This is a genomic window from Ornithinibacillus bavariensis, from assembly GCF_018333235.1.
GTDB classification, from domain to species: Bacteria; Bacillota; Bacilli; order Bacillales; family Amphibacillaceae; genus Ornithinibacillus; species Ornithinibacillus bavariensis.
On sequence record NZ_BORP01000002.1, the window covers coordinates 461,371 to 519,041 of the forward strand.

At 36.5% G+C, this 57,671-nt stretch carries 46 protein-coding genes, 1 pseudogene and 2 riboswitches (2 of these 49 only partly in view); of the genes and pseudogenes, 31 read left to right on the forward strand and 16 right to left on the reverse strand.

The annotated features are described in order from the left end of the window. The 9 genes from KI338_RS08015 to KI338_RS08055 form a co-directional block, all read right to left on the reverse strand. Positions 1-383 carry the 5' portion of an SIS domain-containing protein gene (locus KI338_RS08015; RefSeq protein WP_212920478.1) on the reverse strand. Its footprint begins 346 nt before the window's first position, so the window shows 383 of its 729 coding nt (coding positions 1-383); it begins with the start codon at positions 381-383; its stop codon lies off the left edge, out of view. Then, positions 383-1,099 carry a KDGP aldolase gene (locus tag KI338_RS08020; RefSeq protein ID WP_212920479.1) on the reverse strand — a complete coding sequence of 239 codons (717 nt, stop codon included), beginning with the start codon at positions 1,097-1,099 and terminating at the stop codon, positions 383-385. The genes KI338_RS08015 and KI338_RS08020 overlap by 1 nt, the downstream gene beginning before the upstream one ends. A gap of 79 nt (positions 1,100-1,178) precedes the next feature. Then, a complete protein-coding gene (locus tag KI338_RS08025; RefSeq protein WP_212920480.1) occupies positions 1,179-1,901 on the reverse strand; it encodes a creatininase family protein in 723 nt (240 codons plus the stop codon). Positions 1,902-1,987: 86 nt separating this feature from the next. Next, positions 1,988-2,980 carry a phosphotriesterase family protein gene (locus KI338_RS08030; RefSeq protein WP_212920481.1) on the reverse strand — a complete coding sequence of 331 codons (993 nt, stop codon included), beginning with the start codon at positions 2,978-2,980 and terminating at the stop codon, positions 1,988-1,990. Between the two features lie 165 nt (positions 2,981-3,145). After that, positions 3,146-4,441, reverse strand: a complete 1,296-nt coding sequence (gene ulaA / locus KI338_RS08035; RefSeq protein WP_212920482.1) for a PTS ascorbate transporter subunit IIC — start codon at positions 4,439-4,441, stop codon at positions 3,146-3,148. 16 nt (positions 4,442-4,457) lie between these two features. Continuing rightward, positions 4,458-4,727, reverse strand: a complete 270-nt coding sequence (locus KI338_RS08040; RefSeq protein ID WP_212920483.1) for a PTS sugar transporter subunit IIB — start codon at positions 4,725-4,727, stop codon at positions 4,458-4,460. Further along, a complete protein-coding gene (locus KI338_RS08045; RefSeq protein WP_212920484.1) occupies positions 4,724-5,170 on the reverse strand; it encodes a PTS sugar transporter subunit IIA in 447 nt (148 codons plus the stop codon). The genes KI338_RS08040 and KI338_RS08045 overlap by 4 nt, the downstream gene beginning before the upstream one ends. A gap of 12 nt (positions 5,171-5,182) precedes the next feature. After that, entirely contained in the window at positions 5,183-7,315 is a 2,133-nt protein-coding gene (locus KI338_RS08050) for a BglG family transcription antiterminator (protein ID WP_212920485.1), read from the reverse strand. 483 nt (positions 7,316-7,798) lie between these two features. Then, complete coding sequence (locus KI338_RS08055) at positions 7,799-9,580, reverse strand: methyl-accepting chemotaxis protein (RefSeq protein WP_244853488.1); 1,782 nt, start codon at positions 9,578-9,580, stop codon at positions 7,799-7,801. 235 nt (positions 9,581-9,815) lie between these two features. Between KI338_RS08055 and KI338_RS08060 the strand changes: the two genes are divergently transcribed. The 4 genes and pseudogenes from KI338_RS08060 to KI338_RS08070 all read left to right on the forward strand — a co-directional run bounded on the left by KI338_RS08060 (position 9,816) and on the right by KI338_RS08070 (position 12,308). Further along, positions 9,816-10,562: a hypothetical protein gene (locus KI338_RS08060; protein WP_212920487.1), complete on the forward strand. Its 747-nt coding sequence runs from the start codon at positions 9,816-9,818 to the stop codon at positions 10,560-10,562. Between the two features lie 255 nt (positions 10,563-10,817). Beyond that, positions 10,818-11,020, forward strand: a pseudogene (locus KI338_RS08065) (helix-turn-helix transcriptional regulator). Further along, positions 11,020-11,142, forward strand: a complete 123-nt coding sequence (locus tag KI338_RS17835) for a hypothetical protein (protein WP_280530739.1) — start codon at positions 11,020-11,022, stop codon at positions 11,140-11,142. The pseudogene KI338_RS08065 and the gene KI338_RS17835 overlap by 1 nt, the downstream one beginning before the upstream one ends. Before the next feature lie 389 nt (positions 11,143-11,531). Continuing rightward, complete coding sequence (locus tag KI338_RS08070; RefSeq protein WP_212920610.1) at positions 11,532-12,308, forward strand: aldo/keto reductase; 777 nt, start codon at positions 11,532-11,534, stop codon at positions 12,306-12,308. Between the two features lie 150 nt (positions 12,309-12,458). On the opposite strand, the gene tkt is transcribed toward KI338_RS08070, so the two are convergent. Then, on the reverse strand, positions 12,459-14,459 hold the full coding sequence (gene tkt, locus KI338_RS08075) for a transketolase (protein ID WP_212920488.1): 2,001 nt from the start codon (positions 14,457-14,459) through the stop codon (positions 12,459-12,461). Between the two features lie 245 nt (positions 14,460-14,704). Here tkt and KI338_RS08080 point away from each other — a divergent pair, with 245 nt between their 5' ends. From KI338_RS08080 to KI338_RS08130, 11 genes are all read left to right on the forward strand, one after another. After that, entirely contained in the window at positions 14,705-16,768 is a 2,064-nt protein-coding gene (locus KI338_RS08080; RefSeq protein WP_212920489.1) for a BglG family transcription antiterminator, read from the forward strand. A gap of 33 nt (positions 16,769-16,801) precedes the next feature. Beyond that, positions 16,802-17,290 (forward strand): PTS sugar transporter subunit IIA, encoded by a 489-nt coding sequence (locus KI338_RS08085; protein WP_212920490.1) that lies wholly within the window; start codon positions 16,802-16,804, stop codon positions 17,288-17,290. Continuing rightward, a complete protein-coding gene (locus tag KI338_RS08090; protein ID WP_212920491.1) occupies positions 17,290-17,574 on the forward strand; it encodes a PTS sugar transporter subunit IIB in 285 nt (94 codons plus the stop codon). The genes KI338_RS08085 and KI338_RS08090 overlap by 1 nt, the downstream gene beginning before the upstream one ends. A gap of 102 nt (positions 17,575-17,676) precedes the next feature. Beyond that, positions 17,677-18,936 (forward strand): galactitol-specific PTS transporter subunit IIC, encoded by a 1,260-nt coding sequence (locus KI338_RS08095; RefSeq protein WP_212920492.1) that lies wholly within the window; start codon positions 17,677-17,679, stop codon positions 18,934-18,936. Between the two features lie 72 nt (positions 18,937-19,008). Further along, the gene (locus KI338_RS08100) at positions 19,009-20,040 is read left to right on the forward strand and encodes a zinc-binding dehydrogenase (RefSeq protein WP_212920493.1); all 1,032 of its coding nucleotides are present in this window, start codon (positions 19,009-19,011) and stop codon (positions 20,038-20,040) included. Positions 20,041-20,073: 33 nt separating this feature from the next. Next, the gene (gene deoC / locus KI338_RS08105; protein ID WP_212920494.1) at positions 20,074-20,745 is read left to right on the forward strand and encodes a deoxyribose-phosphate aldolase; all 672 of its coding nucleotides are present in this window, start codon (positions 20,074-20,076) and stop codon (positions 20,743-20,745) included. A gap of 88 nt (positions 20,746-20,833) precedes the next feature. Next, complete coding sequence (locus tag KI338_RS08110; protein WP_212920495.1) at positions 20,834-20,992, forward strand: hypothetical protein; 159 nt, start codon at positions 20,834-20,836, stop codon at positions 20,990-20,992. A 25-nt stretch (positions 20,993-21,017) separates the two neighbouring features. Next, positions 21,018-22,064 carry a galactitol-1-phosphate 5-dehydrogenase gene (locus KI338_RS08115; RefSeq protein WP_212920496.1) on the forward strand — a complete coding sequence of 349 codons (1,047 nt, stop codon included), beginning with the start codon at positions 21,018-21,020 and terminating at the stop codon, positions 22,062-22,064. A 542-nt stretch (positions 22,065-22,606) separates the two neighbouring features. Further along, entirely contained in the window at positions 22,607-24,139 is a 1,533-nt protein-coding gene (locus KI338_RS08120) for an ABC transporter substrate-binding protein (RefSeq protein WP_212920497.1), read from the forward strand. 15 nt (positions 24,140-24,154) lie between these two features. Next, complete coding sequence (locus KI338_RS08125) at positions 24,155-25,093, forward strand: ABC transporter permease (protein ID WP_212920498.1); 939 nt, start codon at positions 24,155-24,157, stop codon at positions 25,091-25,093. Positions 25,094-25,110: 17 nt separating this feature from the next. After that, positions 25,111-25,938 carry an ABC transporter permease gene (locus KI338_RS08130; protein WP_212920499.1) on the forward strand — a complete coding sequence of 276 codons (828 nt, stop codon included), beginning with the start codon at positions 25,111-25,113 and terminating at the stop codon, positions 25,936-25,938. Positions 25,939-26,088: 150 nt separating this feature from the next. On the opposite strand, the gene KI338_RS08135 is transcribed toward KI338_RS08130, so the two are convergent. After that, a complete protein-coding gene (locus KI338_RS08135) occupies positions 26,089-28,380 on the reverse strand; it encodes a glycerophosphodiester phosphodiesterase family protein (protein ID WP_212920500.1) in 2,292 nt (763 codons plus the stop codon). Positions 28,381-28,917: 537 nt separating this feature from the next. Here KI338_RS08135 and KI338_RS08140 point away from each other — a divergent pair. Genes KI338_RS08140 through KI338_RS08155 form a run of 4 tightly spaced genes read left to right on the forward strand, consistent with a single transcriptional unit; the run spans position 28,918 to position 33,636 of the window. After that, on the forward strand, positions 28,918-29,961 hold the full coding sequence (locus KI338_RS08140) for an ABC transporter substrate-binding protein (protein ID WP_212920501.1): 1,044 nt from the start codon (positions 28,918-28,920) through the stop codon (positions 29,959-29,961). A gap of 14 nt (positions 29,962-29,975) precedes the next feature. Next, positions 29,976-31,097, forward strand: a complete 1,122-nt coding sequence (locus KI338_RS08145) for an ABC transporter ATP-binding protein (RefSeq protein ID WP_212920502.1) — start codon at positions 29,976-29,978, stop codon at positions 31,095-31,097. Next, positions 31,094-32,797: an ABC transporter permease gene (locus tag KI338_RS08150; protein ID WP_212920503.1), complete on the forward strand. Its 1,704-nt coding sequence runs from the start codon at positions 31,094-31,096 to the stop codon at positions 32,795-32,797. The genes KI338_RS08145 and KI338_RS08150 overlap by 4 nt, the downstream gene beginning before the upstream one ends. Positions 32,798-32,817: 20 nt before the next feature. Beyond that, positions 32,818-33,636, forward strand: coding sequence for an HAD-IIA family hydrolase (locus KI338_RS08155; protein ID WP_212920504.1), 819 nt, complete (start codon positions 32,818-32,820; stop codon positions 33,634-33,636). Here the strand turns inward: KI338_RS08155 and KI338_RS08160 are convergent. The 4 genes from KI338_RS08160 to KI338_RS08175 all read right to left on the reverse strand — a co-directional run bounded on the left by KI338_RS08160 (position 33,593) and on the right by KI338_RS08175 (position 37,764). Beyond that, positions 33,593-34,159, reverse strand: a complete 567-nt coding sequence (locus KI338_RS08160) for a glycerol-3-phosphate responsive antiterminator (RefSeq protein ID WP_212920505.1) — start codon at positions 34,157-34,159, stop codon at positions 33,593-33,595. The two genes, KI338_RS08155 and KI338_RS08160, sit on opposite strands and share 44 nt — an antisense overlap. A gap of 492 nt (positions 34,160-34,651) precedes the next feature. Beyond that, positions 34,652-35,677, reverse strand: coding sequence for a peptidase (locus tag KI338_RS08165; protein ID WP_212920506.1), 1,026 nt, complete (start codon positions 35,675-35,677; stop codon positions 34,652-34,654). Positions 35,678-35,879: 202 nt separating this feature from the next. Next, positions 35,880-37,046 (reverse strand): HD-GYP domain-containing protein, encoded by a 1,167-nt coding sequence (locus KI338_RS08170; RefSeq protein WP_306345304.1) that lies wholly within the window; start codon positions 37,044-37,046, stop codon positions 35,880-35,882. Positions 37,047-37,461: 415 nt separating this feature from the next. Beyond that, positions 37,462-37,764, reverse strand: coding sequence for a hypothetical protein (locus tag KI338_RS08175; RefSeq protein WP_212920507.1), 303 nt, complete (start codon positions 37,762-37,764; stop codon positions 37,462-37,464). Between the two features lie 471 nt (positions 37,765-38,235). On the opposite strand from KI338_RS08175, the gene KI338_RS08180 reads away from it, so the two are divergent. The 11 genes from KI338_RS08180 (at position 38,236) to KI338_RS08230 (ending at position 55,867) form a co-directional block, all read left to right on the forward strand. Continuing rightward, complete coding sequence (locus KI338_RS08180; protein ID WP_212920508.1) at positions 38,236-39,663, forward strand: PTS mannitol transporter subunit IIBC; 1,428 nt, start codon at positions 38,236-38,238, stop codon at positions 39,661-39,663. A gap of 32 nt (positions 39,664-39,695) precedes the next feature. Beyond that, on the forward strand, positions 39,696-41,798 hold the full coding sequence (locus tag KI338_RS08185; RefSeq protein ID WP_212920509.1) for a BglG family transcription antiterminator: 2,103 nt from the start codon (positions 39,696-39,698) through the stop codon (positions 41,796-41,798). Positions 41,799-41,812: 14 nt separating this feature from the next. Then, entirely contained in the window at positions 41,813-42,250 is a 438-nt protein-coding gene (locus tag KI338_RS08190) for a PTS mannitol transporter subunit IIA (RefSeq protein ID WP_212920510.1), read from the forward strand. Next, a complete protein-coding gene (locus KI338_RS08195) occupies positions 42,251-43,414 on the forward strand; it encodes a mannitol-1-phosphate 5-dehydrogenase (RefSeq protein ID WP_212920511.1) in 1,164 nt (387 codons plus the stop codon). 380 nt (positions 43,415-43,794) lie between these two features. Then, a complete protein-coding gene (locus tag KI338_RS08200) occupies positions 43,795-44,235 on the forward strand; it encodes a hypothetical protein (protein WP_212920512.1) in 441 nt (146 codons plus the stop codon). A 288-nt stretch (positions 44,236-44,523) separates the two neighbouring features. Beyond that, positions 44,524-44,610: riboswitch (cyclic di-GMP riboswitch) on the forward strand. Positions 44,611-44,687: 77 nt separating this feature from the next. Then, entirely contained in the window at positions 44,688-45,140 is a 453-nt protein-coding gene (locus KI338_RS08205; RefSeq protein WP_212920513.1) for a chemotaxis protein CheX, read from the forward strand. Between the two features lie 73 nt (positions 45,141-45,213). Further along, a complete protein-coding gene (locus KI338_RS08210; RefSeq protein WP_212920514.1) occupies positions 45,214-46,956 on the forward strand; it encodes a methyl-accepting chemotaxis protein in 1,743 nt (580 codons plus the stop codon). A gap of 64 nt (positions 46,957-47,020) precedes the next feature. Then, positions 47,021-48,991, forward strand: coding sequence for a chemotaxis protein CheA (locus KI338_RS08215; protein WP_212920515.1), 1,971 nt, complete (start codon positions 47,021-47,023; stop codon positions 48,989-48,991). An 18-nt stretch (positions 48,992-49,009) separates the two neighbouring features. Next, positions 49,010-49,471 (forward strand): chemotaxis protein CheW, encoded by a 462-nt coding sequence (locus KI338_RS08220; protein WP_212920516.1) that lies wholly within the window; start codon positions 49,010-49,012, stop codon positions 49,469-49,471. A gap of 13 nt (positions 49,472-49,484) precedes the next feature. Continuing rightward, on the forward strand, positions 49,485-49,844 hold the full coding sequence (locus KI338_RS08225; RefSeq protein ID WP_212920517.1) for a response regulator: 360 nt from the start codon (positions 49,485-49,487) through the stop codon (positions 49,842-49,844). Between the two features lie 368 nt (positions 49,845-50,212). After that, a riboswitch (cyclic di-GMP riboswitch) is annotated at positions 50,213-50,303 on the forward strand. 185 nt (positions 50,304-50,488) lie between these two features. After that, on the forward strand, positions 50,489-55,867 hold the full coding sequence (locus KI338_RS08230; RefSeq protein WP_212920518.1) for a diguanylate cyclase: 5,379 nt from the start codon (positions 50,489-50,491) through the stop codon (positions 55,865-55,867). A gap of 98 nt (positions 55,868-55,965) precedes the next feature. Here the strand turns inward: KI338_RS08230 and KI338_RS08235 are convergent, their stop codons facing one another. After that, positions 55,966-57,210: a TraB/GumN family protein gene (locus KI338_RS08235; RefSeq protein ID WP_212920519.1), complete on the reverse strand. Its 1,245-nt coding sequence runs from the start codon at positions 57,208-57,210 to the stop codon at positions 55,966-55,968. Between the two features lie 189 nt (positions 57,211-57,399). On the opposite strand from KI338_RS08235, the gene KI338_RS08240 reads away from it, so the two are divergent. Continuing rightward, a protein-coding gene (locus KI338_RS08240) for a DMT family transporter (protein WP_212920520.1) crosses the window boundary here: on the forward strand, positions 57,400-57,671 show its start. The gene runs 664 nt beyond the window's last position; 272 of the gene's 936 nt are visible here — the first part of the coding sequence; the start codon lies at positions 57,400-57,402; the stop codon falls past the right edge of the window.

Consider the following 57,671-nt stretch of genomic DNA (forward strand, 5'->3'; position numbering starts at 1 on the left):
TTAGCAATATGCGCAACATCAACTGGTACAGGGTTTCTTCCTGATGTGGAGATGACAAATACAACATCGCCTTTGCGAATGTCCTGTTCACCCATAAATGTTTTCGCATAATCATTTTTTCGTTCTAGGGAGGAAGAGCGAACAGCTCCTTCATGAAGCATTAATGGTTCATGTAAGATAGGATGGATTGGAACAAGCCCACCTGCGCGATAATAAACTTCTTCTGTTAGGATATGGGAATGTCCGCAACCGAATAAGTGGATAACACCATCTTGCTGAATGGCTTCTGCAACCTTCTCAGCAGCTTGCTTCATATTCATTGATTGTTCTTTTTCAACCGTTGCTAATAATTCACTGATTTTATGAAAATAATCATGAATCATTATAACCCCTCCACTTCGTTTAAGATTTCTTGTACTTTTTCAGGAATTGTTTCACCAGATTCTTTATCAATGGTAGTACCGAATATATGTGGCATGAAGAATTCGATATCGATGTCCTTCACACCTTGGATAATTTCTTTAATATTACTTGCACTAATTCCACCAGCAGGTTCGACACCACGAATACCTTTTTTACTAGCCACTTTTGTTACGTAGATAAGCTCTTCTAGATGCTGTGTACCTTTAACTGGCATCATTTTGATGCTTTCAATTCCTAAACCTGAAGCAACTTCCATGAATTCTTCAACAGCTAGAATTGTCCCTGAATTAGCTAATTTGATTTTACCAACTTCGCCAGTAGGTTGAATTAGCGCATTTACTAATTGCTTTGGGGTTCCGTTTCCATCTAAATAACCTTTTGAATAGGTTGCTGTTTCAAATGGCTGGTTGATATGACCAGGATTTGAAGCAGCTGCAATTTCTAGAACCTTCTTCCAATTGGCTGTGTTACCGCCACCGCCAAGTCCAATACTAACCATATTTGTTACCGTTTTTAATTCTTTTACTTTTTCAGCAGCTTCTTCCACTGTATTAAATTTATCGGCCGTTATACCTGGTACGACAAAGCCTTTTCCAGCTTCCATAACAGCTTCAGCATTCTTCTGGTCTTTAGCTAAAAAGTTAAATAAAAATTTCCCATAAAGTTTATCGTTCATTCCCACTCACACCTTCTTATTAAGTTTCTAATGTATAACAGGGAAAGATTGTTAAAACCTTTCCCCTCTATTACAGCTCTTATCCTTTTAATTCGTCAATCATTTTAACCATATTCTCTAAAGCGATATCAACAATGTATTTACCCTTATCTTCTGTTGCTAGTTTAGCATCGCCTAGTACAGCTGTTTCTGTGAATTCTTCCCAAGGAGTTGGGGTGAAATCAGCTGCCATAGAGATAATCGGATCTTCTGATAGTGCTTTACTCATGTCTACGTATTCTGGAGCTAGATAGAGCATATAAGATGTTTCGATTTCACATGCATGAAAATAGGCGTTGTGTGCCGATTTCTTATCTCGGACTTCGGCTGCTGCCTTATTCATTCCTGGATAGAAGAAATAGAACACGCGCATTTCTGGACATGTTTCATATAGAACTCTGGCAGCCTCTTTTAATGCTGTTTGATTTCCTAAATGACCATTTACCATAGCAAAAGTTCGGAAGCCTTGATTAAATAAACTTTCACCTATATCGACTAGAAAACTAATAAGAGATTCATTACTTACATTGATACTTCCAGGAAAATTACGAAGACTCCAAACCTGACCATATGGTAAGGTTGGTAGTACAAAACCGTTCACACGCTCTGCTAATTTTTGTGAAAGTCTTTCAGCAAGTAAATTATCAGTTCCTAATGGTAAATGGGGACCATGTGCCTCAACTGCTCCAATAGGTAAAATTGCAATTTTGGATTGATTAATTTTTTCCTTTACTTCAAAGGAGTTTTCATATTGGAATTCCATAAATTTTCACCGTCCAGCCTAAATTTTTCTTGATAGAAACGATATACACAGATGACTCCGTGCACTTTCCGCTTTTCTTAGTGACCTTATTTCTTGAATGCAAAGCAACGTGCAGGGTTCTGAACGAAGAATTTATCGATTAGCTTATTGCCGTCAAAGCCTTTTTTATTCGCTTCATCTATAAAACGCGGTACCCATTTACCAATGATATTCTCAAGACCTAATCCGAAATCATAGTGTTTATAATAGGATTTTCTTGCGGTATCACCACTTACCAAAATTTGATCCTCATAGCCTTTCTCAACAAGGTCTAAGATACATTGAATACGGGTGCTTTCCGGTGCGTACTTAATTTTAGAAATACCATCAAATGAAAGAAGTGCACCAGTTTTAGCAATTTGTTCATGGTAATATGGATCTGGGTTACGGTCCATATGACCGAAACTGATGTATTCTAAATTAACTCCCTCGCTTTTAAGTAGTTCAATTTGTTCTAATCCCATTGTACCTGCCTCAGTATGAGAATGTAGAGGAGCCTTTGTTTCATGATGAGCTCTTGCAACTGCACGTAATGTTTTTTCCTCTAAAGGAGTAATTCGGTTATAGCCAGTACCAAATTTAACTTGGCCGCCACGAATTGTAGTGCCTTCTAAGCCCTCTTCAATTTCTTTGATTACAAAATCAGCAAGTTCATTGATGGATTTTGCATCGATCCATTCATGGTACGTATCATAATCTCCAATAACGTTCTTTAGGCGCTCAGGAATTTTAGCATCCCATAAAAAGCTTTTATTAAAGCCAGCAGTACCAACGATTTTTACACCAGTTTCTTCAGCAATTTCTTTTACTGCTTGAACATCACGTCCATAGTCAATTGCAGTTGCATCTACAATTGCTTGTCCGCCTAGATTTTTGAAATCTAAGACATCTAATTTTGATTTTTCTTTATCATCAAGTAGTAAGTCGTCTGCCTTATGCTCTACCCAATATGGAGGTCTGCAAACAATATGCTCATGTGAATACGTAAAACCTAATTCTGATGGGTCTATATCTCCATGAAATGTTCTAATAAAACTCATATCAATCACTCCTATATAGATTCTTGTTGTCTTCAAACATCATGTAAGCATTTCTTTCTAAAAAAACTGACACCCAATTAGAATTGATGAAAGTATCAGGGTCATTCCTATTTATTCACCAATGGAAAGGGGGAAGTAAAAACACCTCCCCGCAATTAATATTCTTTAGAATAATAGCTGTGCTAAGAATTTAACAATTGGACCTAAAATAAACATGTCTGAATCTGCTGCCCACATCGCTGTATCTGGAACAGTATTAGGAAGTAACATTTTAACCATGATAAATTGTCCCCAAGCTACGACAGTAGATGTGATAAATCCACCAAGTATTGCACCACGGACACCACCAGTAGCGTTACCAAATACACCAGCTGTAGCTGAGTGGAAGAATAATACGATCATTGTTGGAACGAAGATATAACTTACCGTATTACCTAAAACTACTAACCAAATTAATGCTCCTGCAAATGAACCTAAGAATCCTAAGATAACAGCATTTGGAGCGAATGGGAATACAACTGGGCTATCTAGTGCTGGTCTTGCACCTGGAACGATTTTAGTTGCAATCCCTTTAAATGCTGGGACCATTTCACCGATAAACATACGTACCCCAAGTAATACTACTGCAATACCAGCAGCAAAAGTGAATGATTGGATAATCGCATAAACGATAAAGTTTTGATCACCTGCAGCAGCTACAAGTTCCTGTGCTCCTGGAGTGTTCTTAAAGGAAATAATAATTGCACCGACTAAAAATAGTAATCCCATTGTTAGTGCTGTAATAACGTTAGAGTCTCTTAAGAATTCTAAGCCTTTAGGTAACTTGATCTTTTCAGAATCATTTTCTTTGTTACCTAAAAATTTACCAGCTAGTGCTGCAAGTAAAGAAACGGATGCAGACGTATGACCTAATGCGATATTGTCATTTCCCATTATTTTACGCATGATTGGTTGCGTTAATGCTGGCTGAATAGTCCAGTATAGACCCATAAAGATAGCTAGGAAGATAACTAGTTTACCAAATGAAACGTCTCCAGCTGCCTGAACAACAATTCCTGCAAAAATAGTAGTTGTCCAGAACATCATGTGTCCAGTTAGATAGATGAATTTTAATTTCGTAAATCTAGCTAATATAACGTTAATGATAAATCCAAGTGTCATTGCCAAAGTAACGGCACTACCGAATTTAGCATTGAATTTTTCCTGACCCATAAAATCTTTAAGTGGTTCAGCTGAAAGGTTGAAAACCTCTTTCCATAGTGGTTCAAATACAGTTAATGCACCTACAATAACGCTTGAACCTGCACTAATGATTAAAAATCCAATTATGGCTTTAAAGGTTCCACTAATAACTTGGCTGGCACTCTTCTTTTGTAGTAATAGCCCTAGAAGGACGATTGCACCAAGTAGTATTGCTGCTTGTCCAAAAATGTTTGTGGCAATCCAAAAAATTACATCCATTATTTTTCCCCCTTATTTAACCAGCGATATTTTCATCAATAGCTTTATTGATCTCATCCATATCAAAGTAGTTATTTACGATGAAAACTTTTGCGCTATGGCCAATTAGACTTTCAGCTAGCTCGTTACTAGTAATGATATAGTCTGCAGACATACTAGATGCTGTAGAAACATCTGTATGTTCCACATCAGCACTAATTCCTTTAGATGCTAGAGCTTGCTCCACATTCATTTTTAAAATTAAGCTAGTTCCTTGTCCTAATCCACATACTGTTAATATCTTCATCCTAATCTCTCCATTTCTAAAATGTTCTTAATTTCATCATAGCTTTTAGCATTTGTTAGTTTTTCTACATTTTCCTGATTATTTAATAGGCTTGTTAATTCTCGTAGTAATGTTAAATGCTCATCACTTGAAGATGCACCTAATCCAAATACAAGACGCACCGGATCATTCGATGCATGGCCAAACTTAATTGGATTCTTTAGCTGGACCATCGAAACAGAAGCCTCGTTTACTCCATCTTCTGGTCTTGCATGTGGAATTGCGATTTGCGGCGCAAGTACAAAATAAGGCCCATTTTCTTTAAAGGAATTCTTCATAGCTTCAATATAGGACCTTTCTACTAGTCCTTGGGTAAAAAGAAGGTTGCCAGCAGCTTCTATTGCGCTTTCCGCATCGGCTACTTCCACACCAACCTTAACAATGTTTTCCTCTAAAAACTTCATTTTCTTTTACACCTACTCCTTGTTGTTAATCTGAGTAGTCGAATAAGCTTGAATTAGGCTTAATATACGACTTCTATCCGTGGTGCTCATCATAATTTTTTTATGTTCCTTGTCAGTAAGTAGCTTGGTTAGCTGCTGTAGAGCTCTTAAATGCTGCTCATTGTCTCGAGACGCTAATATAACAAAAGCGCTTACCTTTTTCCCTAGCATGTCAACTGGATTCTCCAGAAGTAGCATACTCATACCTGTTTTGAGAACACCGTCCTCCGGATTTGCATGTGGTAAAGTGAAATTATCGGAGATAACCACATACGGTCCTAGCTTGATGATGTTTTGAATCATCTTTTCAATATAGTTTTCATTGATGAAGCCTTCTTTTAATAATGGCATAGAAGCGTAGCGAACTGCCTCTTCCCAACTAGAAATCTGTTTTTTAAACGAAATTCGTTCCTCTGGAAGTAGCTCACTTAAGTTTGGCTTCATCATTTCTGTTTCCGTGTTTTTCGGTGAGTAGAAATACCTTCTAAGCTCTTTCGATAAAGCTTCTGAATCCTCAATTTTTGCATATCTCCCGACAATATCCATTACTGTATCAACAGAATAAATCTGTTGCTTTGATGAATTTTCAAATAAAGAATTTACTCTCTTTAAGAGCTGTTCTTTATCTTCATTATTTAAGACGGGATTTACGACAAATACTGGTACACCTTTATCTGGAAGAGGAATAGTCGATACGATAAAATGAACATTTAAAGCCATCTTTTCATAATCCCTTAAAGAGGTGACACCGACTATTTGTACATCGGAAATCAATCCTTCCAGTTGACTTTCTAGAAGTCGTGAAGTACCTAGACCGTTAGTACAGACGATTAACATTTTTTTTCGTGTTTTATCGAGTGTTACTCCCTCTTTACGTAGCCATCCACCGAAGTGCATGGTAATAAAGGCGACTTCATTATCATTTATTCTCTTCCCAATGACGTCCTCAAAGTGATGGACTACCTTTTTCGTAATGTGAAATACTTCTGGATAATTATTCATTACGGATTCTCGTAACGTATTTTCAACATCGATCCCATACTTAATTCGGTAGTAAGCAGGCTTCAGATGTAACAATAGATTTTGAATCATCTGCTCAGGGTTTTGAAATTCAATGGCTGCATATAATTGAAAATCGGCAACCATTTTTTCCACAACATTTCGCAAAGCCTTCTTTTCTTCCCCTTTTAGTTTTGGGCTAGAGTTGTAATTCACTTTGGCACTAAGAAGATACATCGCAAAATAGTAAATCTCATTTGCTGGAATCTGCATGTTTAGGCTTTCAGAAATACTGTTACATAGGAAGTCTGCTCCTACGTATTCATCGGTTTCCCAAATAATTTCCTTTTCGATCGAATCAACCTCAACAAATGCCTGCTGCATGATTCGTTTGATGAAAAAGTGAAACCAAACCACGATACTATTTAAAATGTCATCAGTAAGTTCTATCATATATCGCTGTTCATAATCATTTAAAAGTTTTCGTAATAGGTTTAGTAGTGGAACGTCAAATATTTTGTAAGGCTCAAGAGCACGGTCTTTCCTACCCTTTGTAGCGTTTTCTAAGTCCGCAGTTAGGCCATACCAGCCTTCCTTTGGAATTACCTGAGATAAGAAATAAATAAGTACCCTACGAATATCATCTTCATTTCCAATTATCTGGTATCCACTTTTTCTTTCTGTTGTAACCTGTAGCCTATAAGCAGCTAGGTCATTCTTTAACCGCTTAATATCATCAAGTGCTGTATTCCGACTAACTTGAAATAATTCCCGAACATCCTCTAAAAAGTAGGGCTTGTTCTGTCCAACAATATGGATATATATCCAAGCTTTTCTTTCATCGGGGGAAAATTCATAATATGATATTTCCGAGAAGGAGTAGCTATTCAATATTTCTTTTTTTGTTAGCTCATCTAAATACAATCCTTGAGCTCTAACCTGTTGAATCTCTGGTAAGTCATGATCCTTTAACCAATCATTTATTTTATCGAGATCATTATAAATGGTGCGTCGCGACACGTTTAATTTTTCAGCAAGCTCTTGAACAGAAATATATGAATCCCTTTGCAATAACTGATTAAAAACTGCCATACTACGTTGATCCATTATTATCCCCCTAATTCAATAGTTCATAAGTAGTATGTCCTATACCCAAATTATAGACCGATATGGTTTAAGGAGTAAGACCAAATCAATCACAACCGAATTTGCAAAATTGGACTGCAATATGGGTGGGTTCCTTAGACTTCCCCAAATTTGTTGTCTATAGTCGATTTTGAATAAATGCAAGGACGGGAATAACTACTGTAGGTATTAATTATAAATGAGATACTAGCTATTGGGTAAATTGGACGATTCATTGGGAATAGCTAATGATTTTGATAGGATACTAAATACACCCGAAGTTATGTGACCCTAATAACTTTCTATAGTTGTTCGGGATACTTAATTTGAAATTAAATGTAAAATTATCATGGGAACACTTAAGTTCGACAAAATAATATAGAGTCCATTTCAGCTTGCTAACTGAAATGGACTCTTTCGACAAAGTTATATTAAGAGGTAGAATGTTTACCGAATAAAACTGCTTTAAATCTTAAATCGTTCTGCAAGGTTTTGTAAATCTATTGCCATGTCGGCTAGTAGCCTTGTTGCAGATGAGACTTCTTGCATGGAGGCAGTTTGTTCTTCGGTTGCTCCTGCTACCTCTTGCATGTAGGTAGACGTCTTTTCAGATATATTCGAAACGTTCTCCATGGATGTCACTAAATCGTCCGTGTTTATACTAATTTGCGTAATTGCTTTGGAGACATCACCCATTTTTTGAACAATGTCATCAATGGAGTCTGAGATATTTATGAATGTATCACCAGCAGTTTGCACTAATTCCGTACCTTTACCGACTGCTTCTTCTCCTGTTTTCATGGAATCCACGACCATTCCAGTCCGCTGTTGAATTTCATTAATGATTTGGGAAATTTGTTTTGTAGATTCACTAGACTGCTCTGCTAGTTTGCGAACCTCATCAGCAACAACTGCAAATCCCTTTCCATGTTCACCAGCTCTTGCTGCCTCAATTGCAGCATTTAATGAAAGTAGATTTGTTTGATTTGCTATATCATTAATGATTGATAGGATTTTTTCTATTTCTTTGGAACGAGCTTCCAAATCATAAATGATAGTCGATGTGTTCTTCGTATTGTCGCTTATAGCATGCATTTGTTCTACAGCTTGATGAATAATATCTCTACCTTTCCTTGCTTGAATCGAACTCCCTTCTGATGTTAAGGAAACAGCTTGTGAGCTTTTCTGGATTGCATTAACATCGTGCAATGTTCTATGCACAAAATCCATTGATAGTTTCATCTTGGAAAGCTGGTCATCTGTACCAGCTGTTACCTCTTGAATGGAACGAGTAATATGGTCAGTAGCTTTAGAAGTTTCCTCAGAATTTGCACTTAACTGTTCAGAGGAAGTTGCTACCTGTTCTGAAGTCTGAATAACGTTAGTAACTAATTCCTTTAAATTTATAAGCATTTTATTATAGCTAGATGATAATTGTCCTAATTCATCCTTACTAGTTGTTTCGACAATTTCAGTCCTTAGATCACCAGTAGCTAGTTTTTCCATGCCATGCTGGATCTTGCTTAGGCTACGATTAAAGCGACGAACAAATAAATAAACAAAAAATATTCCTATTAGAAGTGAAATGCCGCCAATAATAGATGTGTTTTTTATAATTTGCATCCGAACTAAACGTGCCAGCTTTTGCATATCAAAGTCTAAACCTACAACTCCAACAATCTTTCCATTTTCATCAACCATTGCTTTTGCCAAAGTAATGGTTGATTTTCCAGTGCCGGTGTCCATGTATGGCTCAGTCCAAATGATATCACCATCAGCTGCCTCGGCATTCATGTACCATTCCCGCTGTCTTGGATCAAACTCTGACAAATCAACTTCAACAGGAGGTATATTAGAAAGATAAAATTCACCTTCTAATGTTGCAAAATATGTATTCAATAAGTAATCATATTGCTTTTCGATGTTTTTTAAAAACGCTTCATAGAAGGCTGTCTTCACTGGGTCATTAATATTCGGCATATTTGCTATATCATCTTTTTTATCATTACTATAGGTATAGGATTGATAATCCAACTCTTCCATAGCAGCAATATCCGTGATAATTTTCTCATATTCAAGAAAAACCTTCTTAAATTTCCCTCCAATATTTTCCATTTCCTCTTTGTAGATGACAGCCTGCTCTAGTACTTTCGTCTGGCTAAAGCTAAGTAAGCCGACAATTGACATTGGAATAATTAGTAACAAAGCCATCATAAAAGGAAGTTTAAATCTTATTTGAGTTAGCATTTTCACTTCAATCATCTCCTTTCGAATAGTAAACTAACTCAACCTCAATTCATAATTCGACATTTTTTTACTTCTTTAGAACATTATACCTATAAACGATATATAATTAAATGATTATTTAGTAAATAACTACTATTTTGTTAAATAATAACTATCTAACAATTTATTTCGTGACAATATTTAATGTAATAACAATAAAAAAACATCCATACTAAAATAAAAAGGAGGAATAGAATTGGCTAATGATGAGAATAAAGCACCGTTTTATAAGAGATGGTGGTTTTGGTTAATTGTGGTTATTGTTCTACTCATTATCATATTTAGTGCCGGTCGGAATGACGAAGATAATAAGGATACTACCAATACTGGAACAGAAGAAACTACTAATGATACTAACAATAAAACAAAAGACAATAATAGAACAAATGAAGATAATGATACTACAAAGGAAGAATCTGCGGCAGCAAAGCGTGATAATTCGTCAGCGAAGGAGACGACACTTAATGCAGGAAAATTTACAGTGGGTACTGATATTCCAGCAGGTCGTTATGTGATAACGGGTGAGGGTACAGGAAATTTATTTGTCTATGATGAGGATGGTTTGCCAGTAGTAAATGAAATTCTCGATAAAAGTGCTGATATGGGTGTACCGAATGTTACGACAGACATAAAAGATGGACAAGAAATTGAAATATCCGGACTAAACGCTGTAACCTTTACTCCTGCGAAGACTAAGTTATCTAACAAGCTAACAACAGGTACATGGATAGTTGGACTAGATATTAAAGCAGGGAGATATAATGTTACAACACCTAGTGGATCGGGAAATTTCTTCATATATAATAATCTTGGAGTGCCAACTACAAATGAAATACTAGATGCAACAGGTGAAATGGGAGTAAAACAAATAACTGTAACCTTGGAAGATGGTCAACAGATTGGTATTAGTGGATTAAACGAAGTTGATTTTACTAAGAAGTAAAATCATTATAGCCGCTACGGAATGTGGGGGCTATTTTTTTTGTTGTTAAGCAAATGTGCTGGAGAAAAAGCAGATGCAGTTTATGTCTTGAAAATAACTATAATACTTGTATTTTTAATTAAAAGAGTTAATTTTGCTAACACTGTGATCGTTTAAAAATAAAGAGTTGATACATATCTGACAAGTTAAATATGTATCAACTCTTTATGAATTATTGACTAAAACTATCATTTACAATGGCTGTGAGGTGATAGAGTGAAGAACCGACTAAAAGAACTAAGAGCAAGAGATGGATTGAATCAAACAGAGCTAGCCAAGAGAACGAAAATTTCTAGGCAAACGGTTAGTTTAATTGAAGAAATGAATATATGCCATCCTTATTGATAGCGGTAAAAATTGCTAATGTATTTCAAGAGCCAATTGAAAAAAATTTCATTTTTAATGAGGTGGAATTGTAATGAAAATGATTGTAATTTATACACTAATGAGTGTATATGGATTACACAAACTAATTTTCGGCTATAACACTCAAACAGTTTCGGCAAATTTATTAATGACGGGAAAAGATTTGTCATATTAAAAGGTCTATTAAGTTACATAGGCTGGTAAATCTTAGGTTGATTATTTGATTGTTTGGATTAATGTTTTATTCTGCTTTCACTGGAAATTCACAGATAATTAGTATCGTGAGGATAGGTATTTTGCTATTATTTATACAACTTAGTTTTATATTTAGTATGATGCCAAAATAAGGAGAGGTTATTAGCTATAATTTGCTATTCTCTTTTTAAACATTACTTTTTTGAAGGAGAAATACCTTTAACAATAAGCGGTTAGGGGGTCTATGTCACCATATATTCAATGGAAAGTATGGCAAGGAAGTAAAAGCTTTTATAGATAAGATCATAGGAGGAATTTAAATTGATTACAAGCTTATCTGATAAGGTAGTATTAAACAATGGTATTGAAATGCCAGGATTTGGTCTTGGTGTTTATAAGGTAGACGAGGGAGATACAGTTATTCGAGCTGTTCGCACTGCAGTTGAAGTTGGTTACCGAAGTATAGATACTGCTTCCTTCTATAATAATGAACGTGGTGTTGGTCAAGGTGTTCGGGAGTCTGGCATCCCGCGTGAGGAAATTTTTATTACTTCAAAGGTTTGGAATGACGAACAAGGATATGAATCGACACTTAGAGCATTTGAGCAAAGTATCGAAAAGCTAGGTTTGGATTATTTGGATTTATATTTGGTTCACTGGCCAGTAAGTGGAAAATATATAGAAACTTATCTAGCATTAGAAAAATTATATAAAGAGGGAAGAGTACGGGCAATTGGTGTAAGTAACTTCCATGTACATCATTTAGAGAGCCTTCTAAAGGACTGTTCTGTGAAGCCGGTAATTAACCAGGTTGAATATCATCCCCATCTAACACAAAAAGAGCTAAAAAATTATTGTGAAAGAGAAAATATTCAACTTGAGTCATGGTCACCGTTAAAGCGTGGAAAATTATTAACAGAACCTACATTAATTGAAGTCGGACAGAAATATGGTAAATCACCAGCTCAGGTAATCCTTCGCTGGAATATACAACATAATGTAATTACCATCCCGAAATCGACTAGTGCAGAACGTATTAAAGAGAATGCAACTATTTTTGACTTTGTCTTATCAGACGAAGATATGAAAAAAATTGACAGCTTGAATATAAATGATCGTAGTGGATCAAATCCAGATGATTTTTAGGTGCTTGTTTCAGGGGAGAGTTGTACATAACTCCTGATTTGAATGGTATGTAGATATGAATATATAGTTATTAGAATAAAATAAAAAATCCCAAGAATGAACATGAACGATTCTTGGGATTTTCTAATATAATGAGAACCTCTTATAACGTTATAAGATTGCTTCTACAGTTTTCACGACATTTTCTACAGTAAATCCATATTCCTCAATTATTTTTTCACCAGGAGCTGATGCGCCGAAACGATCAATACCTAATACTTTTCCTTCTAGACCAACATAGCGCTCCCAACCAAACGTAGATCCCATTTCAATGGCAATTCGTGCTTTAACTTCCGTTGGGAGGATACTGTTCTTATACGCTTGATCTTGCGCTTCAAAACGATCCCAAGATGGCATGCTAACTACTCGTACATCAATCCCTTTTTCCTTTAGTGCATCCTGTGCCTGCATAGCTAAAGGAACTTCTGAACCAGTTGCTAATAGAATAGCATCAGGTACTTCCTTTTCTGAATTGCTAATAATGTAGGCACCTTTTTTCACGCCCTGATAAGCATGTTCTTTCGTCCCTTCTAAAGTAGGAAGTGCTTGTCTTGTAAGAACTAACGCAGTCGGTGTATCAGTTGATTCGACTGCTAAACGCCAGGCAGCAGCTGTTTCATTTGCATCAGCTGGGCGGATCACTGAAAGTCCAGGCATTGCACGTAACGCTGCCAAATGTTCAATTGGTTCATGGGTTGGACCATCTTCACCAACTGCAATTGAATCGTGAGTAAGTACATAAGTCACTGGTTGATTCATTAAAGCCGCTAAACGTATTGCTGGACGTAAGTAGTCATTAAATACGAAGAATGTACCACCGAATACCTTTAGTCCTCCGTGAAGTGCCATCCCATTTAAGGCAGCCCCCATTGCAAATTCACGTACACCAAACCAAATATTTCGGCCTGTATAGTCATGACGAGAGAAGTCTTTTTCATTATTAATAGTTGTCTTGTTTGAACCTGCTAGGTCAGCACTTCCACCTATGAAGTTTGAGACTGTGTTAGCAATTTGGTTGATGACTTTACCAGAAGCATCTCGTGTTGCAAGCTTATCGACACCAGGCTCAAATACCGGTAAAGATTTTTCCCAGCCTTCAGGTAGCTCCCCATTTATAATGCCTTTTAGTTCTCTAGCAGTCTCTGGGTATTTTTCTTCGTAGTTAGCAAATAAATTGTTCCAGCTAGCCTCTTCTTTTTCACCTGCAACGACAATCTTCTCGTTAAAATCAGCATATACCTCTTCTGGAACTTCGAATGGCTTATGTTGCCAACCATAAAATTCTTTCGTGAGTTTTACTTCATCGATCCCAAGTGGTGCACCATGTGAAGCAGCAGATGCAGACTTATTTGGTGAACCATAACCAATTACAGTTTTGACTTCAATTAATGTTGGTTGCTCTGTATTTTCTTGAGCTGCTTGGATAGCCTTTCTAATATTTGTTAAGTTAGTTCCATCTTCCACAAATAGGGTTTGCCAGCCATAGGATTGGAAGCGTTCTTGAATATTTTCAGAGAAGGAACGGTTTAAATCACCGTCTAGTGAAATATCATTTGAATCATATAATACTACGATTTTACCAAGACCTAGATGTCCTGCGAGAGAGGCTGCTTCATGAGAGATACCTTCCATTAGGTCACCATCCCCAACTAAAGCATAGGTGAAATGATCAATAATATTAAAATCTTCTTTATTATACTTAGTGGCGAGATGACGTTCTGCCATTGCCATTCCTACTGCCATCGCAATTCCTTGCCCAAGAGGTCCAGTTGTAGCTTCTACACCATCCGTGTGATTCACTTCAGGATGTCCAGGAGTTTTAGAGCCCCATTGTCTGAAAGACTTAATATCTTCAATCGATACTTGATATCCAGACAGGTGGAGAAGACTATACAGTAGCATAGAGCCATGACCAGCCGAAAGAATAAAACGGTCGCGATTAAACCATTTGGAATTTTTCGGATTGTGCTTCATGAAATCTGTCCAAAGTGTATATGCCATTGGTGCAGCCCCCATTGGTAATCCAGGATGACCAGAGTTTGCCTTTTCAATAGCGTCTATGGATAGTGTACGGATTGTATTGATTGATTGTTGTTCAATAGCATTAGCCATATCTAATAATCTCCTTTGTTAATTTACTAGTTTTTATGAAATTGCTTTCATAATCAAATAGTAAAACGAAATATGTCGAATAACAAGTCCTATGTTGTACAAAACTGTGAATAATTAATGTAAATACTTTGATTAATATTGTAAATCACAATATTGTACAAAGATTGTTCGGTAAATTGGGATGAAAACGGATACAAAACGTGTATAATAGGTGCTACAATAATACATGTCAAGGGGAGATAGAAGTGATACTAAGTGATCGATATAAAAGAATCTTAGATGACTTAATGAGTTATCCTAGTATGACAAGCATGGAGCTTGAAAGGAAATATAGCTTAACCCGAAGGCAACTCGGGTACGGCATTACAAAAATAAATGAATGGCTGAAGGGTCATGATCTCCCGGCAATTGAAAGAACAAGACAAGGTCATTTTGTAATTGATCAAGCTATATTAACAAAGCTCTGTGGAAATTGGGAAGCGATTTCTAAGAAAGTCAATCGAACAATTTTGAGGGAAGATGAAAGAGTGCACTTTATTCTAATGATGCTTCTAAGTTCAGAGGAAGAATTGTCACTTAATCATTTTACGTATGAATTGGATGTGAGTAAAAACACCGTTCTAAATGATTTAAAGCAGGCACAGACCTATGTGCACGAATACAATATAGTGATTCGTTATTCGAGAAAATTTGGATATGTACTTGAAGGAAAGGAATTCCAAATTCGAAAACTGCTTATGTATATGACATTTCAAATCCTGCAATTACGTGGTGGGGAAAGCTGGTTACAAAAGATAGCCAATATAAAAGCTGATGAATTAAATGAATTCAAGTTGCGTGTGGAAAAGGTTGAAAATCAACTCAACCTAAAATTCACCGATGAGAAGCATGATATGATGCCATACGTCTTGATCTTACTGTTAAGACGAATTAAAAAGGGCCATCAAATGGAAGCATTTTCAATTGAATATGAGGAGCTTTCAAATACTAAAGAATATAAGGCGACCGAAGAGCTTTTATACGATATGGAAGACATCCCGTTATCGGATCGCTTATTCATAACGCTTCATATTCTCACGACAAACATTTTTTCATCAGAAATATTGGAAGATGATCTGATGACGAACCTCTTACCTGCAATCGATAATATGCTAAGGCATTTTGAAAAGAGTGCTTGTGTTTATTTGCGGGATCGAGATCAACTGTTAGATAAGCTATTACAGCATTTGAAGCCAGCTTATTATCGAATTAAGTATCATCTTACAGATACCATCCTTTTTCAAGGTTCTCTAAGTAGAGAGTTCAAGGAGCTACACCATTTAGTAAAACGTTCAATTGGACCACTTCGTGAATTGATAGGTTCAGAGATACCTGATAATGAAATTGCTTTCATAACAATGCTTATTGGCGGATGGATGGATCGTCAAGGGGAAAGCATTGATAAAAAAGTAAAGGCTGTTGTCGTTTGTCCACAAGGCATTTCTGTATCAAGGCTTATGTTTAATGAGCTGAGAGAATTGTTTCCTGAGTTTATTTTTCTTGATTTTTTATCGGTGCGAGAGTTCTTAAAATATCCTTTAGAATATGATGTTATCTTTTCCCCGATAAATTTGGAGACAAATAAGAAACTATTTGTGACAAAGGCTTTTCTAGGAAAAGAAGAAAAATATCGTCTTCGGAAACAGGTCATGCTTGGTATTCATGGCTATGTTCCTGAAAGTGTTAATATTGATTACTTATTGGAGTTAATTGCTAACTATGCGACGATTCATCAGGAAGCGGAATTAAAGCAGTCTTTAGTACAGTACTTGGATTTAAATGAAAATGGGAAATTTGTTACACATCATTACGTTGGGAATGATTTGAATTTAGAAGATTTAATCAATCCGGATACTATTACTCTAGTTGATTCGGTAGATTCATGGGAAACAGCTATTCGTTTAGGTGCAAATCCGCTGTTGAAAAAAGGGATTATAGAACCTCGATATGTTGATGCAATGCTCCGCTATTGTGAGGAAGACTCTTATATTGTAATTGCACCTGGTGTTGCTATTCCGCATGCTGCTCCAGATGATGGTGCTAAGCAGGTTGGAATGAGCTTTCTTAGAATCCGGGATGGTGTTTCCTATACGAATGATTATGACATCTATTTAATAATTGCTATTTCAGCGGTGGACAAGCAACAGCATATTCATGCTTTAATGCAACTCATGAATTTGGTTGGTTCTGAGAAGGAATGTAATAAATTAATTAACGCCAATTCAGTTCAAGAAATAGTTGAGATCATTCAACACTATTCCAAGGATTGAACTAATTGGCAAAAGGAAGTGGGAGTGACAACGATGAGTGACTTAATATTTGATGAATCTGTAATTCTATTAGATGTTGAAGCAGATACAAAGGAATCCGTATTAGAAATTGTTGCAAAAAATCTAGTGGATAAAGGCTTAGTGAAGGAGAGCTTTATTCCAGCAATTTTAAAACGTGAAAGTGAGTTTGCAACAGGCCTTCCTACTGCTGGAGTTTCTGTAGCAATTCCACATACGGATGTAGAGCATGTGAATCAAAAAACCATCAGTGTAGCTGTACTAAAACAACCAGTTGATTTTGTCATCATGGGAGACGATCAAGAAACAACTCCAGTACAGATTATTTTTATGTTGGCAATGAATGAAGCGCATTCACAGCTAACATTGTTACAAAAACTGATGCAGATTTTCCAGGATGAACAAACATTAACAACGATTGCTAATGAAACAAGTAAAACGAATATAAAAAAACTATTAGAAGAGAAATTAGACTTAGCAGCATATGAAGGAGGTGAAAGATAATGGCTAAAAAGACCGTTTTAGTAGCTTGTGGTGCAGGTATTGCTACTTCTACTATTGTAAACAGTGCAATTGAAGAAATGGCTAAGGAACATAATATTGATGTGAATCTAGTTCAAATTAAAATTGCAGAGGTTAATAGTTATTTAGATACTGCAGACTTATTAGTTACAACTGCTATGACAAAAACTGAATATCCATTCCCGGTAATAAATGCACGTAATTTCTTAACTGGTATTGGTATTGAAGATACAAAAAAACAAATCTTGGATGAACTTAAAAAGTAATGCGGGTTTGGTGGTCCTAAAGAATAGAGGTCGGCCTAAATTCCTTTAGTCTGACCTTCGTTTGGGACAATCTAAAATCTCTCTTCATTAGGAGGAAAAAGAATGCAATCATTTGTTGATTTTATACAAGGATTTCTAGCATTAGGTGCAACTGTAATTCTGCCTGTCGCAATATTCTTACTTGGTTTATTCTTTGGACAAAAGCCAGGGAAAGCATTCCGTTCAGGCTTAACAATTGGGGTAGCTTTTGTTGGTATTTTCTTAGTTATTGATTTGTTAACGACTAACTTAGGCCCAGCTGCTCAAGGTATGGTTGATCGTCTAGGAGTGGAATTGAATGTGATTGATGTGGGTTGGCCTGCAACATCTTCCATTGCGTGGGCTTCTGTTGTAGCTGCATTTATAATTCCACTAGGATTAGTGGTTAACGTTGTCATGCTTTTAACAAAGACAACGAGAGTAATGAATGTTGATATTTGGAACTACTGGCATTATACATTTATGGCAGCTGTTATTTATGCCATCTCTGGAAGTATTATTCAAGGCTTAATTGCTGCTGTTCTTTTCCAAATTGTATGTTTGAAAATTGCAGACTGGACGACACCAATGGTTCGTGATTTCTATGAAATGCCTGGTGTATCTGTTGCGACAGGAAGTACAATATCTTATGCTCCTTTCATTTTTTTAGTAAAAGGTATTCAAAGAATTCCAGGTCTTAAGAATTTAAAAGCAGATGCAGATTCGATTCAGAAGCGTTTTGGTGTGTTTGGGGATTCTATGGTAATCGGACTAATACTGGGTGCTGCTATCGGTGCATTAGCTGGTTATGATTTTGGTAAGATCATTAATATTGGTATGTCAATGGCTGCTGTAATGATTTTGATGCCACGTATGGTTAAGATTTTGATGGAGGGCTTAATGCCAGTATCAGAATCAGCACGTAACTGGTTAAATAAGAAGTTTGGAGATAGTGATATTACTATCGGTCTAGATGCAGCTGTACTATTAGGACATCCCTCAGTAATCGCTACAGCACTAATTTTGACACCGATTACAGTTTTAATTGCAGTAATCTTACCTGGTAATAATGTTTTGCCATTCGGTGACTTAGCAACAATTCCATTTGTAATCGCTTTTATCGTTGGTGCTGCTCGTGGTAATATTATTCACTCTGTTATTGTTGGTACCATTATGATTGCTTTATCTCTTTATATGGCTACTGATATTGCCCCAGTGTTTTCACAAATGGCTACAGAGGCAAGTATTAAATTACCAGAAGGCTCAGCAATGGTTTCAAGTATTGACCAAGGTGGTAACCTGATTAACTGGGTAATCTGGAGAGTATTCGATTTATTTAATTAATAATGAAGAGTGGGGCTAACTGGTTAGTCCCACTAAATTATTTGGACCTAGTTTCTAAAGGAGGAGACATCAATGAAATCATTAGTCAAAACAGAATTAGGATTTGGTCATCTTGAGGTACAAGATAAACCTGTACCAACATCTGGTCCAGACCAGGTAAAGATTGAAGTGAAATATGCAGGGATTTGTGGTTCTGATATCCATACCTATGAAGGACATTATAAAGTTGCTGTTCCAGTGACTTTAGGCCATGAATTTTCTGGTGTGGTTGTAGAAGTTGGCGAGAATGTAACCGAGTTTAAAGTGGGTGATCGCGTTACTTCAGAAACAACTTTTTATATTTGTGGAGAATGTAACTATTGCCAATCTGGTGATTATAATCTTTGTAACCATCGTAAAGGACTTGGTTCCCAACAAGATGGTGGCTTTGCAAAGTATTTAATTGCTCGGAAAGAAAGCGTCCACCATTTACCGGAAAATGTTGATTATCAATCTGCTGCAATGACTGAGCCTTTAGCATGTACACACCATGCAGTTGCAAAAACAGATATAAATCAGGGGGATGTCGTTTTAGTAACTGGTCCTGGTCCAATTGGACTTCTAGCTGCACAAGTAGCTAAAAGTCATGGTGCAACTGTAATTATTACGGGTTTATCAAATGATAAGGTACGCCTAGATAAAGCAAAGGAAGTTGGTATTGATTATACAGTCAATACACAGGAGCAAGATCTATCAGAACTAGTAAACAAATTAACAAATGGTTATGGAGTAGATGTTGTACTTGAATGCTCAGGTGCCGTTCCAGCAGCGAATCAAGCACTAGGCCTTTTGCGTAAAAAAGGACAATATGCACAGGTCGGACTCTTTGCTAAACCAATGGTTGAATTTGATTTGGACAAAATCATTCAAAAGGAGATTCGTGTGGTAGGTAGTAGAAGTCAAAGACCTGCTGACTGGGAGCCTTCTTTAGCATTGATGGATGAAGGAAAAGTAAATGCCAAAGCTCTTGTAACGCATATCTTTGATATTACTGAATGGGATAAGGCATATGAAGCAATTAAAAGCGGTGAGGCTATTAAAGTTTTATTAACACCAGTAGAATAATAGAATCTCTATTTTAACGGGGGGGCAGTCAGAATGAATAAAGAAGAATTAATTTCCATTATTGATTATACATTGTTAAAACCAACAGCAACGAAAGAAGATATTAAGCTATTTTGTGAAGAAACAATTGAATATGGATTTAAAACAGTATTTGTTAACCCATATTATGTTTCTTATGCTCATCGTTTATTGTCTTCACATGGTATTAAGGTAGGGGTTCCAATCGGATTCTCACTAGGTGGAGCAACTACACATGTAAAGGTAGAAGAAACAAAGGAAGCAATTAAAAATGGAGCAACTGAAATTGATATGCTCATTAATTTAGGAGCACTTAAATCTGGTGAATATGATGTTGTACGTGATGATATAGCTGCAGTTGTGAAAGCAGCTAATGGACTAACAACGAAGGTAATCATTGAAACAGCCTTATTATCGGATGATGAAAAAGTAAAAGCTACGGAGTTAATTATGGAGGCTGGAGCTGACTTTGTAAAGACTGCTACAGGATTTAATGGTGGTGGTGCGACTGAAAAAGATGTAAAACTACTTCACTCTGTCGCTGGAGATAAACTTGGTGTAAAGGCAGCAGGTGGTATTAAAACCTATGAGGATGCTGTAAAAATTGTCAAAGCCGGTGCAACCCGCATTGGCGCAAGTGGTGCCACTGCAATCATTAACGGTGGAGTATCGACATCATCTTACTAAATGAAGTGCCAGATATTTCCCCATTTTTATCTGAAATCTTGTCATATAACAAGGAATAATGAAAATTATGGAAGGAAAGTGAACAACCATGGTAGATGCTCTTTTAGACTTTATGTTAGGACCTTTACGAGGTATTAGTCAATTTTATATTGAACACCAAATGATTATGAACACAATTGTCATCGGATTTGCTGTGTATAAAATCTTAAACAATAATAAAAAAACTGAGAAAAAGTCAGCTAGTTAACACAACAAAGAAAAGGGTGTTTGTTTTGAAGGCTTTAAATTTATATGGTGTAGAGGATCTACGATTTGAAGAGAATACACCGAAACCGGTAATCGAAGATGCAAATGATGTTATCATTAGGGTCAAATCTGTTGGAATATGTGGCTCCGACACTTCCCGTTATCGAAAACTTGGTCCTTATGTAGAAGGTATGACATTTGGTCATGAGTTCGCAGGTGAAGTGGTTGAAATAGGTGCTAATGTGACCAATGTAAAAGTTGGAGATCGTGTTGCGGGTTGTCCAGCATTTGTTTGTGATGAATGTAAAAGCTGTAAAAAAGGCGAGCCTGCTCGCTGTGAAAAGCTTTCTGTCATTGGTGCATACCGCCCAGGCGCTTATGCAGAATATACGAAACTACCAAATACACATGTCATCCCATTACCCGATAATGTAGATTTTGATACGGCTGCAATGGTTGAACCATCTGCAGTAGTTGCCCATGGCTTTTATAGAACTACCATTCAGCCAGGTGCTGAAGTAGCTATTATGGGTGTGGGTAGTATTGGATTACTTGCCATTCAGTGGGCAAAAATATTTGGGGCAAAGAAGGTATATGCTATTGATATCGACAACAACAAACTAGAAATTGCTAAAAAGCTAGGCGCTGATGTTGCTATCAATTCGTTAGAAAAGCCTGCACATGAACAAATTATGGATTATACAAATGGACAAGGAGTAGATTTAGCTGTAGAGTCAGCAGGCTCACCGATAACCTCTGCCCAGGTATTTGCATTGCCACGTAAAGGCGGTGAAGTAGTATTTTTGGGTATTCCATATGCAGACATTCATATTGAGCGTTTCTTCTTTGAAAAAATTGTTCGTAACGAGCTAACCGTCTATGGCTCATGGAATGCTATATCAGCCCCATTTCCGGGAAAAGAATGGAGCACCACCATTCATTATATGAGCACAGGACAAATACAGTCAGAACCAATGATTTCTCACCGTCTATCATTAGAAGAAGGACCAGAAGCTTTCCGAAAAATCATCCATCGTGAAATGGATTCTGTAAAAGTAATTTTCCATCCGTAATCCGAGCTTAGTTTCCATTGTTATTGATAAGATATAGTTAGGATTATTTAATATTAAAATAGATAGTCATTTATCCATCCAGCATTTATTGCTGGATTTTTTTTTATGTAATAACTAGGGTAGTTGTTTTCTAGCAGCTAGTAGATATCAATACTAGTATAGAAATCCTTTGTTACGATACAGGATACAAGTTATGTTGCCTAATATTAATCAGTGATTATTCCTGCAAAGCAAGGAATAAGTAATGTATAGTTGGTGACTTCTAGTAATTGAAGGGATTATGTAAAATATCTTTGTTTAATGGGCAAAGTAAATAGAGGGTTTGACAATAACATTGAAGTTGGCAAACACCGTAATCTCAAGGGTTTTATTTTATGTTTGTTAAATAATAAAAACCATTGTACCAATCATATCAGTTTACGTTATAATTAGGGATGGTATATTTTACATAGTGATAATGCTAACTCTGTTTTAGGGAATTTACATGGATATACTTTCATGAACGTATACAATAGAAGGTAATTTACTGAAGGAGGCTATTCATGCAAAACGTATTCAAAAAACTGGTACCTATAACCATATTTTTTGCATTGTTTTTAGTAATAAGTGCTTGTTCAACAGGGGATAGTGATAAGAATAAGGATGGATCTAGTAGCCAAGAAATTAATATACGAGTGAATAATGATCCTGATTTTCTTGATCCACATATGGCAGAGGCTTCGATTACATTTCAAATGCTTTTAAACATTTTTGATGGCTTAATGGTTGGGGATACAGATGGTTCACTCAAGCCAGCACTTGCCAAGGATTATTCGATTTCTGACGATGGATTAACGTATACCTTTACAATTCGGGATAATGTGAAATTTCATAATGGTGATCCTTTGACAACGGAGGATATCATGTATTCCTTTGAACGCTTAATGGGCAAAGGCTCTGGAAAGCCGTTAACTTCTAATTTTGATAATATTGCATCTCTAGAGGCTCCAGATGATAAAACCTTTGTCATTACGTTGAAAGAACCGAATTCAGCGTTTCTATCGTATTTAACTGCACAGGACTCGGCTATATTACCAAAGAGTAATGATGGGAAACATAATGAGGAGCCAATTGGTACTGGTCCATTTAAATATCAAAGCTATAGTCCACAAAATAATCTCGTATTAGTAAAAAATAAAGATTACTGGAAAGAAGGACTACCATATTTAGATAAAGTAACGTTTACGTTTCAGCCTGATGATCAGACTGCATTAATGTCTCTCCAGGCGGGTGAAATGGACTTTGTTTCCGTTGGGGCACATCGAGTTCCAGAGGTTGAAAATAATTTTAAGCTAGAATATCAAAACAGTAATGCTACCTTATTAGTTGGATTTAATGAAGCAAGAGAACCGTTTAATGATACACGAGTTCGCCAAGCAATTAATTATGCGATTAATAAGGATGATATTATTGAAGCAGTATTTTCTGGGTACGCAACAAAGATTGGGTCGAATATGAGTCCTGCAATGGGAGCATTTTACGAGGAAGGCCTTGAAAAAATGTATGACCATGACGTCGAAAAGGCGAAGAACTTATTAAGTGAAGCTGGTTATCCAGATGGATTTGAAACTACTATTTCCATTTCTTCACATGCTGCAATGTATACAGATGTTGCACAGATTGTTGTGGAAAACTTAAAAGAAATAGGAATAAAAGCAAAAATTGAAGTTGTGGAATGGGGAATATGGCTTGACCGTATTTACAAAGGTAGAGACTATGATATGACCATTATAGACTTTACTGGAAAGCTTTCTCCTTATGAAACCATTAAACGTTATCAATCAGAGGATAGTGGTAACTTAGTTCATTTCTCCAACAATGAGTATGATGAATTAATGAAAAATGTATTGTTAGAAACAGATGAAAACCGTCAGATTGAGATGTATCATCGTGCACAGGAGATACTTGCTGAAGAAGCAGCTGCAGCATTTATCGCTGATTATCAAATCATTTGGGCGATGAATCCTAAAATGGAAGGTTATAAGCTATACCCGTATTTCTTCCATGATTTATCTGAAGTGAAATTGGTTGACTAGAAGGGATTGGCTGGCATGGCCTATTTTATTCGAAGGCTCTTTCTGTTATTTATTACATTAGTGCTTGTATCACTAATAACTTTTGCGGTCTTTCAAATTATACCTGGTGACCCCATTCGAATTATGCTAGGGCCAGAAGCCGATGAAACGCAAATTGAAACGTTAGAAAAAGAGCTTGGTTTAGATCAGCCCCTCCATATCCAGTACGTAGACTGGGTTGGTGGGGCAATTACTGGTGATTTTGGAAAATCTATTCGTTTTTCTCGTCCAGTTTCCGACTTAATTTATGACCGAATACCAATAACATTTTCTCTTGCAGTGTTATCTGTCATTCTAGTGGTAATAATAGCCATTCCACTTGGCATATATGTTGCTAAAAAGCCTAATTCATTGATGGACTATGCTCTTTCGACAGTAACTCAAGTGGGAATGGCAATCCCATCCTTTTGGTTAGGAATGTTATTAATCCTATATCTAGGGATGACATTTTCATTTTTTCAGATTAGTGGCTATGTACCATGGTCGGAGAGTATCTTGGGAGCGCTTGGAACCTTAATATTGCCAGCACTTACTATTGCTATTCCACAAATTGCCGTTTCTTTTCGATATATTCGTACCTCTGTACTAGAGCAAATGCAGCGTGACTATGTTCGTACCGCCCGTAGTAAAGGAATGCGGGAAGGTTCCTTGATGTATCGGCATGTACTACGGAATGCAATGATCCCAATTTTAACGGTCTTTGGCCTAATCTTTGCTGAAGTAGTTGCAGGTACGATTATTGTAGAACAAGTATTTGGCCTACCTGGTCTTGGTAGTCTATTAATAACGGCAATTAGTTATCGTGATTTTCCATTAGTACAGGGGATTGTCATGTATATTACCTTGATTGTCGTCTTCATTAACTTTATTATTGATATTTTATATTCTATTATAGATCCTCGTATACGACTATAGCTAGGAGGTGGACCCGTATGAAACGATTACGAAATGTTGGAAAACATATTAATCTATTACTCGGTGGGGCAATCCTAGTTTTTTTTCTAGTGATGATGACGGTTAGTTTCTTCTATACGCCATATGGTGTAGAGGAGATGGATATTCCGAACAAATTGCAGTCACCAAGTGCTGCTCACTTGCTTGGTACAGATGAATTTGGCAGGGATATTTTTAGTCGAATGATGAAAGGAACACAGACAGCATTTTTTGTTGGAATTGTTGCAGTAGGAATTGGCCTTGTTGTCGGTACGATAGTTGGTGGTATTTCTGGTTATCTTGGGGGCTGGGTCGATGAAATTATTATGCGGGTTATCGATGCATTAATGGCATTTCCAGGAATTATTCTCGCACTAATGCTTGTGGCAGTATTTGGTTCAGGAATGTGGAATACGGCGATTGCTCTTGGGTTAATGGCTATTCCAGGTATTGCTAGAATTGCACGTAGTGGATTTCTGCAGACAAAGGAGCAGGATTTTGTGTTGGCTGCCAAAGCGATGGGAATAAAGCCTATTACCATTATGTTTCGCCACATATTACCTAATGTATCCTCACCATTGATTGTTGCAGCTTCGATAGCTTTCGCAGTAGCAATTTTAGCTGAGGCAGGTCTTAGTTATTTAGGCCTTGGTGTACAGCCACCTGATCCAAGCTGGGGAAGGATGCTTAAGGATTCACAGCCCTACTTAGTAAGTGCTCCGTGGTATACTTATGCGCCAGGGGTAGCTATTACGTTAGTTGTGCTAGGTTTTTATATGTTGAGTAATGCAATCAGTGAGATTAGTGATCCTAGAATGAGGGATTAATGAAATATATATAGATAGGGAATAGCACTTATGAGAGAGTTTCATGAAGGTGCTATTCCCTTTATTCATTTAGAAAACATTTTCCCAAGTAATAGCTAGCATTGCTCCAACCAATGCTAAGTAATCACATGTAATCCTAAGCGTAATGAACTAGTTGGATATATTTACTTCAATTGGTACAGATACTAAGTTCCACTGTTTGCCGAGCATTTCAAATGTATGCATAGCAAATATTTGCGCTTGTCCAGGTGATAGAGCTGTAATGGTGTTTCCTTCAATTTGGACATTTTGTTCGTTCTCAGACGCAAAGAGTGTTGTTTCAATGTTTTGCTTTTCATCTACCCGATAGTTAACAAAAGTCTTAGCTTGAATGGTTGCCGTTTTTCCTACCTTTAAATTCCGCTTTTTAATTGGTGTGTCGATTTTAGTAGGCGCATCTGTTAGCCACTGTGTATAATCGGTTATTGGTCCAATAAGTCCTTTTTTGAGTAGTTCTTCAAAAGGCTCCTGACTACGGAATGTCCAGTGCATATTTATAATACCTCGCTGTCTCATATACGTAATAGATTCCTCGGAAAGACTACCATAGCTAGAATTTAATCTCGCGCCGATTGTTGTTGCATAATTGAGCATTTGTTCTGCATCCTGTATGCGCTGTTGCTCGGAACCAGGTACAGAGGCTGAATATAGATAGCCTACACTAATCCCCGGTGCAATTTCACGGAATTTCTTGACCGTGTCTATACTAAAGCTTTGTAGGACAACCATGTCTTCCATTCCTTCGTCCTTAATCTCTTGCAAAACTTGCTCTTCAATATTTTCAGCCTTTACTTCGATTAGAAGTATGATATCTTTGTCTTTAAACCCTTGAAGGAATTCACGGAAGGTTGGTACTTTTTCTCCTGCAAATTCAGGTCCGAATTTTATTCCTGCATCAAGTGAACGGATTTCCTCTAAGGTCAAATCTGCAACATTTCCAGTGCCGTTTGTCGTCCGATTGACAGTGGTATCATGCATTATAATTAGCTGTCCGTCTTTTGTTTGTTGTACATCAGTTTCAATAAGGTCTGCGCCTAAGTCGTATGCCAAATGATAGCCTACCATTGTATTCTCTGGGGCAAGGGAAGGTACGCCACGATGCGCGACAACAATAGGACGTTGTACGAATGTGTTTTCTGGATAAAGACTGTATGCTGTTACAGCCTTACTTGGATTTTCGGTAATAATCCCATCAACACCAGCGTGTAGTAAATCATGGATATTCTCCCCAATTCCCCAAACAGCAATCGCACGAGTATGGAAATAGTAAACAGTTTTATCGGTTATAAGACGCTCTGGTAGAACAATACTCATTGAACGACTACGGTTTGCATCCGTAACTAGCTTTTTTAGATCGTGCTTATTTAAATGTTCTTTATTGTAAAGAATCGCACCACGTACTTGAGGGTGTGCTGCTTTAATTTGGTTAATAATTTCTTGATTGGAGGATATGATGTGAATATCTTTTGTGGAAACAGTGTCTAGAACTTCAATCACTCCATTTGCTACGTCTTGATTTTCTACTTGGATAGTTGGTATTGCTTTCCCTCTTATACTAGCAAGCATATCCAAGAGTAATATATCTCCAACTATAATGTTACCGCTTTCATTTAATTGCGCATCTAGTAGCACATTGGAAGCACCTGATAATAGGTTGGTATCACTAGAAATAATTGTTGGTGCATTTACCATATTTGTGTCTGGTTCATCTGGTAAGAAGGCATTAGAATGTTCAATTGGTGGTAAATCATTTGCTCTGGTAGTTACGAGTACATTATCAAATTCTACAGTGGCGCCAGATACTTGAAAACCTAAATTTCCCTCTAACCATTGATTCGCAAGATCAGTATCAATTACTAGCTGACCGTTAATATATTGTTGAATACGTTCACCTTTTGCAATTACCTTAAGCCGATATGCTTGCCCATATCGAAAGTCCTCCGGATAGAACTTCTTTGCAGGTACACTCCATGTATTTGATTCTGTCCTTATTGCAAATTCTACTCCGTTTAAGGCAGAAGTTCCCTTACGAACAGCAAATTGGTAATATGGGTAGTTATCATTCTGTACGCGATACATGAGAGATACCCATCGAGCATTATCTACAGCAGATTTAAATGTTACATCTGCTTCAAAAACGTAGTCTCCGATTTTGTCAGGCACTGGAATTAATACTCTAGAAGGTGACGAAGTACTTGAAGATGATAAGATCAGCTTCCCATCTTGAGTGGTTGCATTTCCCTCTAGAATCTCCCACCCGTCTGGTAGCTGTCCGTTTGTTAGCTGATTAAAGTTCTCTTCAATTAGCTTATTTTCATTTGCGGAAGCATGAGGTGTCTGTAGTAAATAGGTAAGCATAAATAAAATTGCTAGCATAGGAATTAGATAAATACGTTTCCTCATTAGAAATATTCCTCCTTACATATTGGTAAAAACTTACTTAAATACTATTTCTACGATTCTTTCCCCCTTTCGATATACGGTAGAAAAAAAGAGAAGAAACCAAATAGCCCTATAAATTAGGGGGATATTCGGTATCTTCTCTTGGACTCCTACCAGTATATAAAGTTAATAATAGTATATCCTATGGCGCATAGGATTCGTCCATAGGGAGAAGTCTTCATTCTATTAAACGGATTCTAGTAATTTAGAATTATATTTCTTTCCCAAGTTGTAGGTCCTGTAACTGGTAAGGATATAGATTACTCAGATTATTATAAAATACTGAGATACTATAATTATGTAATGAATTTAAAAATTTCCCTATTTACAAAAATGAAACCGTTTGCTAAAATTAATACAACCTTAATTGAATAGTTCTCAGAGAATATAAGAGAAGAGAATGAAATGAAGGCCCTTTCTTTTTGGAGAGGGGGAATTTTTCGTTCTCTTTTTTCTATCATGGGAATTTATTCACTTAAAATTCAAAGGGGGATATACATGAAACGAATAGTTTTGGCATTATTTTCATTAGTATTTTTAGTAGGTTTTCTTGCCGCATGTGCAGGTGAATCTTCTGGTGATGGAAAGGGGAAAGGAAAAGGGGATTCCTCTGATCCAATAACACTTTATTCACCAGAAACTCCTGATTTAACAAAGGAACTGGCTGCAAAGTTCGAGGAATTGTATGGACAAAAGGTAAACGTTCACTATGCTGGTACGAATGTGTTAGTAAACCAAATGATGGCGGAAAAGGGTAATCCACAAGCTGACGTTTGGTATGGTGGTGGGGGACTTCTACCGTTTGAATCTGCAGTTGATAAAGGTATCATTACGAAATACATACCAGAAAGTGCAGAAGACTGGGAAGTAGTTGAAAATGGTATCAAAATGAAGCATCAAGATGGATATTATGTTGGTACTGAATTATTCGTATTAGGTTTTGCTTACAATACAGATCTGGTAACTGAAGAAGAAGCACCAAAAACTTGGGAAGATTTATTAGATCCAAAATGGGAAGGGAAAATTCAATTCCCGAATCCAGCAGCATCCGGAACAGCAACACTTATGGTGCTAAGCCACATGATGCAGTATGGTGAGGAAGCTGGTTGGGAATATTTCCAAAAGCTAGCAGATCAATCAAACTCAATTCCTGACTCTGGTTCAGCTCCTACGAAAGCAGTAGCAATGGGTGAAGCACATATCGCAGTTGGATTTGACTTTATGGCATATGAGCATAAAGCAAAGGGTGAAACAGTAGATTTTGTTGTTCCTGATAAAACTCCTATTCTTGTAAACCCAGCAACTCTTGTAGAGGGTGCTCCAAACCCTGAGGGTGGAAAGAAATTCATGGACTTTATGCTAGGTAAGGAAGCACAACAAATTCTTGCAAATTGGTATCATATTCCAATTAATAAAGAAGTAGAATCTAAGACACCTTTAAATATTGATTCTATTAAGGAAAATGCAGTTGATTTAGATATTGATTGGGTAAACGAAAATTATGATCGTATTCGTAATGAGTGGAAAAGTAAAATTAACTAAAGGAAGTTGATAATATGGGGTCAGTTGTAGTAGAACAGCTTAGGAAGGATTTTTCGGGTGTAACTGTACTTCAGAACATTGATTTGGACATTAAAGAGGGCGAATTCTTTGCTCTCTTAGGTCCATCTGGTTGTGGAAAAACAACGACAATGAGATGTATAGCTGGGTTTGAAAGTCCGACAAGTGGAACTATCAAAATTGGAGATAGGGATGTAGCTAAATTAGCACCAAATGAAAGAAACTGTGGAATGGTATTCCAGAGCTACGCATTATTTCCACATATGAATGTATTTGATAATGTTGCTTATAGTTTAAATATTAAAGAGCTACGAAAGGGTAACTTGTTCAAAAAGGTCGGGGTTTACACACGTATGCTCAATAGTAAATTAGTCAAATATCCTAAAGAAATCGAAAAGAAGGTTATGGATATTTTAGAGTATGTTGAGCTTACCGACCATGCAAAAAAATTGACGAGTGAGCTTTCTGGTGGACAACAACAGCGTGTTGCCTTAGCTAGAGCCCTTGTAATGGAACCGGAAGTACTATTAATGGATGAACCTTTATCCAACCTCGATTTAAAGCTACGTCACACGATGCGTAATACTATTCGACGTATTCAACAGGATTTGAAAATTACAACAATCTTCGTTACACATGATCAAGAAGAAGCAATGAGTATGGCAGACCGGATTGCCGTTATGAAGGATGGAGAAATATTACAGATCGGTACACCAACTGATTTATATAGTAATCCAAAGACACCATTTATTGCTGACTTCGTAGGAACGTCGAATATTCTTCCTGGTAAAGTGGTAGCAAGTGATAATGGAATTACTACTGTCCAGATTGGAAATCAACAGATTAAATCAGTTACGCAAACCGATAAGACGGATGTTCAAGTAATTATTCGTCCAGAAAATATCAATGTCTTAAATGGCGGTAGCGATGATTATGACAATGCTTTTGAAGGTACTATCCAGTTTGCTACTTACCTAGGTAACACCGTTCGTTACGATATAAAAGTTGGTGAGCATCAGCTTGTAGTGGACACTACATATGAATCTGGGGATAGTATTAAACGAAGCGGGGAGAAGGTTCGATTAGGAGTATCACCTGAAAGGGTGTTACTAATATGAGTAAATTAAAACGTTTTTTATCAGGAATGGGATTTATTAAGCTTCTTATCTATGGATTTTTCCTGTTGTTTCTCATTATCCCGTTGTTATCCGTGTTTTTGGTTGCTTTTACAAATGAACCAATAAATGTATTTGGCTCATTGATAAGTCTTGAGCAGATGCAAACTACCATCGAGCAATTCAAAAATGCGACACTTGATAATTTTAAGTCTATTTTTTCCTATGGGCATTATTTTCAAGGGTTACTGAATAGTTTAAAGCTATCATTAATCGTTTCATTATGGGTGCTTGTCATCTGTATCCCGATAGCATATGGTATTGCCCGCACAAAAATGCCATTTAAGAAAACAATAAGTGGATTAGTAACTATTCCATTAGTTATTCCTACATTTATTTCTGCATATGCATTCATTATCATGTTCGGTCGTTCAGGCTGGGTAACGTATATTTATCAGCAATTGGGTGGAGAAGGGATGCTAATTGATCCGTATTCCATGACTGGAATAGCTATCGTGCAAATCTTTTTCTTCTTTCCTTATGCTTTATGGCCAATGGTAGCTGCATTCAAAGTAAGTGATGTATCGCTTGAGGAAGCTTCTCGTAATATGGGTGCAAAAAGTTGGTTAACCTTTATTACTGTTACCTTCCCATTAGTTATTCCTGGAATGCTTTCCACTGCTCTGGTGATTTTTGCAGTTAGCTTTTCAGACTTTGGAACTCCTATTATTTTAGCACCAAGTGATCTAAATCTGATTGTAGTTGATGCATATCGTGAAATTGCAGGATTCTTTAACTGGGGTGGAGCGGCAATCCTAACCGTCATCATGATTGCAGTAGCTGGTGTGATTTATTGGCTGCAGAATTACCTTCTAAAGGGAAGGGACTATGGAACGCTTTCCGGAAAGCCTAAGAAAATTAAGTTAATCGAGAATAAAGCATTAACAGTTCCGTTAGCAATTTTCTCTGGCTTTGTAGTAATTATTCCTTTGTTAGCCATGGGTACAATCTTTTTACAATCGATTGCAACAACTTGGGGTAAGGATCCATTACCAAGTGGCTATACACTAGAACACTATAAAACGATTTTTACATCTTCATTAGGAAATATACAAAATAGCCTTGTCCTAGCTGGTGGGGCACTAGTGCTTAGTGTAATCATTGCCATTTTCGTATCCTACTTTGTTGTGCGCCATCGCTCAATAACATTGGATTTTATGACAACCGTTCCATTAATTGTACCAGGTATTGCGCTAGGTATTGCATTAATACAAACATTTAATACAGCACCTTTACAGCTTACTGGTACCGCTTTGATTCTGATTATTGCGTATACAATCCGACGATTACCTTATATGGTTCGTTCTACGGTTGGTACCATGAAATCTATTAAACAGGATATTGAGGAAGCAGCAGTTAACCTTGGCGCTTCCACCTTGACCGCTGCTGTTACAGTTGTTGGTCCGTTAATGTTACCAGGTATTGCTGCAGGATCGATTCTAGTTTTCGTAACGGTCATTAAAGAAACTAGTATTTCTATATTAATGGCTCCAGCAGAGTGGGCACCAATGAGTTTAGCAATTTTCCAAAATGTGCTACGGGCAGAGTACTACTCCGCTGCAGCGATGTCCGTAATCCTAGTTATCATGGTCCTTCTGCTACAGGCTCTTGCTAATAAACTATCTGGGGGAAATAAATCATAGGTCTGTATAGGAGGAGAAAGATGCAAAAGGGTTTTATCTTTGATCTGGATGGAACAGTTTATATTGATAACCAATTGATTGATGGAGCTGCTGAAGCTATTAAAGAACTGAAGGAACGTGGCGATAAGGTTGTCTTTTTAACAAACAAATCGATAGAAACGGTTTCTGCATATGTTGAAAAGCTAACAAAGCTAGGTATTACAGTAACCCGAGAAAATGTCATAAACTCTAATTTCTTAGTTGCTCGATATTTAGCTTCACGAATCAGTAGTGAGGAAAAGGTGATGGTTATTGGTGAGCAACCCCTATTGGATGAACTAACAAATATGGGTATTAGCATTTCCGATGATGAGACAGAGGTTAGTTATGTGGTTTTAGGTTGGGATCGGGAATTCACCTATGCCAAGCTGAATCGTGCTTTTCAAGCTTGGCGTAATGGTGCTATTGTCGTTGCAACTAACCCTGATCGAACTTGTCCAGTAGAAGGTGGCCAAATTCCAGATTGTGGTGCAATGATTGGTGCAATGGAAGGGGCAACAGGGGAGAAGGTAGAACTAATTCTCGGTAAACCTTCCCCTCTTGCTGCGAAATTCATTGTAGAGGATATTTTAAATCTACCACCTGAAAATTGTTATATGGTCGGAGATCGATTAGAGACAGATATTCGAATGGGGAATGATTGCGGCTTACAATCTGTTCTCGTATTAACAGGTATAACTGAAAAGGGTATGCTTGAGCATACCCAACATCAGCCGAAATATGTACTGAACAGTATTAGCGAAATTCCTGAGATTACTAGATATTCAGATTCCAAAGCTTTGGATCACCTGAAGAAATAGCTAGCGCTCCGGCTTCTAGTCCGTTATTAATTTCAGTTCTATTACTTACTAACCCTCCTGCTATAATTGGTAGGTGGGTTAGTTTTGTTAATTTATCGATGATTTGTGGCATTACGCCAGGCAAAACCTCTATTGCATCTGGTTTACAAGTGTGAGCGATTTCAATTCCTTTTTTCATGGCATTCCTGTCAATTAAAAAAATACGCTGGATTGCCATGAGACCTTCTTCCTTAGCATATTTAATTAAATTACTTTTCGTCGTAATAATACCTTTCGGCTGCCATACTTCTGTTATATATTGAATTGCACTCTTCGTATTGGAGAGCCCGTCAATAAAATCTATATGAACAAAGGTTGTTTTATTATATTTCTTTAAACGGTCTAAATAATCCTTCGTTGTCATCAAGTCGCCAGTTAATAGGAAAATGATATTTGAATTACTGTGAATTGCCATATCTAAATGATCCTCATGCTTGACCGAAGCAATAACCTGGGATTGAACTAAATCTACTATATTGTCCACTAATTTCTCACTCCCCTATTTTTTGAATCGATTATACCATAACAATAAAGAGCAGGTATAGAGCATAAAACAAAAAACTCCCTATTTTTCGACAATAAATGACAAAAAACAAGGCGAAAGCAATCAATATCGATAAACTACAATTTAAAAAAACAAAAGATGATATCTCCCCAAAAGCTAGCGAAAATACCATAAGTGGGGTTCATAAAAATAAGCCTATTATTTGTCCCATGCCAATGCGTAAAATAATGAACATTGTATTTACAATTTTCCCCCCCATTACATCATGCATTGATGAGATTGGTTTGTAAAGTGAGTAGAGAAGGTCGTATTTCATAACAATTATTAACTCTCTATGACTAGTTATACAATTCCATCAAAAAAAGCCAACTCCTCCGTATACGCACAGGAAATCGGCCATTTTTAGGTTGAAGCTTTGTTTTTAGGTTAAGTAAAATTGCTTTTATTTATTCCAGAATAGCTGCCATTCCTCTAGAGCCAAATAAAAACGAGAAGTGCAACCGTTAGAGGAGGACCAATCAGGTAAAGAATACTATACAGTCGTACGACTAGGCTTTCACCTGAAAAGATTTCGGTATTTTCTTTTTGTTTAAGAAACGGAAACCATTTGCTTAAGTAATCTTTACTATTTTCCATGAGGCTATAGCAACTAGTCATATTTTCGAAAACATAGTATAAATCTGTTTTCATATAAATACAGCATTGGTAAACCGTTTTTATACAAATATCAAAGATGATAATTGTAAGTATACTAGTCCAAAAGGTACCGCTTCCATTTAAGAAGATAGAGAGTAGTAAGGTGGTGCTTAAAATCACTTGTTCAAATGCCATACCACCTAGATAAAGTGTATTTCGTTTACGAGGTGGTAATTTCCAAGCGGAAGTTAAGTCTGTTTCCAGGACAATAAAAATTAGTCTATGTCCCACAGATAGTTTTGTTGGTAAATCGTAAGAACGGATTGCTAAAATATGGCCAAGTTCGTGTATCATAAGAAGTAAAAAGGATATGGCCGCATAAATAAGGACACTAAGAACAATAGAATCAACTAAAAAGATATCACGATAATGTGGAATAAATTCTGGATGAAAGATAATTAATGTAATATTCATGATGAAAAAAGCGAAATACAGTATAGTCGATATCTTATTAAAAAAAAGTTTTCCAAGCTTGGGTGAAATCCACTGCATCCCTTTTATTGAAGGTGCTTTCTTCACAACCGAAGTAGCTTGTCCATCTACTGTTTTAACTAGTCCAAATTCCATTAATTGATAGGCAAAATCAATAACTTCCACTTCTTCAGAAGAATATACTTGTAATAATTGATACTCCACCTCGCTAAGCTTTTTTCCTTGGTTGATTAGCTCGATTGCATCAATGCAAATCTGTGGCATCTCAAAAAACTCTCCAGTAGCTTCATCTTCAATAATGAAGTTCTTTTTATCTGGGTGTATTTTTAGTGGATATAAAGTAAGCTTAGACTCTGCATTTAGTTTCATGATTGGCACCACCACTTCTCTCTATGTTCATAGAATGCTAGATTAGTTTAGTGGGAAAAAGATGCACCACCAGCAAGTTGCTTTAACTTTTTTTAGCTTACGGACTTTCATTTTTATACACCTCCTTTCAAATTTCCTATAGAAAAAGGAAAGCGAATGCCTTCCCACTTTTTTAATGCATTTCCCCTTTGGAAATGCGAAGTTATTTTGTTTGCTCATGGTGTTGTTTATAATGTATTTCTTCCCAAGTGGGATATACTTGGATAAATATGTCGACTAGTTCAGGATCAAATTGAGTACCTTTTCCTTCTAAAATACGATTATACGCTACTTCATTTGTAAGTGCATCTCGATATGCCCTTGATGAGGTCATAGCATCAAAAGCATCTGCTATGGATGTAATTCTAGCAAGAAAAGGGATTTCTTTTTCCTTTAATCCATTTGGATAGCCTTTCCCATCCCAGCGTTCATGATGGTGTAAGATCACACCGAGGTTATTCGAGATTTCAACCACATCCTCTACAGCCTTAGCGCCAATCACGGGATGTTGTTTTATTAAATCAAATTCTTCTTTTGTAAGCTTCCCTGGCTTTGTTAGAATGGCATCTGGAATACGAATTTTTCCAACATCATGTAATAGGCAAGCAAAATAATAGTATCGAAGTTCTTCTTTATTTAAGCTGCCAGTAGCTTTTGCTAGAGAAAGTGCATATTCTGCCACCCGTTCACTATGCCCACGAGTGTATGGGTCCTTCATTTCAAGCGTTTGAATTATTGCTTTCACTATACCTTCTAGTCGGTTATCATATTCTTGTTTTACTGCCTCTAAATAACTCATAAAACGATGAAGAATGATATAAGAGATTATAGATAAGATAATAACAATTAACAATGGAAGGATTACAATAGAATCCCGGATCACACTACCGATAATTATGTATTTTAATAGGACTCCACCAGAAACTAAGTAAAAATAAGTTTTGTTAACAAAAATAGGACAAAACAAAACCATTACAATTTCTACTAGATTTCCACTGCTATATGGAACATCCTTACCTTCATAAACCCAAATATCTCTTGCTATATTCAGAACGATATAGCATATAAAGTAAATATACTTAATCGATTTGGGATTATTTGTTTTTATTAGATAGAAAGAAAATGGTAATAGTGCAATCATGATAATATATAATACATAATCAAATGGTTTTGTAATAATCATCATTGGAGCATTCCATGGCGTGTTTGGAAGTAAAAAATTATAAAATATATCATAAACAAAGAATACAATATAAAATAGCCATAAAAACCAAATTGTTGCTCGCTTCTCTTCTTGAATTAATGAAAGATGAAGTGATTGTTTCATCATTATCTTCATTCCTGTCTTTAGCTCTTATATATGAGTTTATAATCCAATTGTTATTTCATCCACTAAGAAGTAGTTTTATCACAGTTAACTAGCAGTTAAAACTCACCGAATGAAGTTTCACTTTAGGGCAATAATTTTGCATTCTATCGCGAATAATCACGATTCCAATTATAATGCTTTTCAATATAAGTGTAAAGATGACAGAAAAATGCAATTGTTATAGTGTGATATACAAGAGGCAAGATTTCTATGGAAAAACTTTATCCTTGCTAATCGCTTTCTATGGCAGAATCGACTTTTGGTAGGTAATGCCTGTTTTGGCTACCGTTTCCCGTGGTTGTCTCGAATTTCGGTAACCAATAGTCGTTTTGCAGCCCCGTTTCTTATGGTTGTCCCGAAATTTGGTAACCAATAGTTATTTTGCAATCCGTTTTTCATGGTTGCCCCGAAATTTGGTAACCAATAGCAGCTTTGCAGCCCGTTTTTCATGGTTGTCTCGAATTTTGGTAACCAATAGCAGCTTTGCAACCCGTTTTTCATGACTGCCCCGAATTTTGGTAACCAATAGCAGTTTTACAACCCGTTTTTCATGACTGCCCCGAATTTTGGTAACCAATAGCAGTTTTACAACCCGTTTTTCATGACTGGCCCGAAATTCGGTAACCAATAGCAGCTTAGCAACCCGTTTTTCATGACTGCTCCGAATTTCGGTAACCAATAGTCGTTATACCTACCGTATCCCATAACCACACCCAAATTTCGGTAGCTAATATCTGTCTTACCTACTATTCCCTATGGCTGTACTGATTTTTGGTAGTCGGTTGCTTTCTTTCCTACTATACAAGTGGGTTGGCGGTGATTGTATCATTAAATAATCACACTAATCAGCATTAGACATATTCTCCTCATTACTATAACTATCCGAATGTGGATTCCTCTAAACCAGAATCTATCAATATTGGCTTGAGACTTCGAGAATTCCATGATGTTAACCAATATGTTTTTTGGAGTGAGCCAGGACCTGAAAATAGTAGTATGATTTGCTCATAAAATTCTCCCTATTTAAATTTTGTCAGGAAGAGGAGTGACAAAAACATATTTAGATTTGGTTGTTTGGTAAGATGAAAGCGCTGTATCATTAAATGTGTAAGGATTTATCTAATTATAATCAAAAATAGGGGTGATTACGATGACGGAACAAAAAGGCTTCCGTGCCAAGGTCCAGCGTTTTGGTAGCCATTTAAGCGGTATGATTATGCCAAATATTGGTGCTTTTATTGCTTGGGGACTTATAACAGCATTATTTATTCCAGATGGATACTTTCCAAATGAAGACCTAGCAGCACTAGTAGATCCAATGATTAAGTACTTATTACCTTTACTAATAGGTTTTACTGGTGGACGTATGGTTTATGATTTCCGTGGTGGAGTAGTAGGTGCTATTGCGACCATGGGTGTTATTGTTGGTGCAGATGTACCAATGTTTTTAGGTGCGATGATGATGGGACCACTCGCTGGTTGGATCATGAAGAAAATCGACAGCGTGTTCCAGGATAAAATTCGTTCCGGATTTGAGATGCTATATAACAACTTTTCTGCCGGTATACTAGGAGCAATACTTGCTGGAATTGCGGTGAAGGCTATTGGACCAGTAGTTGCAGGTCTTAATAAGGTTCTAGCTACTGGGGTTGACTTTATTATTGAGGCAGGTTTATTACCACTTGCCAACATTATTATCGAGCCAGCAAAGGTATTATTCTTAAATAATGCAATTAACCACGGTATTTTAAGTCCAATTGGTGTGGAGCAAGCAAATGAAAGTGGGAAATCTATTTTATTCCTCTTGGAAGCAAATCCTGGAGTTGGACTTGGAATTTTATTAGCATTTGTTGTTTTTGGCAAAGGTGCAGCTAAGAGTTCTGCATCAGGTGCTGCAGCAATACAGTTTTTAGGTGGGATTCATGAGATTTATTTCCCATATATTTTAATGAAACCAATGCTATTAGTGGCAGCCATTGCCGGTGGTATTAGTGGGGTCTTTACACTTACACTTTTTGATGCAGGGTTACGTGCTCCAGCCTCCCCAGGAAGTATCTTTGCAGTATTGGCGATGACAGCTCAGGATAGCTACATTGGTGTTGTTCTTGCAGTAGTTGTATCTGCAGCAGTTTCCTTTGCGGTTGCTTCTGTAATCTTAAAAACGGATAAATCGAAAACGAATGATTTATCGGATGCTACAAAGAAGATGGAAGATATGAAAGGAAAGAAAAGCTCTGTTGCAGATGTATTGAAGCAAAGTAACGAAGAGGCAGCAGAAGAGCTAGCAGCAGTTGTTCAAGAAGAGGTTAAAAAGATTATTTTTGCGTGTGATGCAGGTATGGGTTCTAGCGCCATGGGTGCTTCTCTACTGAAGAAGAAGTTTAAGGATGCTAATATTGATATTCTTGTAACAAATAGTGCAATCAATGAGCTACCTAGTGATGCTGATATCGTCATCACACAAAAGGAATTAACAGAACGAGCAAAGGCAAAACTGCCAAATGCACAGCATATTTCTGTTGAGAACTTCTTGAATAGTCCAAAATATGAGGAGCTTATTCAACGATTTTCTAAATAAACATTCATGAAACAGGAAAGGGGGTAAGCAGTTTGTATCTGACGAGTAGAGAAAGAAAAATAATAGAATTTTTGGCTCAAGAACAAGGAGTTGTTTCGGTAAAGGAAATTGCAACTGTTTTAGATGTTAGTGAGCGAACAATCCATCGTGACCTAAAAAATATTGTCGAGGTTTTATCGGATTATCAACTTGAAATCTCGAAGAAATCTGGAGCAGGTATTAAGCTTTCCGGGTCAATTGAAGCAAAGCATAAACTACTGAAAGCGATTGCTGGTTTACCGTTGATAGAATTCACGCCAGAAGAGCGAAGAGCTATCATTTTATCTACACTTCTCGAAGCAAAAGAACCGATCAAACTGTTTACCCTTGCAAATGAATTGTTTGTTACCATTGCAACAATTAGTCATGACTTGGACCAAATAGAGTTAGAGCTTAAGGAATATAATCTAGAGCTAATTCGTAAACGTGGGTATGGTGTAGAAATTATTGGTGAAGAGATTAAGAAACGTGCAGTTTTAAGTCAAATCATTACCAAATACGTTGAACCATTTACAATCGTTTCTTTAGGAAATAAAACCGAAGCTTCCAATAGAAATACGCCCTCGGAATATATTTCGGCTCGCTTACTTGAGTCCATTGACATGAAAAACATTCTAGTCATTCAGTCTGTAGTGGAAAAGGCAATCAAGAAGCTTCCACATGAGCTTGCAGACAATTCCTATATTGGCCTGGTCGTGCATCTAGCACTAGCAATAGAAAGACTACAAAAGGGTGAACAAATTACGTTCGGATCCGATTATTTACAGCAAATTGTACAAACGAAAGAGTATGCGATTGCAAAACGGATTATCCAAGACTTAAAGCTGACATTATCAATGAATATTCCAGAAGATGAAATTGGCTATATCACGATGCACTTGATGGGTGCAAAGCTGCAGCTTAATCAAGATTTTTTTATTGAAGATTCCAGTATGGATATTGCAATAAAAGCAGCAGAATTAATTCAATATATCGAAGTACAGTTGGAGCTGAGCTTAAGTGAGAATACGTCCCTGTTAAAGGACTTAGTTGCCCATTTAAAGCCAGCTATTTATCGATTAAAGCAAGGTATGCCAATAAAAAACCCCTTATTAGATGTAATAAAAAGGGATTATCAGGAATTGTTTTGGTTAATAGAGCAAGGGGTGAAGGATACCTTTTCTGAATTGGTTTTTCCAAAGGCCGAAATAGGATATCTTGTCCTGCATTTTGCTGCAGCCTTATTAGATAAGAGCGATACACCAATTCGTTCACTAGTCATTTGTTCGAGTGGAATAGGTACTGCAAAGATGTTGGCAACGAAGCTATTACAAAAGGTACCTGAGATAAAGCAGGTGGATCATAAATCCTTATTTGACATAGATGAGCTGAACCTAGAGGAATACGACCTTATCATTTCTACTATTCCATTAATGGATATTGGTCGTGATTATATAGTTGCCTCGCCAATGCTTACGGAAAGAGAAATTCAGCAAATCCAGAAAACAATTCGAACAAGGAAAATTCAATCCAGTAAACCAAAGGACTACCCTTTAACTAAAACAAGTAATAGGGCTGGACAATATAATTTTATTCACCAACTAAAAGCTACACAGATATATTCGAATATGATTATAGCGCTATTAGAAGACTTTCAGGTTCAGAGAATTGAAGAAAACCTCCATATGGAGGGAGTATTACTGAATATTTGCAAGCAGCTGGAAGGGTTACATATTGTACAGCATGCTTCTAGTGTCCATCGTCAATTACTAAAACGTGAAGAAATTGGTGGTTTAGGTATCCCGGGAACAACCTTGGCACTGTATCATGCAAGATCGAAGGAAGTGCTAAGGCCATGCTTTCATGTTTATCCTTTAAAACAATCGAAACGTATTAAAGGAATGGATGGGGAGCAAGTAGTAGTGAATACCGTTCTATTGATGCTTGCACCAGAGAATACAAGTAATGAAGTGTTAGAGATACTGAGTTTTATAAGTAATTTAATTATTCAAAGGGACGAGAATTCCCGTCTGTTTGAATCAGGAAATGAAGAGAAAATCAGAGAATTTCTAATTGAACAGTTTCAGAAGTTTTTCAAGGAAAAAAATCTATTGTAGGGAGTGCATCATGATTGGTTAAAGAAGTGCTGTCAAAGGAAAATATTCATTTAAATATGGAATTTAACAATAAAGAGAAAGCGATTCGCTATACTGGAGAGATTCTTTATAAAAATGGCCATGTACAAAAAAACTACATTGAAAAAATGCTAGAACGGGAGAAACTATCCTCGACCTATTTAGGTAATCATGTAGCTATTCCTCATGGGACAGAAGATGCAAAATTGGAGATTGTGGAAACAGGGATTTCGGTTGTAACTGTTCCGAACGGTGTTGATTTTGGAAACGGCAATATCGTCAAAATTTTGGTAGGTATTGCTGGCAAGGGTGATGAACATTTAGAGGTGTTATCGAAAATAGCAATTGTTCTTTCGGAGGAATCCAATATTGAGAAAATCCTGACAGCACAAACCAAAAATGACATCTTACGATTATTCCAAGAGGTGAATTAAATGCTTGCAGTACATTTTGGAGCTGGAAATATTGGTAGGGGATTTATTGGTGCATTGCTTTATCAATCCAGCTTTCATACGCTATTTGTAGATGTGAATGGGAAGGTAATTGATGAGATTAATCGTAAGCAAAAGTATGATGTTGTGTTAGCCGATGAAAAAAAAGAAGTACTTACGGTTCGAAATATTTCAGGTATTAATAGTATGATAGATTCTGAGAAGGTCGTTCAAGCAATTGTGAATGCAGATTTAATTACTACTGCAGTTGGCCCTAACGTACTAGAATTAATTTCGGAACTTGTGGCAAGAGGACTTCAGGAAAGGTTGCACAAAAATCCAAAACCAATTAACGTCATTGCTTGTGAAAATATGGTCGGTGGTAGCGATATTTTGAAGGAGCATGTTTATAAGCATATTGCAGAAAAAGACCATGGAGAATTGAATAGTTTAGTAGGTTTTCCGAATGCAGCAGTGGATCGTATTGTTCCAAATCAAATGAATCATGATCGATTAGAGGTCTTAGTTGAGCCATACTTTGAATGGGTAGTTGAAAAAACTGCTTTTAAAGGCAAGATACCAGAAATTACTGGAATTACTTATGTGGATGATTTAAAACCATATATTGAGCGGAAGCTTTTTACAGTGAATACTGGACATGCAGTTCCTGCATATATTGGTCACTTGATGGGATATCACACCATTTATGAGGCTATGCAGGATAGGTCGGTATTAGAAATATTGGAAGGTGCGTTAGGCGAATCAGGTGAGGCAATCATTCAAACATATGGGTTTAATAGGGCTGTCCATCAGGAGTACGTTTCAAAAATCATTAACCGTTTTAAAAATCCACATATATCAGATGATGTTGCAAGGGTTAGCCGGGGCCCTATTCGTAAGCTTGGTCCTAATGACCGGTTAATTCAACCTGCCAAAATGTACTGGGAAATAACCGGTAAAAGTCCAATAATGCTTGCAAAGGTAATAGCCGCAGCACTGATGTATTCACATGAAATGGATAGAGAGGCAGTTGAACTTCAACAACTGATAGAAAAGCAAGGGTATAGGCATGCGTTAGAAAGAATTTCAGGTCTAAAATCAGACCATGCCTTGGTACCAATTATTATGAAAGAAATGGAAAATATAAATGCCTATACACGGGGCTAGGAGTATAGAATATTAATTATTAATTCGGTGCAAAGAACGCACCAGAAATATATTACGTTCTTATTACCAGAGGCAACATCTGCTCCAAAACTATTAGACTTTGTACTACCCATGTGGTTGGTGAGCCTCCTTGTTCCTCCCTCCAAAGGGGTCTCACCGATGCCCTTTCTTCCGCTAAATCTTCTTATTTATCCTCCGAAAATACAGTGGATTATTGGTCATCTGAGTTAATTGTTTTTGTTTTGTCATAGCCTCATCTATATGTTTTATTTTGAAATATAATTGTAATCAAATATGTCATTGCTTTTTGAGTAGAATGTTGTATGATTAGTTAGAGATTTTGAACTTCTAACGATAATGAAGACATAGGGTGAACACTTGTGGGACGAATGAATACACGCGAGTTTAATATTGAAGGATTTAATGACGAGATTTTTGAAGTAGTTCACCAATTAGGTGAACTTCGAGATTTAGAATTAGAGAACTATATTAGTGATTTAATCAGAAGATCCGATGCTGTTCGATTTGCTAGAGAAATTCTTCGATACCTAGAGATGATAAATGAGATTAGTACAAAGCTATCGGATAAAGATAAGGTAAGAAATTGTACATCGATTAAAAGTTTAAGTGAAGGTTTGAAATCAAGGAACCTTACGCCAATGGAGAGGCGCTATATTTACGAGGAGATATCAGATCTTATTCGTGATATGGAATCGATACGAAGCTACTGGAAGCAGAAAACAATCACTGGGCTAAAGTATATGGGGGCAGGAAGTGCAGTGATTGCTGCTGGGCTCTTTTTACGAAAGAAAAAGAAATAAAAGCCATCTTCTAGATATGGAAGGTGGTGTTTTTTATGTGAATAATAGGATACTAGAATACATGTAGGCGTATCGAAGAAAATTGTTAGTGTAAGCTATCCCTTGATAGAGGCTCGTTCTTGAAACCAATCAGCAGTGCTAGGTAGTTCCATTTAAACATGAACATATTGATAGATTTCTTGAAACTGTAGATGTTGATTTAAATAAACAGCTATTTCAGATACTATTTCTATTGCACTATACTACCATTGTATGGTACTTTTTTACTATAGACTAAATATTTTCTACTACTGATAAAGGCAAACTATTTGAAAAAATAGGACGCAAAGCCTAGGGTCTAAAGCCATTTTTGGTTATGATCGCCTGGTTACCAAAGAAGTAAAACTGTATAGATACAGGGCTATTCTTTATCAGAATGGCCTTTTCTATTTTACGAACAGGGGGGACACAGAATGCAGGAAGAGAGAAGTAAAGCAATTACAAGCCTTCTTAATGGAGCAATTACAGCCGTTAAAAATACAATACCCATTCAGCATGAAATTAGCAAACCACAAATGTCTGAGAGTTTTCTAAAGCTTCACTTTGGAGTATTAATTGGGATTACCGGAGATTTGAAGGGAAAGCTGATCTTATCTGGGGAGTCAGCTGTCTTTAGTACGATTGGTGAATCGATGTTTGGTATGCCAGTTCAGGATGACATGCTTGCCTCATTTAGTGGTGAATTAGGCAATATATTAGCTGGTGGAATATCGACAACCATTATACAAAGTGGCATAAAAACGGACATTACTTCACCTACTATTATAGAGGGAAGTACTACAATATCTGGTTATGAAAAAGCAATTCACTTACCAGTTATCTTTAACTCGACAGGTATTTTAAATATTTTCTTATTAGTAGATTAGTCGTAAGAAACGCAAGGTATATTCAAATACATAGGAAATGAAGAATAAACTTACATAAAAGGGGTTTACTAGCATGAAAATCAAGTTGAGCAGAAAAAGACATGGTGTACAAGGAAAACACCATTTTCGAAATATTTCAATTGGATGGAAATATGGACTAGTATTATCCGTAGTATTAGTATTGTTCGGCATATCCTCAATAATAGGGGCAGTACTTGTTTCTAATATTGGAAATAATGTTAACGCACTTGATCAAAGTGATAACCGTGCACTAAATATGACTGAATTAGGGTCATTAACCCGTGCGAAAAGTATCCGGATTGTAAATTTCTGGGCAACAGCAGATCCCAATCTTATTAGGGAATATGAAGAGTACAGCGAGGAGTTTAATGTCTTAGTAGAGAAACTCCGCCAAGAAATCAATGATAAAGGAAACTTGGAGCTACTTGAGCAAATTATCGAAAATGACAAATTACTGAATGAATTATTTACAGAAAATATTGTTCCTAGAGTACAGGAAGGTAATTCTACTTCTGCTGAATATCATGTTATTCAAGCCAACAAGATTCGAAGCGAAATGGTAATCATGCTTGATAACCTTAAGGAAATCACAATAAAAGATCGTAATGAAGTAGTTATAGAGACCCAAAAGAGTCAGCATCTAACCTTTATAGTACAGCTAGTTTCATTAATTGTATCAACTATCATTGGGATTCTACTAGTTCTGATTATTAGTAGAGCAGTCTCTCGAAACTTAAATAAGGTAGTAAAAGTTAGTGATCAGATTGCTTCGGGTGATCTTTCTGTGGAGCAAATAGATTATCAAGGGAAAGACGAGATTGGTAGATTATCCCGTTCTATTAATGATATGAGTACAAATCTACGCGAGATGATTAAGAATGTTACACATGTTTCTGAATTTGTTACAAGCCAGAGTGAGGAGCTAACACAATCCGCGAATGAAGTAAAAGTTGGTTCTGAACAAGTTGCGTCTACTATGCAGGAATTAGCAGCTGGAACAGAAACGCAGGCTAATAGTGCAAGTGATTTAGCAAATGGTATGTCACAGTTCTCTGTCAAAGTGAAAGAAGCAAGTGAAAACGGTGGAGTTGTAAGAGAAAGCTCACAAAAAGTATTGACAATGACAGAGGATGGAACGAAGCTGATGGAAGATACAACTAGACAGATGTTAAAAATTGATCAAGATGTGAGAGATACCGTTAAAAAAATGAAAGCGTTAGATGATAAGACGAAGAAAATTACTGAACTGGTAACGGTTATTCGTGATGTTGCCGATCAAACGAACTTGCTTGCCTTAAACGCAGCTATTGAAGCAGCACGAGCTGGAGAGCATGGAAAGGGTTTTGCTGTAGTAGCAGATGAGGTTCGTAAACTGGCAGAACAAGTTTCCGTATCTGTTACAGATATTACAGAAATTGTGAATGGTATTGAAGAGGAATCTAAGGCCGTATCTGAATCCTTAACGGTTAGCTACGAAGAGGTAGAACATGGAACTGTACAAATTGCTGCAACTGGGGAAACACTAATGAACATTAAGAAGGCTGTAAATGAAATGACTGATAACATCTCCACTATTACTAATAATCTGACGGAAATCGTAGCAGGTAGTGAAAAAATGCAACGTTCTATCGAGGAAATTGCAGCAATATCTGAGGAATCAGCAGCAGGTGTTGAAGAGACCTCCGCATCAACAGAACAAACAAGCAGTATCATGGAGGAAGTAGCAGGAAGCTCGGAGGAACTAGCCAAACTTTCAGAGGAACTATCAGGTTTAGTGCATAAATTTAAGTTGTAATGATTGATAGATTTAGACATCAGCGCTTAGCTTAAAATATTAAATAGAAGGAAGAGGGACCGTCATGGATACAGATCAATATTTAGAAGTATTCTTAGATGAGAGTCGAGAACATCTGCAAGCGATTAATGATAATCTACTAAGATTAGAAAATGAACCAACAGAAATTGATATTGTTCAGGAGATATTTCGCTCTGCACACACGCTAAAAGGAATGTCAGCAACAATGGGTTACGAAGATATTGCCTCGCTTACCCATCAAATGGAAAATGTTCTGGATAAAATTCGCCATCATGAATTAGAGGTATCTACAAAGGTTATCGATATCACTTTTTCAGCGATAGGAGCACTTGAGGAAATGGTTCAGTCTGTCAGTGATGGGAATGATGGGAAAAAGGATGTTACTGCTTTAGTATCTCAATTACAAGAATTAGAGAATGGGAAGGTAGCAACTACTGAAGTAAGTCTAGAGAAGGGTGAAGAATTACCTTCTCTTTCTATCCAGTTAGATGAATATCAATCAACAGTTATCTCGCAGGCAATTAGTAGTGGGTATCACCCTTACCAAATCACCGTTCAACTTAATGAGGATTGTGTATTAAAAGGACCTCGTGCCTATATGGTATTTGACAATCTTGAAAAAATTGGTGAGGTAATTAAAACGAATCCAGAAGTAGAGGAAATTGAAGAAGGAAATTTTGAAAATACCTTTACCCTTCTTTTTATTACGTCTGAATCAAAAGAAACGGTCAAGAAAACGATAGAACGAGTTTCTGAGATACATCATGTGGAATTACAAGATGTTTCCCTAGAAAAAAAGACGGAGAAGAAAGAAAATGAAACGACCCAGTCCTCAGAAAAGGGAAAACAAGCCGAACAGAATAAGCCTAAGCACTCGAAAACAATTCGTGTCAATATCGAACGTATTGATGGATTGATGAATCTATTTGAAGAAGTCATTATAGACCGCAGTAGATTAGAAGATATATCCCATCGTTATCATGATCAAGAACTTAGAGAAACAGTAGAAAATTTAGCCCGTGTGACAGAGAACATGCAAGGTATGATGCTTGCTATGCGAATGGTGCCAATTGAGCAAGTGTTTAATCGTTTTCCACGCATGGTCCGTGATTTATCCAAGGAATTACATAAAAAAATAGCTTTGGAAATTGAGGGTAGTGAAACCGAGTTAGATCGTACGGTCATTGATGAAATAGGCGATCCATTAGTACATTTGATTCGTAACTCTCTTGACCATGGTATCGAATTACCAGAGGCACGAAAGCAGAGTGGTAAATCGGAAGAAGGAAGAATATCTCTAAAAGCATACCATAGTGGAAACCATGTCTTTATTGATATTGAAGATGATGGTGCGGGTATCAATCGGGAAAAAGTAGAGGCTAAGGCAATCGAAAACGGCCTTGTTAGTCCTGAGAATTCTAAGCATTTAACTGATGAAGAGGTATATCACCTGATATTTGCGTCAGGATTTAGTACCGCTGATCAAATTTCCGATATTTCTGGTCGTGGCGTTGGACTAGATGTTGTAAGGAACAAGATTGAGTCTTTAGGTGGTTCGATTGAAGTGAAATCAGTACCTGGAAAAGGAAGTAAGTTTTCTATTCAGTTGCCTCTCACACTTTCCATCTTATCAACGTTACTAGTAAACGTTGGTAATGAGAAATTTGCGATACCACTTTCTTCTATTATTGAGACGGTGGCTCTTGGTGATAAGGATATTAAATATGTACATGGTCAAAAGGTACTGGACTTCAGAGGACATATTGTTCCTTTAGTGTCCTTGCAAGAGGTTTATGGAGTATCAGGGCAAAGTGAAGCCAGCAATTCTGCTGTCATCATTCAAAAGGGAGACAAGCAAGCAGGCTTATTAGTAGATTCGTTCTTAGGTCAACGGGAGATTGTTTTGAAATCCTTAGGTAACTACCTAAAGAATGTATTTGCTATTTCTGGCGCTACTATTTTAGGAAATGGTGAGGTTTGTTTAATTGTGGACCCAAATGCTTTGGTGAAATAAATGATAGGAGGCCTTGAAATGGAAGAAACAATGAAGGTAATTGTATTCAGCTTGAGCGGTCAACGGTTTGGGGCGAATATTCAACAAGTTATTTCAATTGAAAAAATGAAAGAAATTACTAAGGTTCCAGGTACATCTTCTTTCATAAAAGGGATTTTTAGCTTTCATGGTGAAACAGTTCCAGTGCTTGATTTAAAGGAACGTCTACAAATGGAACAAACAGCACAAACAGATTCCAATCGTATTATTGTTGTGAATATCGATAATATTCAGGTTGGATTGATAGTGGATGCTGCAACAGATGTAATAGACATTGAAATGGAGATAATCGAAGACGCTAAAGCAATGGGTGGCGTTATTCATAAAGATTATATCAAAGGTGTAGCAAAACTTGCGAATGAATTATTAATATTATTAGATTTAGGACGAGTATTAGCACTGGAAGAAAAAGAAGAGCTACAAGAAGTTTTAGCTAACTAAGTGGAGGTACCTCATGGCAAAAGTATTAATTACAGACGATGCTGCATTTATGCGAATGCAGCTGAAAGATATTGTTACTAAATTAGGACATGAAGTGGTAGGGGAAGCGGAAAACGGCCGTATAGCAATTGAACAGGCGAAGGAATTACAGCCAGACCTAATAACGATGGATATAACAATGCCTGAATTAAATGGTGTTGAAGCTACTAGAGAAATTAAAAAGCTCTTACCAGGCGTAAAAATTATTATGTGCTCTGCAATGGGACAGCAGGGTATGGTAGTGGATGCCATTCAAGCCGGAGCGAATGATTTTGTTGTAAAACCATTTAATCTTGATCGGATTAAAGAATCCTTCGCAAAAGTATTATCTTAATTTTGGTTTGCTTTTTCATAAGCTGAACTAGATTAGACTATCTTCGTGGAGATTCCAGATAGTCCAGTAATACATAAAAGTACTGTCTAGATTAGTGAAGAATACAGCTCTCATGAGAAGTGTTGAACAGGATAGTTTTAGGAATATGTAAAAAAATACACTTAGGTAGAAGGTTGTTAAATACGATAAAGATTTGAAACCAATAAAAGAAAGTTAAACATCTGGTATTAAAGCCAGATGTTTTTTCTTTTTTCTGTAATAGGAATGGCAGAAAGAAATATAGTTATACATTATATTAGTATAAACCATTGAATTATCGAAAGATTGATGTAAAATAGGTATTAAGTAGTAGTAATTTAATAATAGAATGTTGAAAAAGGCAAACTATTCGAAAGAGTAGGACGCAAAGCCGAGGATCTAAGGTGCATCAAGCATGCCTATGATAGCCTAGCTGCCAAAACGTTTGTTTCTTTTTGGCTATTCACTTATTTGAATAGTCATTTTTGTTATATAGAGGAAGGTTTATAATATTGTATTTCACATAATTAAAAGTTTACACCCGGTTTCTTACGTAATTACGTTTGATTTGAAATGTTTATTATGTTATCCGTGAATAAAGCGGACTCTTTTACCTGGGGGTGAAAATGGTGGAAATAATTAATAACAGATATCGGATAAAAGAGCTACTAAAACAAGACAAGCTAGCCACACATTATTTAGTGTATGATATGCGAGATGATAATAAGGTACTTTTATTACACCTATTGAGTTCAGAATACTCACCCAAATCAATTATTGAATTTTTCATTGATAGGTTTATAGATATAAAGAACTTGACTAATAGAAGAATTGTTAGAAATTATAGCTTTAATTCCTTATCCTATGTAGATAAAGAAAGACAAGCAGAGCCACAATACTTCTATACTTCTGATTACCATGACAATGCAGAAGAGTTATTTACTGTAATTGGTCGAATAAACTTCCGTCAAAAGATGGATTTGTTCCTAGATTTATGTTCGGCGGTGTACTATTTGCATCAAAAAGGCTTTGTATATGGGGCACTGAATTGGGATAATTTGAAAGTCTTAGCAGAAAATGGAGAGTATCATATTCTACTTCAGGATATTGCTACTGTCGAGGGTAGAAAACTTCTCCAGGAAGAAAAGATGGAGTATACGTTCTTGATTTCACCCCAGGTTTTAGCGGGGATGAAGCCAAATGTCAAATCAGATATCTATTCCTTAGCTGTTATTCTATTAGCTATGCTTTGTGGAAAGCCATTTTTGTACAGTCCAATAGATGAGTTATCTCAGTTGTCATTAGAAACGAATGACCCCAATATATTACAATTAATTTCCTTACTTGAAAAATTGCTTCATAAAGAGGGATTTGAATTCGATTCTGTTTATGACGTTATTGAAGAGTTAAATTTATTATTGCATACGAATTACTCTATCGTTCATAAAGAGGAGTATGAGGGGTTGAACATTTACACCAAATTAATTGGTAGAGAAAATCAAGTAAATGCTATTTTACGTGCCTATGAAAAAATGGTTTCTTATCAGTCAGGAAATCGAATCTTTTTTGTGCAAGGTACCAATGGAATTGGGAAGACACGCTTGCTACAGGAAATTAACTTCTTGTTTGATCTTAGTAAAGCTAGCGTTTATTCGAGTTTTAGCTTGAATGGTCTTGCAGATGGCCACAATAAAGTCTGGATAGACATTTTTAAGAAGTTAATAATGGAAACGGATCAACATATTGTTGAAAAATATAGTGTTGAGTTAGGGAAATATTTTCCAGAATTAACGGAGAAGAATGTAAATGTCCATCATAAGAATGAAGAGATATCCAAGTATCGCTTTTTAAATCGAATTTCAGGCTTTATTAGTGAAAGTATCCAAAACCGTCCGACAGCATTTGTTATCGATAATATACATTTAGCTGACGATCTTACCATTGATACATTTCATTATTTGTGTTCCGAGGTTCTAGAAAATACAAATTTAACATTGATATTTTCGTGTGACGACAGCGAAGCTTCCTGGAATTCTGTTGCCTTGGAATTTGTTAGTAATATGAAAAAGAGACCAGATTCGGAAACGATTCGGTTAGAGCCTCTTAATGAAGCGGAAACTGGTGATATGATTCAGTGTATATTGACAATGCCGTTTGTTCCGAAGAATTTGTCACGTAGAATTTATAGTCAATCCTATGGTAATCCTTTGTTTATCACCGAAATTATGAAGGATCTCTATAGTCGTCATATTATCTATATACATGAGTCTACAGCTAGATGGAATATTGATTTGCCGGAGGAAAGCAACTATAGCTTACTGGAATTACCAGATAGTGTAGAACAAGCACTAGTAAACCAGCTAAAGGATATTGATTCCTTTAGTATAGAGATACTAAAGGTTATTTCTATTTTTCAAAAACCAATTTCCATGGAAATGATTGAGCAGTTTATCTCTTCCTGCAACAGTTTAGAAGAAAGCTTAGTAATTCTAGGAAAAAGAGGCGTCATCCAACGTCTAATCGGTGATAGCTCCTATCTATATGATTTTCGTAGTAAGGTATTGAAAAATATTGTTTATGACAAGGTTTTGCCAGAAGAAAAAATTGAAAAACATCGCAAAGCAGCAGCAATGCTGGAGGAAAGGTTAGAGCCATCAACCCTCACTAATTATGATGAACTAATTTATCACTATGGTCAGGCAAATGAGATTTCTAAAGTGAAAGCCTACTATCGATTAAATGCAGCTAAAATGAAGTCTCTCCATAATACGAAGGCTCAAATTGATAACTTAATTTGTATTCTAAATTTAACCGAAAATCAGAAGGAAAAAACAGAGTTATTAATAGAAATTGGTGCACTACTTGCGGATACAGGTGATATTCCACTAGCACTTGAATATCTTCATGATGCGGAAGATTTAGCAACCTCTGATAGATTTGCAAGAAATATCGTAGATGTGTATCTAAATTTAGCAAATGCTAATCTTCTCTTATATGCCAATGACAAGGTATTGGAGTATATTAATAGAATTGAACAGGTACTGGATAGTAATCCAGATGAAGAGGCTCGATTAGATATAAAACGTATCCGCGCCCTATTATTATTAGATGAGAATTACCTTGCGGAGGCAAGAGACTTATTAATTGAGGTAATTGAAGAATGCGGAGAGCGATTTAATAAAGTAAAAGGTAATGCCTATCGAACGTTAGGGTTTATCTATGTCCATACCGGAAAGCCTGAAAAAGCTTTGGCAGCATACCATGAATCGATTCGTGCATTAGAGAAAATTGACTATACAAGAGGTGTATTACTGGCACTCAACAATATTGGTGCCGTTTACGCGGAGGTTTATGAAGATTTTGATAAAGCGATGGAATACCATCTGCAAGTTAAAAATTTAAGTGAAGAATACGGCATTTTTACTAGTGAAGTCTTTGGACTTATTAATATTGCCGAAGCTAATTTGAATAAATATGATTTTGAAACTGCCTTTGATCATTTCAATATAGCACTTAAAAAGGCAGAGCGCTATAAGATGATTCAAGAAAAATTCATGCTTTTGAACTTTTTAACCTTAGTAAGCCTAGAAATGGATCGTTTTTCAGACGCCTTTCATTATTATAACCGTTTAAGACAGGACATAGAAGAAAATCCAAACAAAGGCTTTGATATTGGTAGTTTTTATAATACTTGTGCAATGCTATTTCAAGTACTTGGCAATTATGAAGAAGCGGATTATTATAACAAGAAGGTAATTGCCTTTCATAGTGAACATGAGCATATTTCAAAGTATACATCAAGTTTGAATATGCTCATTAATCAACTGAGAAAGAGTGAAGGACGGAATCATTCCTATTTAGTGAAACAAATCCAGTCCCTATCAGAAAAAATTACAAATAAACAGATGAATATAGAAAGCATATGCGATGTGATCTTCATCCTTTGCCATAAAGGCGACTATACTTTAGCTAAAGAGCTATTAATCAAGGTTCAACAGAATATTCGGAGGGATTCACCTGGTCGATTAATATCCATTTTTCAGCATGCACAAGGTATCGTAGAGTTTGGTATAAATCCAAAGATGGCAATACGTTACCTTGAGAGCAGCTTAGAGTTGGCAAAGGAATCTAAAAGTAGAGAGCTTATTTCTCGTATAACAGCTGATTTAGGTGCATGTTACTATACCTTAGGAAAATATTACGATGCGGCTAACTATTTATTAGAAAGTGTTGAAAGTATAAAAACGTTATTAGGACAACTGCCAAAGGAAAACCGGGTGAATTTTATTAATGGGCGATATTTTGCTAATGTATTTTATCAACTGGAATTAATTGGAAGGTGGATCTTTTTACAGGAAGAAATTCCTCAAGAAAGTGATACGGCCCCTAAATTAGTTACTTCACTAGATGAGTTAGAGGATTTACTGCGTACGAATGACATATATGCATTTATTCATAATCATGAATTTATGTACTATATTCGTACGCAGCATATGGAACGGTTGTCAAGTGGCATTTTGTCAGAGCAAGATATTCTGAGAAATCTGGACAGTGATGACGTGAAAAACCTTGATATGATTGGAAAATATCTTGCTGGTGGAACCCTAGCTACGAAGGGATTAATCGTTTCCGCGGAAAATGGACACAATTTAACGGTTCTGTCTTCAACAGATGGTAATAAGCAGTTTACGGTGAACATGTCCATATTTAACCGTGTACGCACAACCCAAAAACCATTTCTATTCGCAGAATCGGAGAAGCAGGATAAAATGGAACATAATTTACTTCTGAATGATAAACGCGCTGTTATGTGTATTCCAATTATTAAGTTACAAGCAGGAAGGTTAGAGGAGCGCAATACAATTCTAGGCTATATTTATTTAGAAACGGATAAAATGGTTAATAATTTTAACCAACGCGGACTTGATTTGTGTACTGAATTAGTGAGCCTTTTAGCGTTATTATTAGAGAAACGCCAGTTAATGCTAACGGCATCTATTGATAAGCTAACAGGTGCATTAACAAGAAAATACTTAGAGGATACCTTACAAAATACGCTAGACTTTTCCAGGAAAAATGGAAGAGAATTTAGTATTATTATGTTTGATTTAGATAAATTCAAGGGTGTTAATGACAGATATGGACACCAAGTAGGTGACAAAGTACTAAGAGAGGTTTCCTCGATTATTTTAGACAACCTGACTGGAAATCGTACCCTAGGACGCTATGGGGGGGAAGAGTTTGTTATCATATTACCTACAACAGATGTGCTAGAAGCTAAGGAAGTTGCAGAATCGCTTCGAAAAAAAGTACAAGGTAGGCAGATTCTAGGTGATAAACAAGACATTACCCTTAGCATGGGCATTGCAACATATCCTGAACATGGACAAACAGTGAGAGAACTTATATTGAAGGCAGACCAGGCACTGTATGTTGCAAAGGAAAATGGTAGAAATAATTCACAAACATGGCAGAAAGATTTTGAGAGTAAGGCAAAGCCTGCAAATAAATTAACAGGAATTATGTCTGGTGATGAAATTAGAGATGCTCGGAATGTGTTGGCGCTTGTGGAGCTGATTCAGCTAACAAATAAAAATATTAGTCAGCAGGATAAAATATACAAGTTCCTCGGTCGTATGATTGAAATAATGGAAGCACAATATGGGTATGTTTTCTTAACAAGCAATAATTCCATAACTAAGCAATTTGGTAGAAAGACACAAGTAGAAGAATGGGTAGAAAACGTTGCTTATAATCAAGAAATTATACAAAAAGTTATTTTAAGTGGACAGGGACTATACCAGATTGATTGGGAGACAACGGATAAAATTAATATGGTAAACGGACTACCAGATTGGGATTCTATTCTTGCTGTTCCAATTATGTCAGCCGGGAACATGAAGGGCGTTTTGTATCTTTCTGCCCCGACAAGATTAAAAGAATTTGGTACAGATGAGCTCAATGTATTAAATGTGTATAGTGATTTAATTGCAACTATATTATAAATGGAGATTTTCTTTTAGATTAAGAGGCTTTTACTGTTCAAACTTTATTAAAGGCTGTATGAGAAGGAGATACGTTCACTCCTACCCATACAGCCTTTTTATAATACTCTTTCTATCGTATAACCCTTTTCCTCTAAAATAGAGCGGATATGTGGCTCTAATAATAGATGTAGGCTTCCAACAATAACGAGATAAGTATCTCCACTATCTTCTTCTAAAAATCCCGCAATTTTTTCAGCCATTTTGTAGTTACGCTTGTCGTTTAATGCTTCCATAAATGCCTGTTCCTCTGCTGAAGGATTTCCATCCTCATCTATTAGGTAGGAAAGCAGCGCCTCACTATCCCCATTCACATACAGGGAGAATAATTTCTCCATTTGACTACCATAGTCATCGATATCAACTAACGATTCTTCAAGCATTTGTACTTGATATTTAGGAGTTGTATCTGCAAAAAGGCTTAACTGCTCTTCTACTGTTTCCAGTGCAATAATTTTCTTTTGATCATGTTCTGCACGATCTAGAAAATACATATCTACCCCTTCAATATAGCCAAGTTCTTCATTCATTAATTGTTGTATTAATGTAGAGTGAAACCAGGGCTGATACATACTAAACATATCTACCGAGGAATTTAGTTCGCTATACGTATTCTTCAGTTTGGCGTAAAGGCTACTAGTAATATTATCTTCAATACTACTTCCGTCAGAATACGTTGCTAGCTCCAAATATAGTGCTTGAGTTTCTATTAGGTTAATATTATTTAAATCAATTTCTGGAACAATAATATCCGCTTCCGCATATGCCTCTTCTATTTTTTGATTAAGAGGAAAAAATGCTTCTGTTGCAATATGAATGGTGCCTTGAAGGTAGACAGTTGTATTACCGTTATCCACCTTCCATAAAAAGCCACCAGGTCCATCTGGCTCCCCTCTTACCGCAACCATTACCTTAGAATGAACGACGATATTTTTTGCCTCAAGCTTTGCGATAGTGGATTCATCATAAGGATTTCCGCCAATGCTTACCTCCTTAAGACTATCCATCTTCACTAGTGGTGAAAAATCTAATATTCTATTATTCTCTAAGTTAAGATTTGTTACTTTATCCAAATACTCAAGACCATCAATAGATTTAATTCTGCTACTGGATAGATTTAAACTGGTAATTTTCTGTAATGCCTCTAATTGGATATCGCCCTCCGGCTGATTGATTTCTTCACGAATGAGTTGCTCCAGCTGATAATCAGAAAAGAGCACCGAATTTTCCTTTTCATTTGCCTGACAGGACACAACAACAAATAGGATTAACAACAGTACAAGATGACTAAAAAAACGCTTCAAAAAATCTCCCCCAATCTGTTAAAAAATTACTAGTATTATTTCACATAACTATAACAGCATCAGCAAAAGTGAGCAATAAACTGCAAAATTATTCATGGAATGATGCAGTTATCTTGAGCTGAGATATGTTTTCAAGTATCATTACACTTTAGTGAAAATTATTGGATCAAGACAGCGGAGATGATTAGATTGAAGGGAATATTTCAAACAAAGTGGTCAGTAATAGCAATTGCCATTTTTTGTTCATTGCTATGGGGTAGTGCTTTTCCAGTATTAAAGGTCAGCTATGAGGAACTACAAATTGCACAGGATGATGTCATTGCAAAAATAGTATTTGCGGGGATGCGATTTCTTCTTGCCGGAGTTATCGTATTAGTATTTTTATTCGTACGTAATTGGAAACAATTATTGGTAACCAAGAAGCAATTTATTGTATTAATTTTACTAGGGGTTGTCCAAAC

What these genes read in the sequence shown, in the direction of transcription:
- KI338_RS08020 (WP_212920479.1), bottom strand. Translation starts at nt 1,099, where the DNA reads ATGAACGATAAACTTTATGGGAAATTTTTATTTAACTTTTTAGCTAAA.
- KI338_RS08025 (WP_212920480.1), bottom strand. Translation starts at nt 1,901, where the DNA reads ATGGAATTCCAATATGAAAACTCCTTTGAAGTAAAGGAAAAAATTAAT.
- KI338_RS08030 (WP_212920481.1), bottom strand. Translation starts at nt 2,980, where the DNA reads ATGAGTTTTATTAGAACATTTCATGGAGATATAGACCCATCAGAATTA.
- ulaA (WP_212920482.1), bottom strand. Translation starts at nt 4,441, where the DNA reads ATGGATGTAATTTTTTGGATTGCCACAAACATTTTTGGACAAGCAGCA.
- KI338_RS08040 (WP_212920483.1), bottom strand. Translation starts at nt 4,727, where the DNA reads ATGAAGATATTAACAGTATGTGGATTAGGACAAGGAACTAGCTTAATT.
- KI338_RS08045 (WP_212920484.1), bottom strand. Translation starts at nt 5,170, where the DNA reads ATGAAGTTTTTAGAGGAAAACATTGTTAAGGTTGGTGTGGAAGTAGCC.
- KI338_RS08050 (WP_212920485.1), bottom strand. Translation starts at nt 7,315, where the DNA reads ATGGATCAACGTAGTATGGCAGTTTTTAATCAGTTATTGCAAAGGGAT.
- KI338_RS08055 (WP_244853488.1), bottom strand. Translation starts at nt 9,580, where the DNA reads ATGCTAACTCAAATAAGATTTAAACTTCCTTTTATGATGGCTTTGTTA.
- KI338_RS17835 (WP_280530739.1), top strand. Translation starts at nt 11,020, where the DNA reads ATGAAAATGATTGTAATTTATACACTAATGAGTGTATATGGATTACAC.
- KI338_RS08070 (WP_212920610.1), top strand. Translation starts at nt 11,532, where the DNA reads ATGCCAGGATTTGGTCTTGGTGTTTATAAGGTAGACGAGGGAGATACA.
- tkt (WP_212920488.1), bottom strand. Translation starts at nt 14,459, where the DNA reads ATGGCTAATGCTATTGAACAACAATCAATCAATACAATCCGTACACTA.
- KI338_RS08085 (WP_212920490.1), top strand. Translation starts at nt 16,802, where the DNA reads ATGAGTGACTTAATATTTGATGAATCTGTAATTCTATTAGATGTTGAA.
- KI338_RS08090 (WP_212920491.1), top strand. Translation starts at nt 17,290, where the DNA reads ATGGCTAAAAAGACCGTTTTAGTAGCTTGTGGTGCAGGTATTGCTACT.
- KI338_RS08095 (WP_212920492.1), top strand. Translation starts at nt 17,677, where the DNA reads ATGCAATCATTTGTTGATTTTATACAAGGATTTCTAGCATTAGGTGCA.
- KI338_RS08100 (WP_212920493.1), top strand. Translation starts at nt 19,009, where the DNA reads ATGAAATCATTAGTCAAAACAGAATTAGGATTTGGTCATCTTGAGGTA.
- deoC (WP_212920494.1), top strand. Translation starts at nt 20,074, where the DNA reads ATGAATAAAGAAGAATTAATTTCCATTATTGATTATACATTGTTAAAA.
- KI338_RS08110 (WP_212920495.1), top strand. Translation starts at nt 20,834, where the DNA reads ATGGTAGATGCTCTTTTAGACTTTATGTTAGGACCTTTACGAGGTATT.
- KI338_RS08120 (WP_212920497.1), top strand. Translation starts at nt 22,607, where the DNA reads ATGCAAAACGTATTCAAAAAACTGGTACCTATAACCATATTTTTTGCA.
- KI338_RS08125 (WP_212920498.1), top strand. Translation starts at nt 24,155, where the DNA reads ATGGCCTATTTTATTCGAAGGCTCTTTCTGTTATTTATTACATTAGTG.
- KI338_RS08130 (WP_212920499.1), top strand. Translation starts at nt 25,111, where the DNA reads ATGAAACGATTACGAAATGTTGGAAAACATATTAATCTATTACTCGGT.
- KI338_RS08135 (WP_212920500.1), bottom strand. Translation starts at nt 28,380, where the DNA reads ATGAGGAAACGTATTTATCTAATTCCTATGCTAGCAATTTTATTTATG.
- KI338_RS08140 (WP_212920501.1), top strand. Translation starts at nt 28,918, where the DNA reads ATGAAACGAATAGTTTTGGCATTATTTTCATTAGTATTTTTAGTAGGT.
- KI338_RS08145 (WP_212920502.1), top strand. Translation starts at nt 29,976, where the DNA reads ATGGGGTCAGTTGTAGTAGAACAGCTTAGGAAGGATTTTTCGGGTGTA.
- KI338_RS08150 (WP_212920503.1), top strand. Translation starts at nt 31,094, where the DNA reads ATGAGTAAATTAAAACGTTTTTTATCAGGAATGGGATTTATTAAGCTT.
- KI338_RS08155 (WP_212920504.1), top strand. Translation starts at nt 32,818, where the DNA reads ATGCAAAAGGGTTTTATCTTTGATCTGGATGGAACAGTTTATATTGAT.
- KI338_RS08165 (WP_212920506.1), bottom strand. Translation starts at nt 35,677, where the DNA reads ATGAAACTAAATGCAGAGTCTAAGCTTACTTTATATCCACTAAAAATA.
- KI338_RS08170 (WP_306345304.1), bottom strand. Translation starts at nt 37,046, where the DNA reads ATGATGAAACAATCACTTCATCTTTCATTAATTCAAGAAGAGAAGCGA.
- KI338_RS08180 (WP_212920508.1), top strand. Translation starts at nt 38,236, where the DNA reads ATGACGGAACAAAAAGGCTTCCGTGCCAAGGTCCAGCGTTTTGGTAGC.
- KI338_RS08195 (WP_212920511.1), top strand. Translation starts at nt 42,251, where the DNA reads ATGCTTGCAGTACATTTTGGAGCTGGAAATATTGGTAGGGGATTTATT.
- KI338_RS08205 (WP_212920513.1), top strand. Translation starts at nt 44,688, where the DNA reads ATGCAGGAAGAGAGAAGTAAAGCAATTACAAGCCTTCTTAATGGAGCA.
- KI338_RS08210 (WP_212920514.1), top strand. Translation starts at nt 45,214, where the DNA reads ATGAAAATCAAGTTGAGCAGAAAAAGACATGGTGTACAAGGAAAACAC.
- KI338_RS08215 (WP_212920515.1), top strand. Translation starts at nt 47,021, where the DNA reads ATGGATACAGATCAATATTTAGAAGTATTCTTAGATGAGAGTCGAGAA.
- KI338_RS08220 (WP_212920516.1), top strand. Translation starts at nt 49,010, where the DNA reads ATGGAAGAAACAATGAAGGTAATTGTATTCAGCTTGAGCGGTCAACGG.
- KI338_RS08225 (WP_212920517.1), top strand. Translation starts at nt 49,485, where the DNA reads ATGGCAAAAGTATTAATTACAGACGATGCTGCATTTATGCGAATGCAG.
- KI338_RS08230 (WP_212920518.1), top strand. Translation starts at nt 50,489, where the DNA reads ATGGTGGAAATAATTAATAACAGATATCGGATAAAAGAGCTACTAAAA.